At 67.5% G+C, this 56,134-nt stretch carries 55 protein-coding genes (1 of these 55 cut by a window edge); 40 read left to right on the top strand and 15 right to left on the bottom strand.

Annotated features, from left to right (window positions below):
* From pgsA to PUN51_RS06710, 3 genes are all read left to right on the top strand, one after another.
* A protein-coding gene (pgsA, locus tag PUN51_RS06720) for a CDP-diacylglycerol--glycerol-3-phosphate 3-phosphatidyltransferase (protein ID WP_275180313.1) crosses the window boundary here: on the top strand, positions 1–44 show its 3' end. 601 nt of this gene lie to the left of the window's left edge; 44 of the gene's 645 nt are visible here — the last part of the coding sequence; its start codon lies beyond the left edge, outside the window; the stop codon is at positions 42–44.
* Positions 41–520 carry a CinA family protein gene (locus PUN51_RS06715; RefSeq protein WP_159632330.1) on the top strand — a complete coding sequence of 160 codons (480 nt, stop codon included), beginning with the start codon at positions 41–43 and terminating at the stop codon, positions 518–520. The genes pgsA and PUN51_RS06715 overlap by 4 nt, the downstream gene beginning before the upstream one ends.
* Positions 521–688: 168 nt before the next feature.
* Entirely contained in the window at positions 689–1,141 is a 453-nt protein-coding gene (locus PUN51_RS06710) for a helix-turn-helix domain-containing protein (protein ID WP_018771597.1), read from the top strand.
* Between the two features lie 75 nt (positions 1,142–1,216).
* Here PUN51_RS06710 and PUN51_RS06705 read toward each other — a convergent pair whose 3' ends face one another.
* On the bottom strand, positions 1,217–1,759 hold the full coding sequence (locus tag PUN51_RS06705) for a MarR family winged helix-turn-helix transcriptional regulator (protein ID WP_159632329.1): 543 nt from the start codon (positions 1,757–1,759) through the stop codon (positions 1,217–1,219).
* Between the two features lie 41 nt (positions 1,760–1,800).
* Between PUN51_RS06705 and PUN51_RS06700 the strand changes: the two genes are divergently transcribed.
* The 6 genes from PUN51_RS06700 (at position 1,801) to dapF (ending at position 7,377) form a co-directional block, all read left to right on the top strand.
* Complete coding sequence (locus tag PUN51_RS06700; RefSeq protein ID WP_224025609.1) at positions 1,801–2,025, top strand: DUF3046 domain-containing protein; 225 nt, start codon at positions 1,801–1,803, stop codon at positions 2,023–2,025.
* 226 nt (positions 2,026–2,251) lie between these two features.
* Positions 2,252–3,307, top strand: a complete 1,056-nt coding sequence (gene recA, locus PUN51_RS06695; RefSeq protein WP_159635594.1) for a recombinase RecA — start codon at positions 2,252–2,254, stop codon at positions 3,305–3,307.
* 120 nt (positions 3,308–3,427) lie between these two features.
* Positions 3,428–3,928: a regulatory protein RecX gene (locus PUN51_RS06690; RefSeq protein ID WP_224027303.1), complete on the top strand. Its 501-nt coding sequence runs from the start codon at positions 3,428–3,430 to the stop codon at positions 3,926–3,928.
* Between the two features lie 3 nt (positions 3,929–3,931).
* Positions 3,932–5,488 (top strand): tRNA (N6-isopentenyl adenosine(37)-C2)-methylthiotransferase MiaB, encoded by a 1,557-nt coding sequence (gene miaB, locus PUN51_RS06685; protein WP_275180312.1) that lies wholly within the window; start codon positions 3,932–3,934, stop codon positions 5,486–5,488.
* A gap of 3 nt (positions 5,489–5,491) precedes the next feature.
* On the top strand, positions 5,492–6,388 hold the full coding sequence (gene miaA, locus PUN51_RS06680; protein WP_275180311.1) for a tRNA (adenosine(37)-N6)-dimethylallyltransferase MiaA: 897 nt from the start codon (positions 5,492–5,494) through the stop codon (positions 6,386–6,388).
* A 44-nt stretch (positions 6,389–6,432) separates the two neighbouring features.
* On the top strand, positions 6,433–7,377 hold the full coding sequence (gene dapF / locus PUN51_RS06675) for a diaminopimelate epimerase (protein WP_159632325.1): 945 nt from the start codon (positions 6,433–6,435) through the stop codon (positions 7,375–7,377).
* Here the strand turns inward: dapF and PUN51_RS06670 are convergent.
* Positions 7,349–7,972: a class I SAM-dependent methyltransferase gene (locus tag PUN51_RS06670; protein ID WP_275180310.1), complete on the bottom strand. Its 624-nt coding sequence runs from the start codon at positions 7,970–7,972 to the stop codon at positions 7,349–7,351. The genes dapF and PUN51_RS06670 overlap by 29 nt on opposite strands.
* A gap of 436 nt (positions 7,973–8,408) precedes the next feature.
* Between PUN51_RS06670 and hflX the strand changes: the two genes are divergently transcribed.
* Positions 8,409–9,986: a GTPase HflX gene (gene hflX, locus PUN51_RS06665; RefSeq protein ID WP_275180309.1), complete on the top strand. Its 1,578-nt coding sequence runs from the start codon at positions 8,409–8,411 to the stop codon at positions 9,984–9,986.
* Positions 9,979–12,036: an ATP-dependent DNA helicase gene (locus PUN51_RS06660; RefSeq protein ID WP_275180308.1), complete on the top strand. Its 2,058-nt coding sequence runs from the start codon at positions 9,979–9,981 to the stop codon at positions 12,034–12,036. The genes hflX and PUN51_RS06660 overlap by 8 nt, the downstream gene beginning before the upstream one ends.
* A gap of 48 nt (positions 12,037–12,084) precedes the next feature.
* Here the strand turns inward: PUN51_RS06660 and lexA are convergent, their stop codons facing one another.
* Positions 12,085–12,819, bottom strand: a complete 735-nt coding sequence (gene lexA / locus PUN51_RS06655; RefSeq protein WP_159632321.1) for a transcriptional repressor LexA — start codon at positions 12,817–12,819, stop codon at positions 12,085–12,087.
* Between the two features lie 354 nt (positions 12,820–13,173).
* Between lexA and PUN51_RS06650 the strand changes: the two genes are divergently transcribed.
* The 8 genes from PUN51_RS06650 (at position 13,174) to PUN51_RS06615 (ending at position 19,538) form a co-directional block, all read left to right on the top strand.
* Positions 13,174–13,524, top strand: a complete 351-nt coding sequence (locus PUN51_RS06650; RefSeq protein WP_159632320.1) for a LysM peptidoglycan-binding domain-containing protein — start codon at positions 13,174–13,176, stop codon at positions 13,522–13,524.
* Between the two features lie 197 nt (positions 13,525–13,721).
* A complete protein-coding gene (locus PUN51_RS06645; RefSeq protein ID WP_275180307.1) occupies positions 13,722–14,840 on the top strand; it encodes a histidinol-phosphate transaminase in 1,119 nt (372 codons plus the stop codon).
* Positions 14,841–14,901: 61 nt separating this feature from the next.
* A complete protein-coding gene (gene hisB, locus PUN51_RS06640) occupies positions 14,902–15,528 on the top strand; it encodes an imidazoleglycerol-phosphate dehydratase HisB (RefSeq protein WP_224025616.1) in 627 nt (208 codons plus the stop codon).
* Positions 15,525–16,286, top strand: coding sequence for an imidazole glycerol phosphate synthase subunit HisH (hisH, locus tag PUN51_RS06635; RefSeq protein ID WP_275180306.1), 762 nt, complete (start codon positions 15,525–15,527; stop codon positions 16,284–16,286). The genes hisB and hisH overlap by 4 nt, the downstream gene beginning before the upstream one ends.
* Positions 16,287–16,445 (top strand): hypothetical protein, encoded by a 159-nt coding sequence (locus PUN51_RS06630; RefSeq protein WP_275180305.1) that lies wholly within the window; start codon positions 16,287–16,289, stop codon positions 16,443–16,445.
* 84 nt (positions 16,446–16,529) lie between these two features.
* Positions 16,530–17,276, top strand: a complete 747-nt coding sequence (gene priA, locus PUN51_RS06625) for a bifunctional 1-(5-phosphoribosyl)-5-((5-phosphoribosylamino)methylideneamino)imidazole-4-carboxamide isomerase/phosphoribosylanthranilate isomerase PriA (RefSeq protein WP_159632316.1) — start codon at positions 16,530–16,532, stop codon at positions 17,274–17,276.
* 21 nt (positions 17,277–17,297) lie between these two features.
* Positions 17,298–18,182 carry an SseB family protein gene (locus tag PUN51_RS06620; protein WP_275180304.1) on the top strand — a complete coding sequence of 295 codons (885 nt, stop codon included), beginning with the start codon at positions 17,298–17,300 and terminating at the stop codon, positions 18,180–18,182.
* Positions 18,183–18,239: 57 nt separating this feature from the next.
* The gene (locus tag PUN51_RS06615; RefSeq protein ID WP_275180303.1) at positions 18,240–19,538 is read left to right on the top strand and encodes an MFS transporter; all 1,299 of its coding nucleotides are present in this window, start codon (positions 18,240–18,242) and stop codon (positions 19,536–19,538) included.
* A gap of 89 nt (positions 19,539–19,627) precedes the next feature.
* Here the strand turns inward: PUN51_RS06615 and PUN51_RS06610 are convergent, their stop codons facing one another.
* Positions 19,628–20,014 (bottom strand): DUF1844 domain-containing protein, encoded by a 387-nt coding sequence (locus tag PUN51_RS06610; protein WP_159632313.1) that lies wholly within the window; start codon positions 20,012–20,014, stop codon positions 19,628–19,630.
* Positions 20,015–20,414: 400 nt separating this feature from the next.
* On the opposite strand from PUN51_RS06610, the gene infC reads away from it, so the two are divergent.
* The 4 genes from infC to PUN51_RS06590 all read left to right on the top strand — a co-directional run bounded on the left by infC (position 20,415) and on the right by PUN51_RS06590 (position 23,254).
* A complete protein-coding gene (gene infC, locus PUN51_RS06605) occupies positions 20,415–21,437 on the top strand; it encodes a translation initiation factor IF-3 (protein WP_374114917.1) in 1,023 nt (340 codons plus the stop codon).
* A gap of 118 nt (positions 21,438–21,555) precedes the next feature.
* Positions 21,556–21,750 carry a 50S ribosomal protein L35 gene (gene rpmI / locus PUN51_RS06600; protein ID WP_009358635.1) on the top strand — a complete coding sequence of 65 codons (195 nt, stop codon included), beginning with the start codon at positions 21,556–21,558 and terminating at the stop codon, positions 21,748–21,750.
* 118 nt (positions 21,751–21,868) lie between these two features.
* The gene (gene rplT / locus PUN51_RS06595; protein ID WP_018763610.1) at positions 21,869–22,258 is read left to right on the top strand and encodes a 50S ribosomal protein L20; all 390 of its coding nucleotides are present in this window, start codon (positions 21,869–21,871) and stop codon (positions 22,256–22,258) included.
* A gap of 69 nt (positions 22,259–22,327) precedes the next feature.
* Positions 22,328–23,254, top strand: a complete 927-nt coding sequence (locus PUN51_RS06590; RefSeq protein WP_275180301.1) for a TrmH family RNA methyltransferase — start codon at positions 22,328–22,330, stop codon at positions 23,252–23,254.
* Positions 23,255–23,395: 141 nt separating this feature from the next.
* Here PUN51_RS06590 and PUN51_RS06585 read toward each other — a convergent pair whose 3' ends face one another.
* Together PUN51_RS06585 and PUN51_RS06580 are read right to left on the bottom strand one after the other, a co-directional pair.
* Positions 23,396–23,671, bottom strand: a complete 276-nt coding sequence (locus tag PUN51_RS06585) for a GlsB/YeaQ/YmgE family stress response membrane protein (RefSeq protein WP_159632311.1) — start codon at positions 23,669–23,671, stop codon at positions 23,396–23,398.
* Positions 23,672–23,838: 167 nt separating this feature from the next.
* Entirely contained in the window at positions 23,839–25,047 is a 1,209-nt protein-coding gene (locus PUN51_RS06580) for an MFS transporter (RefSeq protein ID WP_224025622.1), read from the bottom strand.
* A gap of 167 nt (positions 25,048–25,214) precedes the next feature.
* Between PUN51_RS06580 and PUN51_RS06575 the strand changes: the two genes are divergently transcribed.
* Positions 25,215–25,673, top strand: a complete 459-nt coding sequence (locus tag PUN51_RS06575) for a (deoxy)nucleoside triphosphate pyrophosphohydrolase (protein WP_275180300.1) — start codon at positions 25,215–25,217, stop codon at positions 25,671–25,673.
* A gap of 13 nt (positions 25,674–25,686) precedes the next feature.
* Here the strand turns inward: PUN51_RS06575 and PUN51_RS06570 are convergent, their stop codons facing one another.
* From PUN51_RS06570 to PUN51_RS06560, 3 genes are all read right to left on the bottom strand, one after another.
* Positions 25,687–26,817: an Rv2578c family radical SAM protein gene (locus PUN51_RS06570; protein ID WP_159632308.1), complete on the bottom strand. Its 1,131-nt coding sequence runs from the start codon at positions 26,815–26,817 to the stop codon at positions 25,687–25,689.
* Positions 26,818–26,924: 107 nt separating this feature from the next.
* Positions 26,925–27,584: an SIMPL domain-containing protein gene (locus tag PUN51_RS06565; protein WP_268891542.1), complete on the bottom strand. Its 660-nt coding sequence runs from the start codon at positions 27,582–27,584 to the stop codon at positions 26,925–26,927.
* Positions 27,581–28,033 (bottom strand): hypothetical protein, encoded by a 453-nt coding sequence (locus tag PUN51_RS06560; RefSeq protein ID WP_159632307.1) that lies wholly within the window; start codon positions 28,031–28,033, stop codon positions 27,581–27,583. Before PUN51_RS06560 ends, PUN51_RS06565 begins: the two co-directional genes overlap by 4 nt.
* A 201-nt stretch (positions 28,034–28,234) precedes the next feature.
* Here PUN51_RS06560 and pheS point away from each other — a divergent pair, with 201 nt between their 5' ends.
* Genes pheS through PUN51_RS06545 form a run of 3 tightly spaced genes read left to right on the top strand, consistent with a single transcriptional unit; the run spans position 28,235 to position 32,579 of the window.
* Positions 28,235–29,296: a phenylalanine--tRNA ligase subunit alpha gene (gene pheS, locus PUN51_RS06555; RefSeq protein WP_159632306.1), complete on the top strand. Its 1,062-nt coding sequence runs from the start codon at positions 28,235–28,237 to the stop codon at positions 29,294–29,296.
* A gap of 2 nt (positions 29,297–29,298) precedes the next feature.
* Positions 29,299–31,842, top strand: coding sequence for a phenylalanine--tRNA ligase subunit beta (pheT, locus tag PUN51_RS06550; RefSeq protein WP_275180299.1), 2,544 nt, complete (start codon positions 29,299–29,301; stop codon positions 31,840–31,842).
* A 32-nt stretch (positions 31,843–31,874) separates the two neighbouring features.
* On the top strand, positions 31,875–32,579 hold the full coding sequence (locus tag PUN51_RS06545; RefSeq protein ID WP_275180298.1) for a 4'-phosphopantetheinyl transferase family protein: 705 nt from the start codon (positions 31,875–31,877) through the stop codon (positions 32,577–32,579).
* Here the strand turns inward: PUN51_RS06545 and PUN51_RS06540 are convergent.
* From PUN51_RS06540 to PUN51_RS06530, 3 genes are all read right to left on the bottom strand, one after another.
* Positions 32,543–33,904 carry a M1 family metallopeptidase gene (locus PUN51_RS06540; protein WP_275180297.1) on the bottom strand — a complete coding sequence of 454 codons (1,362 nt, stop codon included), beginning with the start codon at positions 33,902–33,904 and terminating at the stop codon, positions 32,543–32,545. The two genes, PUN51_RS06545 and PUN51_RS06540, sit on opposite strands and share 37 nt — an antisense overlap.
* A gap of 11 nt (positions 33,905–33,915) precedes the next feature.
* Entirely contained in the window at positions 33,916–37,818 is a 3,903-nt protein-coding gene (locus PUN51_RS06535; RefSeq protein WP_275180496.1) for a Pls/PosA family non-ribosomal peptide synthetase, read from the bottom strand.
* 235 nt (positions 37,819–38,053) lie between these two features.
* Complete coding sequence (locus PUN51_RS06530) at positions 38,054–39,019, bottom strand: quinone oxidoreductase family protein (RefSeq protein WP_275180296.1); 966 nt, start codon at positions 39,017–39,019, stop codon at positions 38,054–38,056.
* Positions 39,020–39,167: 148 nt separating this feature from the next.
* On the opposite strand from PUN51_RS06530, the gene argC reads away from it, so the two are divergent.
* From argC to PUN51_RS06480, 10 genes are all read left to right on the top strand, one after another.
* Positions 39,168–40,199, top strand: coding sequence for an N-acetyl-gamma-glutamyl-phosphate reductase (gene argC / locus PUN51_RS06525; RefSeq protein ID WP_275180295.1), 1,032 nt, complete (start codon positions 39,168–39,170; stop codon positions 40,197–40,199).
* Positions 40,196–41,362 (top strand): bifunctional glutamate N-acetyltransferase/amino-acid acetyltransferase ArgJ, encoded by a 1,167-nt coding sequence (gene argJ, locus PUN51_RS06520; RefSeq protein ID WP_275180294.1) that lies wholly within the window; start codon positions 40,196–40,198, stop codon positions 41,360–41,362. Before argC ends, argJ begins: the two co-directional genes overlap by 4 nt.
* Positions 41,363–41,404: 42 nt before the next feature.
* Complete coding sequence (gene argB, locus PUN51_RS06515) at positions 41,405–42,364, top strand: acetylglutamate kinase (RefSeq protein WP_275180293.1); 960 nt, start codon at positions 41,405–41,407, stop codon at positions 42,362–42,364.
* Positions 42,361–43,614, top strand: a complete 1,254-nt coding sequence (locus PUN51_RS06510; protein ID WP_275180292.1) for an acetylornithine transaminase — start codon at positions 42,361–42,363, stop codon at positions 43,612–43,614. The genes argB and PUN51_RS06510 overlap by 4 nt, the downstream gene beginning before the upstream one ends.
* On the top strand, positions 43,611–44,612 hold the full coding sequence (gene argF, locus PUN51_RS06505; protein WP_275180291.1) for an ornithine carbamoyltransferase: 1,002 nt from the start codon (positions 43,611–43,613) through the stop codon (positions 44,610–44,612). The genes PUN51_RS06510 and argF overlap by 4 nt, the downstream gene beginning before the upstream one ends.
* Positions 44,612–45,142, top strand: a complete 531-nt coding sequence (locus tag PUN51_RS06500) for an arginine repressor (protein ID WP_018771558.1) — start codon at positions 44,612–44,614, stop codon at positions 45,140–45,142. Before argF ends, PUN51_RS06500 begins: the two co-directional genes overlap by 1 nt.
* 45 nt (positions 45,143–45,187) lie before the next feature.
* Positions 45,188–46,393: an argininosuccinate synthase gene (locus tag PUN51_RS06495; protein WP_043455287.1), complete on the top strand. Its 1,206-nt coding sequence runs from the start codon at positions 45,188–45,190 to the stop codon at positions 46,391–46,393.
* A gap of 5 nt (positions 46,394–46,398) precedes the next feature.
* The gene (argH, locus tag PUN51_RS06490; protein ID WP_275180290.1) at positions 46,399–47,826 is read left to right on the top strand and encodes an argininosuccinate lyase; all 1,428 of its coding nucleotides are present in this window, start codon (positions 46,399–46,401) and stop codon (positions 47,824–47,826) included.
* Between the two features lie 70 nt (positions 47,827–47,896).
* Positions 47,897–48,445 (top strand): pyridoxine/pyridoxamine 5'-phosphate oxidase, encoded by a 549-nt coding sequence (locus tag PUN51_RS06485; RefSeq protein ID WP_275180289.1) that lies wholly within the window; start codon positions 47,897–47,899, stop codon positions 48,443–48,445.
* Between the two features lie 21 nt (positions 48,446–48,466).
* Positions 48,467–49,204 carry a maleylpyruvate isomerase family mycothiol-dependent enzyme gene (locus PUN51_RS06480; protein WP_275180288.1) on the top strand — a complete coding sequence of 246 codons (738 nt, stop codon included), beginning with the start codon at positions 48,467–48,469 and terminating at the stop codon, positions 49,202–49,204.
* A gap of 21 nt (positions 49,205–49,225) precedes the next feature.
* Here the strand turns inward: PUN51_RS06480 and PUN51_RS06475 are convergent, their stop codons facing one another.
* A complete protein-coding gene (locus PUN51_RS06475) occupies positions 49,226–49,720 on the bottom strand; it encodes a methylated-DNA--[protein]-cysteine S-methyltransferase (protein ID WP_224025637.1) in 495 nt (164 codons plus the stop codon).
* Positions 49,717–51,195, bottom strand: coding sequence for an AlkA N-terminal domain-containing protein (locus tag PUN51_RS06470; RefSeq protein WP_275180287.1), 1,479 nt, complete (start codon positions 51,193–51,195; stop codon positions 49,717–49,719). Before PUN51_RS06470 ends, PUN51_RS06475 begins: the two co-directional genes overlap by 4 nt.
* Before the next feature lie 128 nt (positions 51,196–51,323).
* Between PUN51_RS06470 and PUN51_RS06465 the strand changes: the two genes are divergently transcribed.
* The 3 genes from PUN51_RS06465 to tyrS are packed head-to-tail and all read left to right on the top strand — an operon-like array spanning position 51,324 to position 55,641.
* Positions 51,324–52,013, top strand: coding sequence for a DNA-3-methyladenine glycosylase (locus PUN51_RS06465; protein ID WP_275180286.1), 690 nt, complete (start codon positions 51,324–51,326; stop codon positions 52,011–52,013).
* Positions 52,014–52,064: 51 nt separating this feature from the next.
* Positions 52,065–54,293, top strand: coding sequence for a HelD family protein (locus PUN51_RS06460; protein WP_159632289.1), 2,229 nt, complete (start codon positions 52,065–52,067; stop codon positions 54,291–54,293).
* A gap of 34 nt (positions 54,294–54,327) precedes the next feature.
* Positions 54,328–55,641 carry a tyrosine--tRNA ligase gene (tyrS, locus tag PUN51_RS06455; protein WP_159632288.1) on the top strand — a complete coding sequence of 438 codons (1,314 nt, stop codon included), beginning with the start codon at positions 54,328–54,330 and terminating at the stop codon, positions 55,639–55,641.
* Between the two features lie 15 nt (positions 55,642–55,656).
* On the opposite strand, the gene PUN51_RS06450 is transcribed toward tyrS, so the two are convergent.
* Positions 55,657–56,134, bottom strand: a 478-nt coding sequence (locus tag PUN51_RS06450; RefSeq protein WP_275180285.1) for a hypothetical protein, incomplete at its 5' end; no start/stop codon positions are given.

The raw sequence follows: 56,134 nt of genomic DNA, 5'->3' as shown, positions 1-56,134 counted from the left end.
GCAAGCGCCAGGCAGGGGCCGCGGAAGGGCAGGAACAGGCATGAGCAACCTCCACCAGCTGGCCGCCCAGGCCGTCAGGCAGGCGCTCGAGTCAGGACGGACCGTTGCCACCGCGGAATCTTTGACGGCCGGAATGGTGTCCGCGGTCCTCGCCGACACGCCCGGAGCCTCCGGCATGCTCCAGGGCGGCGTCGTGGCCTACCAGAACTCCGTGAAGGACGCGGTGCTGCACGTCCCTTCCGACCTGCTGGCCCGTGCCGGCTCCGTCGACCCCGACGTCGCCCGTGCCATGGCGGCCGGGGCGCGCACTGTCCTGGGTGCCGACGTCGGGCTTTCCACCACCGGCGTCGCCGGTCCCGAGGCCCATGACGGTAAGCCCGTAGGCCGGGTTTACATTGGAATTGCCACGGCTGCCGGCACCGCCGGTTTCGAATACACCTTTACCGGCAGCAGGCCGGACATCCGGGCCGCTGCGTGCGGCGCCGCGCTGGAAAGACTGCTTGAGGCCCTGTCCGGCTGACCTTCGCAGCCTGCGAAGTTACCGGGCGTAAAGTTGCCGGGAACAAAAGCCGGTACCGATTAGTTATTACATTGTGTCGCTTCCGGAGAGCGGAGGCGCCTAGGATGAAATGACCAAGACGGGTTCGCCGGCGGCGGACCTGACCAATGAGGGAGCAAGGCGATACAGATGGTAAAGCAGCCCGTATCCGTAAACGGCGTTGTCCGCTGGAAGGATGTGGGCCTCGCCGAACAGGCTAAGAGCGAACAGAAGGAGCGCAAGATGGTAGTACTTCGTCACGAAATCGGTGATGTCCTGCGCGATGTCCGCCAGCGTCAGGGGCGCACGCTCCGTGAAGTTTCGCACAGCGCCCGTGTCTCCCTGGGATACCTCAGCGAAGTGGAGCGCGGCCAGAAGGAAGCATCATCAGAGCTTCTGTCCTCGATCTGCTCGGCACTGGATGTTCCGTTGTCAAGCATGCTCCGTGAGGTCAGCGACCGCGTGGCAGTAGCCGAAGGCGTCGCAGTTCCGGACACCGTTCCGCAGGAATTCTCCCAGCGTTACGGCCGTGACCTGGAACGCGACCTCAACACTGAACTGAACGACGAACTCTCCACGGGCCTCCTCTCCGGCGCCCGGTAAAAGCAGCCCCACCCCAGAGTGGGACGAGGAAACAGCAGGAAGCCCCCGGCCGTGCCGGGGGCTTCCTGCTGTCGCCTAGTTGTCGGATGCGTCTTCCTGCGCGGTGGACGGGTCCGCCGCTTCCCTGGCGAACCCGTCACGCTCATAGGTGGAGTTCAGCTTGGCCATGCAGCGGGCCAGCTCCTGCAGGTCCTCCACCGGCCACTCGCGCAGCCGCTCCTGGAAGACCTGGCGCCGGGCGTCCTGGACCTGGTGCATCTTCTCTTCGCCCTTCGGCGTCAGCCGGATGGACTGCGCCCGGCGGTCCAGGGGGTCCGCCTCCTTGGACACCAGGCCCAGGCTTTCCAGGAAGGCGATCTGCCGGCTGACCGACGGCTTGCCCACGCCGATGTTCATGGCAAGGTCGGTGAGCCGGATGGGTCCTTCCCGGCGGATGACCGTCAGGAGCCCATACGCGGCAGGCTCCATGTCCGGGTGAACCTCGCGCGAGAGCTGGTTGGAGATGGCCCGGGCCCGCCGCCAAAAGAGGCTGATTTGGTGTTCGACATTCTGAAGCGCGGCGTCGGCGGCATCGTTGCCTGTGTCCTGCCGCGGCGGGAGATCCGGGGAGTTGCTCATGGCAACAATTCTAGGGTCCGCAATCATGAGAGGATTTACCGATGCGAATCAGCGAGTACTGGCGTCTCATGGATGACGAGTTCGGTGCGGGGTACTCCCGCGTGCTGAGCAGTACCCTGGTCCTTGCCGGCGTAGGCGGACGCACCGCTGACCAGGCCCTGGCCGCGGGCGTTGAGCCGCGGAGGGTATGGCTTGCTGTCTGCGACGTCCAGGACGTCCCGGCGGAACGGCGGCTCGGGCGAGACATCGCCCCGCGCCGCGATTGACGGCGGCGCCCGCCTCGATGCGGGCGCCAAGGATCCTGCCGCCTGACACGCCGCAGGAACTCCACTCTTCGAATACCTGTTCGGATAACGCTATGCTTTTTCCATCGGGTTTATCCACATAGCCGTTGTCCTCCGGCCGGAATGTCAGTGGGTCCCCTTAGCGTCAGAGATGACCAATACAACGGCCGCGAAGGCCACCATCGAGAAAGCATTAGAGGTGTCAACCATGGCGGCAGCCCCGGATCGTGCAAAAGCGCTGGAAGCAGCGCTTGCCCAGATTGACAAGCAGTTCGGCAAGGGCTCGGTCATGCGCCTGGGCGACGAAGTCCGCGCTCCGATCGAAGTCATCCCCACCGGCTCCATCGCCCTGGACGTCGCCCTTGGCATTGGCGGGCTCCCGCGCGGCCGCGTCATTGAAATCTACGGTCCTGAATCGTCGGGTAAAACCACCGTGGCCCTGCACGCCGTGGCGAACGCACAGCGCGCGGGCGGGATCGCAGCGTTCATCGACGCCGAGCACGCCCTGGACCCTGACTACGCCGCCAAGCTCGGCGTGGACACGGATGCCCTCCTGGTCTCGCAGCCGGATACCGGCGAGCAGGCCCTGGAGATCATGGACATGCTGGTCGGCTCCGGCTCCCTGGACGTCATCGTCATCGACTCCGTGGCCGCCCTGGTGCCGCGCGCTGAAATCGAAGGCGACATGGGTGACAGCCACGTCGGCCTCCAGGCCCGGCTCATGAGCCAGGCACTGCGTAAGATCACCGGCCGCCTGAGCCAGACCAAGACCACCGCCATCTTCATCAACCAGCTCCGTGAAAAGATCGGCGTGTTCTTCGGTTCCCCGGAAACCACCACCGGTGGTAAGGCGCTGAAGTTCTACGCGTCGGTCCGCATCGACGTCCGCCGGATCCAGACCCTCAAGGAGGGTGCCGATTCCGTCGGCAACCGGACCAAGGCCAAGATCGTCAAGAACAAGATGGCTCCGCCTTTCAAGGTCGCCGAGTTCGACATCATCTACGGCCAGGGCATCTCCCGTGAGGGCGGCATCATCGACATGGGCGTTGAGCACGGCATCATCAAGAAGTCCGGCTCCTGGTTCACCTACGACGGTGACCAGCTGGGCCAGGGCATGGAGAACTCGCGCCGGTTCCTCCGCGACAACCCCGAGCTGGCCGCCGAGCTGGAGCGCCTCATCAAGGAGAAGCTCGGTGTCGGGGTCAAGCCTGCGGAGGATGAGTCCAAGGACTCGCCAAAGCTGAAAGCTGTCGACGGGTTCTAGCCCTTGACCGGACCACGAACACGGCGGTCCCGTGCCGGCACCCCCTCAACAGGGGTGCCGGACGGGTATGCAGTCCCTGACGACCCGCAGGCCGCGGACGCCGAACCGGACCCGTTTACGGTGGCGCAGGCAATCGTGTACCGGCAGCTGACGGCGGCGCCTAAGAGCAGGCTGCAGCTTGCCCGGAAACTGGCCGAACGGAACATCCCGGAGCACGTCGCCGAGGCCGTACTGGACAAGTTCCAGGAAGTCCGGCTGATTAACGATGCAGAATTCGCTGACATGTGGGTCAGGAGCCGCGCCCAGTCCCGCAAGCTTGCCAAGGGCGCGCTGAGGCGTGAGCTCGCTGAGAAAGGCATCGACCAGGAGACAGCGGCTTCAGCGCTGGAACAACTGACTGACGCCGACGAGGAGGCCGCTGCGCGCGCCCTGGTTGAGCGCAAGCTCCGGCCCGGGACGGACCTGTCCGGTCCCGGGGAACGGGACAAAGCAGTGCGGCGCCTGGCGTCCATGCTGGCAAGAAAGGGTTACCAGCCCTCGCAGGCGTTCCGGATCGTCAACGATGTCCTCGATTCCCAGCAGGACCCCGACAGCGGGATCCTCCAAAGCCGGTACCCTTAACGGGTGAGTTTGACCATTCCTTCCCCCCAATCCGGCGCCACCCCTTCCGTCGACGCAGGGACGGTCCCGCAAACCGGAGCCCTGCCCCGCACCTACCAGGTGCGAACCTTCGGCTGCCAGATGAACGTCCACGACTCGGAACGGATGTCCGGCCTGCTCGAGGCCGCGGGCTACGTCCCGGCGGAGGGCGAGCATGCCGACGTGGTGGTGTTCAACACCTGTGCGGTCCGGGAAAACGCGGACAATAAGCTCTACGGCAACCTGGGCATCCTGGCCCCCGTGAAGGCGGCCAACCCCGGCATGCAGATCGCCGTGGGCGGTTGCCTGGCACAAAAGGACCGCGAGACGATCCTCAAGAAGGCGCCGTGGGTGGACGCAGTCTTCGGTACCCACAACGTCGGTGCCCTTCCCGCCCTCCTGGACCGGGCGCGGCACAACAACGAAGCGCAGCTGGAGATCCTGGAATCCCTGGACGTCTTCCCGTCAACGTTGCCCACCAAACGTGACTCTGTCTACTCGGGCTGGGTGTCCATCTCCGTGGGCTGCAATAACACCTGCACCTTCTGCATCGTGCCCGCCCTCCGCGGCAAGGAAAAGGACCGCCGGCCCGGAGAGATCCTCGCCGAGATCCAGGCACTCGTGGACGATGGCGCCATTGAAGTCACCCTGCTCGGCCAGAACGTCAACTCCTACGGGGTGGAATTCGGGGACCGGCAGGCATTCTCCAAGCTCCTGCGTGCCTGCGGAGAGATCGAGGGGCTCGAACGCGTCCGGTTCACCAGCCCGCACCCCGCCGCCTTCACGGATGACGTCATTGACGCCATGGCAGAGACGCCGAACGTGATGCCGCAGCTGCACATGCCGCTCCAGTCCGGGTCGGACAGCATCCTCCGGGCCATGAAGCGTTCCTACCGGTCCACCAAGTTCCTGGGCATCCTGGACAAGGTCCGCGAAAGGATCCCGCACGCCGCCATTTCCACCGACATCATCGTGGGCTTCCCGGGTGAAACGGAGGAGGACTTCCAGGCCACCCTGGACGTGGTGGAAAAGTCCCGCTTCGCCACCGCCTTCACGTTCCAGTATTCAAAGCGTCCCGGCACGCCCGCGGCCGACCTGCCCGACCAGCTCCCCAAGGCCGTGGTCCAGGAACGGTTCGAACGCCTCACCGCGCTGCAGGACCGCATCGCCGCGGAGGAAAACCGGAAGCAGCTTGGCCGCCGGCTCGAAGTCATGGTGACCGCACAGTCCGGGCGGAAGTCTGGGGAAACCCACCGGCTGTCCGGCCGGTCGCAGGACCAGCGCCTGGTCCATTTCTCGGTCCCGGAGGCTGCACCTGCCCCGAGGCCGGGGGACCTCGTCACCGTCACCATTACCGAGGCCGCGGCTTTCCACCTGGTCGCCGACCCCACGCCTGAGGAATACACCCTTCGCCGTTCACGGGCAGGGGACGCGTGGGACAGGTCCCAGGCCGACTCCTGCGGCGCGCCGGTCCCCGGTTCCGGAGAGGCACGTAAGGGCGTCTCCCTCGGCATGCCCTCACTGCCGCTGCGCACCCGCTGACAGGTGGCTGCCCCGCCCGTCATCGCCGTCGTCGGTCCCACCGGCTCCGGAAAGTCCGACCTTGCCGTCAACCTTGCCCTCGAACTGGACGGCGAGGTCATTAACGCCGATGCCATGCAGTTCTACCGCGGCATGGACATCGGCACCGCCAAAATCACGGTGGCCGAGCGCAGGGGAGTGCCGCACCACCTCCTCGACATCCTTGACGTGACCCAGGAAGCCAGTGTTTCCGACTTCCAGGCCCAGGCGCGCGAAACCATCGACGACATCCATGGGCGCGGCAAGCGCGCCATCCTGGCAGGCGGCTCCGGGCTGTACGTCCGGGCCGCCCTGGACGTCCTGGAATTCCCGGGGACCGACCCTGCGCTACGTGCCCGGCTTGAAGCGGAGCACGCGGAAGCCGGCACAGGTGAACTCCTGGCCAGGCTCCGCAGGGTGGATCCCACCTCCGCTGCCCGGGTCTCCGATGCACGGCGCATCATCCGCGCGCTGGAGGTCCACGAACTCACCGGGCGCCCGTTCAGCTCCTACATGCCGCGGAGGGAGTACCACCAGCCCGCCGTCCAGGTGGGCCTCGGCGTGGACCGCGAGGTTTTGCGGGACCGGCTGGCAGCCCGCGTGCACCGGATGGTGGACTCCGGCCTGCTGGAGGAGGTCCGGATGCTCGATGCTAAAGGCCTGCGCCGCGGCAAGACCGCGTCCCGTGCCCTGGGCTATGCACAGTTCCTGCGGGTCCTCGATGGCGCCTCCACCGTCGAGGCTGCCGCGGAGGAAACCATCGTGGCCACCCGCCAGTTTGCCCGGCGCCAGTTGACCTGGTTCCGCGCCGATCCCCGCATCACGTGGCTGGACTGGCAGGATCCGGAGCTCATTGGCAAGGCAGCGGAGTCGTGCCGGTAGCTGCGGTTTCAGGACCGGCAGCATCCGCCGCTACGCTTGGGATCATGAATGCTACCCCCGCAGAAACCACCGGGCCCGCCCTGCGCACACTGAGCGGGCTCCGCTTTTCCAAGGGGCACGGCACCGGCAACGACTTCGTCCTGGTGGCGGACCCCGAGGGGACACACGTGATCGGTGCCGACCAGGCCGCCGCCCTGTGCGACCGGCACCGTGGCATCGGGGCCGACGGCCTGATCAGGGCCGTCCCGTCCCGCTTCCTGCCGGAGGGCCGCGAACTGCTCGCCGGCACCCCGGACGCGGAGTGGTTCATGGATTACCGCAACGCCGACGGCTCCCTGTCCGAGATGTGCGGCAACGGGGTCAGGGTCTTCGTCCACTTCCTGCGGACCGAGGGCCTGATCGACCTGCCCGACGGCGGATCGCTCACCATCGGCACGCGGGGCGGTGTGAAGACCGTGGTCCGGACCGGAGACGGCTACGCGGTGGACATGGGACCCTGGGAGTTCATTTTCCCCGGGGAAGCCAGCGCCAAGGCCATGGATTCCCTTGTCACCGCCGACGGGCTGGAGGTTCCCCGGCCGGCACTCTCCGTGAGCATGGGCAACCCGCATACGGTGGTGGCCCTCGCTGAACTTGCGGAGCTCGCGGGCACCCGGCTGTTCACCGCTCCGAAGGTCGACCCGGTACCCGCGAACGGGACCAACGTGGAATTCGTGGTGCCGGCAGAACCGCTGGTCCATGACGGCGTCGGCTCCGTAACCATGCGGGTGCACGAGCGCGGCGTGGGGGAGACCCAGTCCTGCGGGACGGGCGCCTGTGCTGCCGCCGTCGCCACCAGGCACTGGGCGGGGGCGGAAGCCCCCGACGCCTGGCAGGTCCACGTTCCGGGAGGAGTGGTGGGCGTGAAGTTCTTCGCCGGCCCCGGTGGCCACGAGCATGTGGAGCTCAGTGGTCCCGCCGTCATTGTGGCGAGTGGGACGCTTTCCTGACCTTCAGGATCCGGAAGGACTTGGACGTCGATTCGCGGGTCACGGTGAAGGAACTGTCCAGTTCGGCGGCCAGCCAGCGCTGAAGGGAATCAGAGCCAAGGTTCTTCTGCACCACCAGCCACGCGGTGCCGCCGTCCGCCAGGCGCGGCAGCCACAGCTTGAGCAGGGCATGCAGTTCGTCCTTGCCGATCCTGATGGGAGGGTTGGACCAGATCGTGTTGAAGCGGATGGCGGGATCCACGGCCTGGGGCGTGCTGGCGACGACGTTGGACAGTCCCAGCGCGGCGGCGTTCTCGTTGGTCAGGGTGATGCAGCGTTCGTTGACGTCCACGGCGTAGACCTTTGATTCGGGGGCCAGCAGCGCCATAGTGAGCGCCACCGGACCCCAGCCGCACCCGATATCCAGGAGATTGCCCTCGGGATTCGGGGCCGGAACTTCGGCGAGGAGCACCGCGGTGCCCTTGTCGATTCCGTCGGGGCTGAAGATGCCCGTAGAGGTCTGGAGCCGTCGCGTCTCACCGGCCAATTCCACCGTCAAAGGCTTCCGGGTAAAGGGGCCGGCAGGGGACGTGCTGAAATAGTGTGCGGACTCCATAACTGGCCAGAGTAGTTCCCCCTGCAGCGTAATGGGAAACCGGCGTGAAGGCCTTCTGGTACGCTGTAAGGCATGTTCCTGATCTTCGAGTAGCCGGTACGGGCCATGCCCGTCCGCAGCCTGTCCTCCAGCGACAGTCCGTCCCGCAGCGACGCAGGTTTCCATGCCTTCCGCTTTGTGCACCGGCCAGACCGTTCCGTCTGAGCCGGACGCCGGACAACACTCGAAAGTCAGCCCGTTGCTGCACTTCCTGCCATTCTCCGGCCTCTTCCAGCCCTGCCGCCGTCGTGAGGCGGCATTCGAGCCCCGGCATTGCAGCCGGCGGCGAAACAACCAGGAGAACTGCATGACCGCAGGCCGTCAGCCCAGCGCGAATACTTTCCAACTTCCACCCAATCAGCACTATTCTGGAACTGCCGAATCTTCAAAGGAGACCATGACCAGCCAGCCCAATACCGGTTCCGATCCAGCCGCCCAGGACATGAGTCCGCAGGAGATCCAGGCTGTCATCGACCGGATCCTCGCCAAGGACGTACCGGCCAGAAACGTCAGCACGCCCGGTGGTGAAGGCGGCAGTGGAAAAGCGGTGCTTGGCAAGGCGCAGGCCATTTCCCGCCTTGACGAAGAACACTCAACGTACGACGGCGACCAGCAGGACCTCGAGGAACGGCGCGCCCTGCGCCGGCGGGCAGGCCTGTCCACCGAACTCGAAGACGTCACCGAGGTCGAATACCGGCAGCTGCGCCTGGAACGCGTCGTCCTCGCCGGGCTCTGGTCCGAAGGAACGCTTGCCGACGCCGAAAACTCGTTGCGTGAGCTCGCTGCCCTCGCCGAGACCGCCGGTTCGGAGGTCCTCGACGGGTTGGTGCAGCGCCGCGACAAACCAGACCCCGGGACGTTCCTGGGGTCCGGCAAGGCCCAGGAGCTGAAGGACATCGTCATGGCCACCGGCGCGGACACCGTGGTGGTGGACGCCGAACTGGCACCTTCCCAGCGCCGCGGCCTTGAGGACATCGTCAAGGTCAAGGTCATCGACCGCACGGCCCTGATCCTGGACATCTTCGCGCAGCATGCCAAGAGCCGCGAAGGCAAGGCCCAGGTGGAACTGGCACAGCTGGAATACCTCCTTCCCCGCCTGCGCGGCTGGGGCGAGTCGATGTCCCGCCAGGCCGGTGGCCAGGTGGGCGGCGCTGCTGCCGGCATGGGCTCGCGTGGTCCCGGTGAGACCAAGATCGAACTGGACCGGCGCCGGATCCGTACCCGCATGGCAAAGCTGCGGCGCGAAATTGCCGCCATGAAGCCGGCCCGCGAGACCAAACGGGCCAACCGCCGTCGTAACGAAGTGCCCTCCGTGGCAATCGCCGGGTACACCAACGCCGGCAAGTCCTCGCTGCTGAACAGGCTCACGGACGCAGGTGTCCTCGTGGAGAACGCGCTGTTCGCCACGCTGGATCCCACCGTCCGCAAGGCCGAAACCGCTGACGGCCTGGGGTACACCCTGGCCGATACCGTCGGATTCGTCCGTTCGCTGCCCACCCAGTTGGTGGAAGCCTTCCGTTCCACCCTGGAGGAGGTCGCCGACTCGGACCTGATCCTGCACGTGGTGGACGTTTCGCACCCTGACCCCGAAGGGCAGATCGCAGCGGTCCGGAAGGTCTTCAGCGAAGTCGATGCCCGTAAGGTGCCGGAAATCATCGTCCTGAACAAGGCCGATGCAGCCGACCCCTTCGTGGTGGAGCGGCTGAAGCAGCGCGAGCCGCGGCACGTGGTGGTCTCCGCCCGGACGGGGGAGGGCATTCCGGAACTCCTGAAGGCCATCAGTGAGTCCATTCCCCGGCCATCGGTCAAGATGGAGTTGCTCATTCCGTACGACCGCGGGGACCTGCTCAGCAAGCTCCACGAGTCCGACGCCGAAATCCTCAGCCTGGACCACGTTGAGGCAGGCACCAGGGCTGCCGTGATGGTCCGGGAGGGCCTCGCGTCTGAACTGGAACCATTCGTCGTCAATGACTGACCCCGCGGCCGGCGAAGCTGCGCAGACGGCGGGCGAGCAGTTCGTTCTTGAACTGCTCGACCGCGCCGTCGCCGGCATGGGCGGACAAAGCCGCACCGGACAACACGAAATGGCCCGCCAGGTGGCCCGGGCCATCGAAACGGGCAACCACCTGTTGGTCCAGGCAGGCACCGGCACCGGCAAATCGCTCGCCTACCTGGTGCCGCTTATCGCCCATGCCCTGGAAAGCAACAAGCCGGCCCTGGTGTCCACGGCCACGCTGGCATTGCAGACCCAGATTGTGGGCAGGGATCTGCCCCGGCTCCTGAAGAACATCACGCCGGCACTGGACCGGCCGGTCAAGGTTGCCCTGGTCAAGGGGCGGTCCAACTACGTTTGCCGCCACAAGCTTGAAGGCGGGTTCCCTTCAGAGGAACCCTCGGAAGGTCAGCTCTTCTCCCTGGGAGAGGACACCAGCGTTCCACATTTCGCTGCTTCCGTGGGCGGACCATCGTCGCAGCTTGGCAAGGAAGTGGTGCGGCTCCGCGAATGGGCTGAAAAGACAGCCACCGGCGACAGGGACGAGCTCCTGCCGGGTGTGACCGACCGTGCCTGGCGCCAGGTTTCCGTGACGTCGATGGAATGCCTGGGGGCACAGAAATGCCCAATGGCCGCCGAATGCTTCAGCGAACTCGCCCGCCAGGACGCAGCCGACGCCGATGTGGTGGTGACCAACCACGCCATGCTGGCTGTCAGCGCGTTCGAGGGACTTGCAGTCCTGCCCGAATACGACGTCGTGGTGGTGGACGAAGCGCACGAACTGCAGGACCGGGTTACTGGCGCCGTGTCCGGACAGTTGTCCGTGGCCATGGTCCACGCTGCCGCTTCGGGTGCCCGGAAACATACCGCCATCACCGTTGATGCCCTGACCGCCGCAGCTGCCAACCTGGAGCTGGCTCTTGCCGGCGCGCCGAACGGTCTGCTTCCCAACGGGCTGAACGATGAACAGCTCGACTGCGTGGACCAATTGCGTGAAGCGTGCCGGGCCGCGTTGTCCGATTCCAAAGGGGACAGCAACACCACAGCCGACGGCGGGCGGCAGCTGGCGCGTTCCCGGCTGATGCTCATCCTGGAACTCTGCGAAAGGCTCATTGCTGCACGCGAGAACCGCGAAGTGGTGTGGTTTTCCCGCGCCAGCACCTTCGACCCCGGCCAGGGATACTCACCGCCCGATGACAGTGCACCGGTGCTGATCAACATAGCCCCACTATCCGTCGCCGGGAGGCTGCGGGAGGGGCTTTTTGCGGACCATACCGTCGTGCTGACCTCTGCCACCCTGGCCATTGGCTCCGCCTTTGAACCGGCGGCCGGGGGACTGGGCCTGGTAGGCGACGGAGCCCCCAGCTGGACGGGCGTGGATGTTGGCTCGCCCTTCGACTATCCCAAGCAGGGCATCCTCTACGTCGCCGGCCACCTGCCCAAGCCCGGCCGCGGCGTGTCACCGGAAGCGCTGTCAGAACTCGAAGCACTCATCAAGGCATCCGGTGGGGGCGCCCTGTGCCTGTTCTCCTCGCGTCGGGCCGCCGAAGAGGCCGCCGATGCCCTCCGGCCCAAGCTCAATATGACTGTTCTCTGCCAGGGCGAGTCGACCATGACCGCCCTGGTGAAGCAATTCGCCGACGAACCGGACACCTGCCTCTTCGGAACCATGTCCCTGTGGCAGGGCGTCGACGTTCCCGGAGGATCCTGCCGGCTGGTGGTGATAGACCGCATCCCCTTCCCGCGGCCGGACGATCCCCTCATGACGGCGCGTTCGCGTGCCGTGGCGCAGGCAGGGGGAAACGGCTTCATGTCCGTTTCCGCCACCCACGCGGCCATCCGGCTTGCGCAGGGGGCCGGCCGCCTGATCAGGTCTACCGGGGACAAAGGGGTGGTGGCCGTCCTGGACTCACGGCTGGCCACCGAACGCTATGCGGGATTCCTGCGCGGTGCGCTGCCCCCGTTCTGGGCCACCACCGATCGCGCCAAGGCGCTGGCTGCGCTCACCCGGCTTGGTGCCGACGCTTCCTGAGACACCGCCGGACAACGCCTGCGCGGATGCCGCGCAGGCGTGCGCAGGCTAGAGCGAACGCAGGACTGAGACGACCTTGCCCATGATGGTGGCGTGGTCGCCCAGGATTGGTTCGTACTGCGTGTTCTGGGGGAGCAGCCAGGTGTGTCCGTCGCGCTGGCGGAACGTCTTCACGGTCGCCTCGTCGTCCAGCAGGGCAGCAACAATGTCGCCGTTGGCAGCGTCAGCCTGCCGCCGCACCACCACCCAGTCGCCGTCGCAAATGGCGGCGTCCACCATGGAGTCACCGGCCACCCTCAGCATGAAAAGTTCGCCCTGGCCCACCAGCTGGCGGGGCAGCGGCATGACGTCTTCCACGAGCTGTTCGGCGAGGATGGGGCCGCCGGCGGCAATCCGGCCCACCAGCGGAACCATGGCCGTATCCAGCGCGGTGGGCAGTTCGGTGACCGTGGCGCCGCCGCCCGCAGCCTGCGGCGCAGGAGACGCGCCGGCGCCTTTGCCCCCGCCGTCGAGCGTGAGCGGCATCAGCACTTCCATGGCGCGCGGCCGCTTGGGGTCGCGGCGCAGGTAACCCAGCTTCTCCAACTGTGAGAGCTGGTGGGTCACGCTGGACAGGCTCGCAAGGCCGACGGTGTCGCCGATCTCGCGCATGGAGGGCGGATAACCGTTCTCGTTGACCGAGCGCTGGATGGTTTCGAGGATCTTTTTCTGCCGTGGGGTCAGGCCCTTGGCTGTCCTCTTGGATTGCGGGGCGGTCCTGCCCCCGGCGGCTGCTGCTGCCATATTCGCCAATGCCTTTCGCTTGCCGCCGGATCTTCCGTGTGCCGCTGTTCCACAGTGCCGCCGGAAGGACTCCCACTGTCATTGTCAGACCCTGCTGTTCAACTTCAGTGGTGGATGTTCTGTGGTTTCAAAACTAGGCCAGCCACATTGCTTTTTCAAACATTTGTTCTAGCGAGTCTCGACATTGTTCGTTGATAGGTGCTAAAACTTAACAAGCAAAGTTCGAACATGTGTTCTAACCAGCAGGTGCCCCATTCGAATACGCGGCCGGGAGAAGTCCCGGCGCGATATGAACGGCAAGGCAGCAGCGGGCGGACACCCGGGCAGCACGGCAAGTCCAGGAGGGCTTAGTTCATGTCAGCTTTATCTCTTCACCAGGTTTCACCTTCGTCCGCACCCCTGCGGCTGACCCGCCGGGGGAGGATCGTCCTGATCGGAGTTCCGCTCGTGCTCCTGGCCGTACTCCTGCTGTCGCTTTCGGGCCTCTTCCACTCCCCGGCCAAGGCCTCGGACTCGGCCGCCGACCTTGCCGTGACGCCCACCGTCACGGTGACCGTGCAGTCCGGCCAGTCGCTGTGGGCCATTGCGGGCGCCGTCGCTCCGGACCGGGACGCCCGGGACGTCGTGGCGGACATCGTCCAGCTCAACAACCTTGCCGCGGGCACCGTTCTTCCGGGCCAGCAGCTCTTCGTCCCCACTCACTGACCGTCCCCACTCACTGACCGTCCCCGCCCACTGACCGGCCGTCTACTGACCGGCGCCACCCCTGAGTTCGTGGCCTCTGCGAGAGTGGCCTGCCTGGCTGGCTGGCAAGCCCTGGAGCGGGCCGCCGCGGGACATGCCGAGGGCGAACAGGAACCGTCACATTTTCCGGTCGTTGCCGCGGCAACTAAACTGTTCAGGTGAACGACCAGCTAGAACGTCTGAACCGGCTTCCCCTCCGCAGCAACCTCCGCGGCCTGACCCCTTACGGGGCGCCCCAACTGGACGTCCCCATTCTGCTGAACGTCAATGAAAACACCCATGGTGTCCCCGCCGACGTGCGCGCAGCCATCAGTGCCGCCGTGACGGAGGCCGCTGCGGGTCTAAACCGTTACCCGGACCGTGAGTTCACCGCGCTCCGGAAGGCCCTGGCCGAATACCTCGGGCATGGGCTCGATGAAACCAACCTGTGGGCCGCCAACGGTTCCAACGAGGTCCTCCAGCAGATCCTCCAGGCCTTTGGCGGTCCGGGCCGCACCGCATTGGGTTTCCCGCCCACGTACTCCATGTACCCGCTGCTGGCCAGCGGAACAGACACGCAGTACATCACCGGGGAGCGCGCGGAGGGCTATGACCTCAGCGCGGAGTCGGCCGCGCGCCAGGTCAAGGAACTGCAGCCGAACATCGTGTTCCTCTGCTCGCCCAACAACCCCACCGGGACCGGACTTGGGCTGGACGTCGTGGAGTCCGTCTACGAGGCCGGTTCGGACAGCCAGGCCATCGTCATAGTCGATGAGGCGTACCACGAGTTCGCGCACGACGGAACGCCCAGCGCGCTGACGCTCCTGCCCGGCCGTGAGCGGCTGATCGTGTCCCGCACCATGAGCAAAGCGTTCGCCCTGGCGGGGGCCCGGCTCGGCTACATGGCCGCTGCACCCGAGGTCACCGACGCCCTGCGCCTGGTCCGCCTGCCGTACCACCTGTCCGCCATCACCCAGGCCACCGCCCTGGCCGCACTCGAACACCGCGAAGCGCTCATGGCCGACGTCGAGGACATTAAGAAGCAGCGGGACCGCATCGTGGCCGAACTGACCAGGATGGGCCTCAAGCCCGCCGCGTCGGACTCCAACTACGTGTTCTTTGGCGGCCTGGAAAATCCGCACCAGGTCTGGCAGGAACTGCTGGACGCGGGCGTGCTCATCCGGGACGTGGGCATCCCCGGCCACCTCCGGGTCACCGCAGGCACTGAGGCGGAAACCACAGCCTTCCTCACGTCCCTGGAACGCATCCTTGCCGGCCACGCCGCGCTTCGCGCCTAGACTTGATACTGCGGCGCTGGTCGCCTTGAACCACTCCTTCTCCCACTAAGGATCCTTCACCATGAGTCCAACCGGATCGAATACGGCTGCTGCCCGGACCGCCCGCATGGAGCGTGCCACCAGCGAGTCCTCCGTACTCGTGGAGATCAACCTCGACGGAACCGGCGTATCGGACATCGATACCTCGGTGCCGTTCTACGACCACATGCTGACCGCCCTGTGCAAGCACTCACTGATCGACATGACGGTCAAGGCCACCGGCGACACCCACATTGACGTCCACCACACCGTGGAGGACGTCGCCATCACTTTCGGCGAGGTCCTCCGGACCGCCCTGGGCAACAAAGCAGGGATCCGCCGGTTCGGCGAGGCCACCGTGCCGCTGGATGAGGCCCTTGCCAATGCGGTGGTGGACGTGTCCGGCCGCCCGTATCTGGTGCACGGGGGTGAGCCGGCGGGCCAGGAATACCACCTGATCGGCGGCCACTTCACAGGGTCCCTGACCCGCCACGTGTTCGAGGCCATCACCCTGCACGCCGGCATCTGCCTGCACATGAACGTGATTGCCGGCCGGGACCCGCACCACATCGTCGAGGCACAGTTCAAGGCCTTTGCCCGCGCCCTCCGCGCCGCCGTCGAACCGGATCCCCGGGTTGAGGGCATCCCGTCCACCAAGGGTGCGCTGTGAGCGGGCAGGTCCTGAAGGACGGGGCAATCATCGACCCGTCGGCGTCGCGCAGGCTGCCGTCGCCGGAGGGCAAGCCCACGGTCACGGTGCTGGACTACGGGTCCGGGAACGTCCGCTCGGCCGTGCGCGCGCTGGAACGTGCCGGCGCGGAAGTGGTCCTGAGCGCCAAGCCGGAAGACGTGCTGAACGCGGACGGCTTGGTGGTGCCGGGCGTCGGCGCGTTCGAGACCGTGATGCGCGAGCTCAAGGCCGTGGACGGCATCCGGCTCATCGGCCGGCGCGTGGCAGGCGGCCGCCCGGTCCTTGGGATCTGCGTGGGCCTGCAGGTCCTGTTTGAAGCCGGCGTCGAACACGGCACCGAAGCGCAGGGCATCGGCGAATGGCCCGGCAAGGTGGAGGCACTCCCCGCCGAAGTTGTTCCGCACATGGGCTGGAACACCGTCAAGGTCCCCGAAGGCTCGAAACTCTTTGCCGGCGTCGAAAACGAGCGGTTCTACTTCGTGCACTCCTACGGCGTGCAGGAATGGAACTTCGACGTCATCCAGCCCCGGATGGCGCCGCCCCTGGTTACCTGGTCCGAGCATGGCGGACCGTTCATCGCCGCCGTAGAAAACGGCCCGCTCTGCGCCACCCAGTTCCACCCCGAAAAGTCCGGCGATGCCGGTGCGCGGCTCCTGCGCAACTGGGTGGAAGGCCTGCGCAAGCCGGCCGCCGCTGACTCCGGCGCCCCGGCCGCCGACGCCGGCAGTGACGCCTAGATGTGGCCCGTACTCCTGACGGGCCTCGCCGGCCTGCTGATTGGCGGCGGCATCTCGTTCCGGCAGCAGCGCAAGCCCATCTGGACCCAGGTGGCCTTTTATATCCTGGCCGCCATGTCGCTGGTCGCCGCCTACCTGCTCACGCTGCCGGCCGGCTGATCCAGGGGCTCCGCGGCACTGCCTGAGCGCGCCGACTTCCACCCGCCTTTGCCCGAAACCGAAGAACCAACACCGAGGATGAGTATGACCACCGCACATGACCTGCCGGTACTTGAACTGCTGCCTGCCGTCGACGTCGTCAACGGCCAGGCCGTCCGGCTGGTCCAGGGCGAGGCAGGAAGCGAAACCAGCTACGGAACGCCCCTCGAAGCGGCGCTGAACTGGCAGCAGCAGGGCGCCGAATGGGTTCACCTGGTGGACCTTGACGCAGCGTTTGGGCGTGGCTCCAACGCCGACCTGCTCCGCGAGGTGGTGGGCAGGCTGGACATCAAGGTGGAGCTCTCGGGCGGCCTCCGCGATGACGAGACCCTGGAAGCAGCCCTCGATTTGGGTGTGGCACGCGTCAACCTCGGGACCGCGGCACTGGAAAACCCGGAGTGGACTGCCCGGGCCATCGAGCGCTTCGGCGACAAGATCGCCGTCGGCCTTGACGTCCGGGGGACCACCCTGGCCGGCCGTGGCTGGACGAAGGAAGGCGGGGACCTGTGGGACGTGCTGGGCCGCCTCGAAGAGGCCGGCTGCGCCCGCTATGTGGTGACCGATGTGACTAAGGACGGCACCCTGCAGGGCCCGAACGTTGAACTCCTGCGCCAGATGGTGGAGAAGACCGGCAAGCCCGTGGTGGCCTCCGGCGGCATCTCCAGCCTGGACGACCTCAAGGTCCTCCGCTCGCTGGTTCCCCTGGGCGTCGAAGGCGCCATTGTGGGCAAGGCCCTCTACGCCGGAGCCTTCACGCTGCCCGAAGCCCTCGACGTCGCCGGCCGCCGCTAGGCGCGGGGAAGCAGCCCGGCCATGCCCAGCTCCGAAGAACCGGTAAACCCTCCCGCCCGCCACCTGCCCGGACATATCGCGGCGGCGCTGGCCGGCGCCGGTGGTGCCACGGACTCCGCGGGACAGCCATGGGCCGGCCGCAGCCTCGCCGGTGAAGACGCAAAGATCCACAACTTCGAGGACGACGACGGAACGGCCGACGCCGGCTACCTCGCCGCAATTGCCGCGCTCCGCCAGGGGCGGGGCGACGAGGCTGACGTCGTTGCGTCGCTGGCCACGGCCCGGGTCTTCATTCCCATCGTGGCGCAGCTGGCTGAAGAGGCAGAAACAGAGCACGGGCTGCACGCCGACAAACAGGCGGATATGGCGCTGGTGACGCTGAAGGCTGCGGACGGACGGACTGCGCTGCCGGCCTTCACGTCGGCAGACGCATTGTCCGCATGGCATCCCGAAGCCCGTCCGGTGGCCGTCTATGCCGCCCGCGCGGCGCTCTCGGCCGTCGCCGAAGGTGCAGAACTCCTGGTCCTGGATCCGGGCGCCGACGTGACGTTCGTGGTGCGCAGGCCCGGTGTCTGGGCCCTCGCCCAGCAGCATGGCTGGACCCCTTCCTACAGTGACCCGGAGCTTGCCGCCGAAATGGGCACCGCTGCCGCCGGCTTCGCGGCTGTCCGCGGCATCGAGCTGCTGCCCGGCAGGGGAGTGGCCGCCATGGCCGCCGACGGCTCTGTTGTTCCAGGCGGTGGTGCCGGGCCGGAGCTGCAAGTGGTGCTTTACCTTGAAGACGGCCTCGACGCTGCCGGTGTGCAGGAGCTGGTGGCCGGCCTGCAGTCAAAGTGGTCACAGAATGTATTGTTTGGGGAGCGCGTCGACTCCCTTGAAATCAAACTGAGGCGCGCTCCCGATTAACCGCTGCAGGGTGGGTGATCCCCGCCGGTACAGCGGAATACCCTGAAGGACCGCTTCGTGAATTTCGCTCTCTACCGGGAGTTGCTCGCCATCCGGCCGATCCGGCGGCTGCTGCTGGTGGGCATGGTTGCCCGCATCCCCCATTCAGCCGCGGGGGTCCTGCTGACCCTGCATATCGTCCTCACCCTGGGCCAGGGCTACGCCGCAGCCGGCGCTGCAGCGGCGGTCATGACCATCGGCATTGCCCTCGGGGCGCCGTGGCGGGGGAGGCGCGTGGACACCGTGGGGTTGCGGACCGCCCTCATCCCGTCGGTCATCTCGGAGACCGTGATCTGGTCCATCGTGCCCCATGTGTCGTACCAGTGGCTCCTGCCGCTGGTCTTCGTGGGCGGCCTGCTCACATTGCCCATTTTCAGCGTGGTGCGGCAATCCTTGGGTGTCCTGGCCGAGGGTGACCAGCGGCGCACCGCGTTCGCCCTGGACGCCATCACCACGGAATTCGTATTCATGATCGGGCCGGCCGCCGGCGCCGTCGTAGCTACCAGCGGCCACACTACTGCGGGACTGACGGTGGTGGGCATGGCTACGTCCCTCGCCGGGCTGTTCCTCATGTGGTTCAACCCGCCCACCCGCAGCCGGGACCAAACGGTCGAATGCGTCGAGGATGAACAGCACGCTGCGGAAGTCGCCGTCGTCTCCACGGCACCGGCGCATGTCCAGGAAGCGGCCGCGGAGCTGGCCCCTGCGGGCGCGGCCACCAGCGCGGCGCAGAGCGGCCTGCGGGGAAGGCTGGCCGGCGGCTTCGCCTGGTTCACGGCCACGGTCGCGGCACTCTTCGCCGTTGCCGCCGGCGCGGGCATGGTCCTCAGCGGCACCGACGTCGGCATTGTCGCGGCCCTGGAAACCGGCGGCCACCAGAGCGAAATCGGGATCGTCTTTGTCTTCTGGTGCGCTGCCTCCGTGCTGGGCGGCCTGATTTACGGCGCCATGCACCGGCCCATTCCACCTGTCATCCTGCTGCTGGGCATGGCCGCGCTGACGCTGCCCATGGCCTTCGCCCACGACACGTGGACGCTTGCCTTCGTCTCCGTCCTCCCCGGCCTGCTCTGCGCCCCCGTGCTGTCCGCGGCCTCCGAGAAGGTCGCGGACCTGGTATTGGAGGAACGGCGCGGGGAGGCCATGGGCTGGTACGGTTCCGCGCTGACCGCCGGCGTTGCGCTCGGTTCGCCCCTCGCCGGGGTCTTCATCGACATCATGGGCCCCTCCGGCGGCTTCGTGTCCGTCGGCGCCGTCGGCGTGCTGCTCTGCCTGGTGGGCCTAGCGCTCCAGCAGCGCCGCCGCCGCGCCGCCGCCTGAGCGGCCCCGTAGCGGGGAGTTAAAGCGCGACGGCGGGACAGCCTGCAAAGGCCGTCCCGCCGTCGGACGCTGCTTGGGGGAGTCGCTGCCTAGTTCACGGCCCCGGTGTACTTTTCACCCGGGCCCTTGCCCGGTGCATCCGGAATCAGCGACTCTTCACGGAAAGCCAGCTGCAGGGACCGCAGTCCGTCGCGCAAGGGCCCTGCGTGCTGGGAGCCGATCTCGGGGGCGGCTGCGGTCACCAGGCCGGCCAGCGCGGTGATCAGCTTCCGGGCCTCGTCGAGGTCCTTGAGTTCGGCTGCGTTGTCCTCTGCGGCCAGGCCAAGCTTTACCGCGGCCGCGCTCATCAGGTGCACGGCGGCCGTGGTGATGACCTCGATGGCGGGAACTTCGGAGATGTCGCGGATCTGTTGTGAAACGTCTGCGCCTGCTTCGCCGGGCTCGAAGACGTACGAATTACTGTCTGAGGTGCTCATACTGGTAAGCTTGACACAGACCGACTGGATGTCGTTATTTCAGAGATTGTCCCAAACGATCAGGTTCCCAACAGCGCTTCGCGGCGTTGACGGGAATTTTTTCTGTAGAATGGCTTCCAGTTTGCAAGCGGAGTTCTCTCCCACCCGCGTCAGCCGCTGTCCCACCCGTTCCTTTGGAACCTGCAGGGACGCAAGGTTGCCGGGTACCTGGTTGGGCATGGGCCGGCATTTGCCGGGACCGTGCGCGTGCAGCCCTTTGCGGGGTTGCCGGTCCAACCTCTTTGAGGCCTTCGATTGCTCCGGCAATTGGGGGCCTTCTTCATTTGCCGGACTCAACAACAAACACAGGAGCTTTAACATTAGCGAGCCAAGAATCAATGAGCGTATCCGCGTCCCCGAGGTGCGGCTGGTCGGCCCTGCAGGTGAACAGGTAGGAATCGTCCGTATTGAGGATGCCCTGCGCCTGGCTGCCGAGTCCGACCTTGATCTCGTTGAAGTTGCACCTCAGGCGAAGCCTCCGGTGTGCAAGCTGATGGACTTCGGCAAGTACAAGTACGAGGCCGCAGTCAAGGCACGTGAGGCCCGGAAGAACCAGACGAACACGGTTCTGAAGGAAATCCGCTTCCGCCTGAAGATCGACACCCACGACTACGAGACCAAGCGCGGCCACGCCCTGCGCTTCCTCGGCGCCGGGGACAAGGTCAAGGCCATGATCCAGTTCCGTGGCCGTGAGCAGCAGCGTCCGGAGATGGGCATCCGCCTGCTCCAGCGCTTCGCGGACGACGTCGCCGAAGTCGGCGTGGTGGAGTCCAGCCCCCGTATCGACGGCCGCAACATGGTCATGGTGGTTGGTCCGCTGAAGAACAAGGCTGAGGCCAAGGCGGAAGCACGCCGGGCAACCCAGCGCGCCGAGGCCAAGGCCCAGAACGAAGCCAAGGCTGCGGGACGGGTTGACACCTCCGGCGAGGACCAGGCCCCCATGACCCAGTCACTGGCGGACCTCCTGCCGGAAGGCTTCACCGTCTCCACTGAACCGGAGGCACCGGCCGCGGACAGCGCCCCGGCTGAAGCCCCTGCTGCCGCTCCTGAGCAGGAAGCCCCCAAGGCCCCCGCTCCGAAGCAGGAAGCTCCAAAGCAGGAAGCCCCGAAGGCCGAAGCCCCCAAGGCTCCCGCTCCGAAGCAGGAAGCTCCGAAGCAGGAAGCCCCGAAGGCCGCCGCTCCCAAGGCTGCTGCACCGAAGGCCGCCGCTCCGGCGCCCCAGCCTGCAGTTGCCGCCAAGCCGGAAGCGGCCGCACCGTCGGCGCCGAAGCCGGCTGGTGTGCCTGCGCCGCCGAAGCCGGTGGCCAGGCCTGCTGCACCGAAGCCTGCTGCCCGCCCTGCCCCCAAGGCAGTGCCGAAGCCGGCCGGTAAGAAGACCAACTAGTTCACAGCTGTCGGGGCGTGTCCCCGGCAGTCAGCAACCAGCATGCTGCCCGCAGGGGTGGCTGCGCGATAGAACTGCCGGCCCCCGGGTCCGCAGAAACGTTAGGAGATCGGTTCCCATGCCGAAGATGAAGACCCACAGTGGTGCTAAGAAGCGGTTCAAGCTGACCGGCAGCGGCAAGCTGCGCCGCCAGCAGGCCAACCGCCGCCACTACCTGGAGCACAAGTCCAGCCGCCTGACCCGCCGCCTTGCCGGCGACAAGATCGTCTTCAAGGGCGACGCCAAGGTCATCCGGAAGATGCTCGGCATCTAGTTTCCAAGTTTATTGATGGACCGCCCACCGGTGGTCCGTCACCTGCCAAACAGCCTTCTCAGGCCGCCGGAACACCGGCAACAGATGCTTGGGATCAGATTTTCGAAGGAGTACGCACGTGGCACGTGTGAAGAGGGCGGTCAACGCCCACAAGAAGCGCCGGGTTGTTCTTGAACGGGCGAAGGGTTACCGCGGACAGCGTTCGCGCCTGTACCGCAAGGCCAAGGAACAGCTGCTGCACTCGTTTGTGTACAGCTACGGTGACCGCAAGAAGAAGAAGGGCGACTTCCGCCGCCTGTGGATCCAGCGCATCAACGCTGCGTCCCGCGCCAACGGCCTCACCTACAACCGCCTCATCCAGGGCCTGAAGGCCGCTGAGGTCGAGGTTGACCGCCGCATGCTGGCCGAGCTTGCCGTTTCTGACGCCAACGCCTTCGCTGCACTGGTCCAGGTGGCCAAGGACTCCCTGCCGGCAGACACCTCCGCCAAGAAGGTTGCCGCAGCCTAGCAGCCGCTGCCGCCCCTCGGCTGAGGGGCCAGTTCAGGAACTGGAAGCGTCAGCTACTACAGTTCTTGTATGAACGAAACCGGGCGCCCGCAAGATCTTCCACTGTCCAACCCCCGAGCCGATCGGGTCAGGGACGTGGCAAAGCTTGCAGGGCGCCCGGCCCGTTTAAAGCGTGGCCAGTTCCTTGCCGAGGGGCCGCAGGCGGTCCGGGAAGCCCTCAAGCTCCACCAGCAGCGCCTCGCGGCGGGAGCGCCCGGAGTGGTTACCGAGGTATTCGCCAGCGAAAGCTGCCTGGACCGCTTCCCCGAATTCGAAGAGCTCGCCGAAGGCACCAACGCCCGGCTGGCCACCGATGAGGTCCTGGCGGCCATGGCGGACACCGTCAACCCGCAGGGAATCGTGGCCGTCTGCAGGTTCGTGGACGTTGAGCTGGCGGACGTGCTCGACGCCGGCCCGCGCCTGATTGCCGTGCTGTGCCAGGTCCGGGACCCGGGAAATGCAGGAACCGTGCTGCGTGCGGCCGATTCGGCCGGTGCCGACGCCGTCATTTTCACAGCGTCCAGCGTGGATATCTACAATCCCAAGGCGGTCCGCTCCACCGCAGGGTCGCTGTTCCATCTTCCGGTCGTCCTGGCCGCAGATCCCGCGGAACTGGCTGCCGCTTGCAAGGCCCGGGGCATCGGCGTCCTCGCTGCCGACGGTTACGGGCAGCTGGACCTGGATGTCCTGCAGGACGAGAACGCGCGGCGCAGGCTCACCGGGGACGGCCCTGAATCCGCCTTTGACCTCGCTGCGCCGACCGCCTGGTTCTTTGGGAATGAGGCCCAGGGACTCTCGGATGAGGAGCTTGAACTGGCCGACCACCGGGTGGCGGTCCCGGTGTACGGCGCGGCCGAAAGCCTCAACCTTGGAACCGCAGCTACCGTGTGCCTCTACGCCAGCGCCCGATCCCAGCGCCGCCCCGATACTGCCGCCGGGCAGGTCAGCGCCGGGTAAGGGGAGCACGACGGCGGCCGGCGGCCCGCGCCCGGCCGCACTCCCGGTGCCCGCATGCACATCCGCGGAGCAGCATTGTTGCCGGGCACAAAGAAAGGCCCCGGAAATCCGGGGCCCGATGGTTGTTGCTGGACAGAGTTATCAGGGAGCGCGGCTGGCTTTTCCGCGTCCGGTGACGGCTCCGTAGATGCCGGCGACAACCAGGCCGCCGACGATAGCGAGAATCCAGGTGCCGAGGTCGAAGAAGGCAAGATCGCCCTTGTTGAACAGGAGGCTGCCAATCCAGCCGCCAACGATGGCTCCAACGACACCCAGGATGAGGCTGGTAACCCAGCCGCCGCCGACCCGTCCGGGCATAACGGCTTTAACGATGGCCCCGACAATCAGGCCCAGAATAATCCAAGCAAGAAAACCCATGTCTCCTCCTCATTGTGACCGGGATTAATAGTCCCGATGAGCCTCAAGCTAACATAAGCACCCCGCAAAGTCAGTAGCCCCAAAAAGGGCGTTGCCGCATCGTTAGGAGCGTGTATCGGCGGGAAGTTTCAGGGGCCGTGGCCGCGGGGCGCGCAGTGGGCCACGGCTTAGCCCGCCAGCGGCCTCTTCCGTTCCAGCAGGCCGCTGAGGAGGGCGACGCCGAAACCGAGGACGGCCAGGACGGCGCCGACGAGTGCCGGGGCAACGAAGCCCCACCCGAGGGCGATGACCACTCCACCAAGGAACGCGCCGAGTGCGTTGGCGACGTTGAGGGCGGCATGGTTGAGGGAAGATGCCAGCGACGGTGCATCCGGGGAGGCGTCGAGGAGCCGGGTCTGCAGGGCGGGGATCAGCATGGAACCGGAAGCTCCCACCACGAACACCATCACCATGGCGCTCCACTGCCAGTGGGCTGCCACCGCGTAAACCACCAGGGCCACGGCAATGGCCGGGAGGACCCGGTAGAGGGTGCCCATTACCGATTTGTCGGCCAACCTGCCACCCACGATGTTGCCGGCCACCATCCCCAGTCCGTACAGGGCCACCACCAGGGGGAGCAGCCCCGACGGGATGCCGGCCACGGCCGTCATGGTGTGCGCGATATAGGTGTAGGTGGCGAAGAAGCCGCCGAAGCCCACGATGCCCACCAGGAGGGCCAACCAGACCTGTAGCCGCTTGAGGGCGCCAAGTTCGCGACGGATGCTGGCATCGGGGTGGGCCTGCTGGAACGGGACGAACTTCCACACCATGGCCAGGGCCACCAGGCCGATGGCGCCCACCAGGACAAACAGCAGGCGCCACCCGAAGGTTTGGCCCAGCCAGGTGGCGAACGGGACGCCCACCACGTTGGAGACACTGAGCCCGGCCATGACCATGGAGATGGCCCAGCCCCGCCGGGTGGGGGGAACCAGGGATGCAGCGATGACGGCAGCAACTCCGAAGAACGCCCCGTGGGGCAGCCCGGCGGCAAAGCGGGACACGAGCATCGTCCCGTAGTCAGGGGCTATGAACGAGGTCAGGTTGGCCACGGTGAAGAACAGCAGGAGGCCCAGTGCCAGTTTCTTGCGGGGCAGCCTGGCGCCGACGGCGGCAAGGAGCGGAGCGCCTACCACGACTCCCAGTGCGTAGGCGGAGATCAGGTGCCCGGCCTCTGGAGTACTGATCCCCAGGCCCTGTTCCACTTCCTTCAGCAGGCCCATCATGGTGAACTCGGTGACGCCGATGCCCACCCCGCCCATGGCCAGGGCAAAGATGGCCATGCCGACGTTGGGGGTCTTGGTGCGGGCTGCCGTGGACGGGGAAAGGACGCTGCTCATATGCCTGCTTTTCAAAAAGTGGAACTGGAACTGGAACTGGGACGGGACGCCACGGCAATGGGGCAGGAATCCGGACAGTGAGGCCAACCCCGGGCGGGCAGGCCCTATTCCCTGGGACGGGAAATGCTGATCCGGGCTGTTCCCATTGTGGCCCATAGAATGGGCCGGTGACTGGACTGATTCAGGTAGTGGGCGGAGCCGTGGTGGACAGCCTTGCCAATCCAACGGCACTGCTGGTGGCGAGGCGGAGCGCTCCGGAGCACCTCGCCGGGCTGTGGGAGTTCCCCGGAGGCAAGGTGGAACACGGCGAGGCGCCCGAAGCGGCACTGGTACGGGAACTGGCCGAGGAGCTGGGAATCGGGGTGCGGCTGGGGGCAGAGCTGCCGGCGGAAACACCGGCCGGATGGCCCCTGAACGACCGGGCCAGCATGAGGGTCTGGTTCGCCGAGGTGACCCGTGGCGATCCCGCACCTTTGGAAGACCATGACGAACTGCGCTGGATCCGGCTGCAGGACAGCGAAGCAGTCCTGGGGCTGCCGTGGATTCCGGCCGATTACCCGATTGTGCGTGCCCTCCTGGAGTCAGTGGACGCACTGGTGCCGGGGAAGGGCCGGGCCCACGCCTGATAATCCAGGCTGCTCAGAACAAGGAATCCTGCACCGCGGACGGCGACGCTGAAGCAGCCGTGGGACCTCCGGGCGCTGCAGCCGGAATGCTCCCCGCCGGATACTCCGCTTCCTCGGCGCGTGGATCATCCACGTCCCGGTTGTCGAGGTCCCTGTTGTTGAGGTCCCGGTGGCTGAAGCCGGAGGAATGCGAAAAGCCGTGGCGTGCCTTGAAATAGCGGACCTTGCCGGCAAGCCACGTCCGGTATTCCTTGGACGCGTAGGAGCCGGTCCCGTAGAGCCGCCGGTAGCGGCCGGCCAGTTCGGGATGGTTGGCGGCGATCCACTTCATGAACCATTCCCTGGTGCCCGGCTTCAGGTACAGCGCGCCCGCGCTGACTCCGGTTGCGCCGGCGGCCGCCAGGGAACCGAACAGCGCATCCAGGGCTTCATCGCTGTCCGAGAGCCACGGCAGGATGGGCATCGCCATGACGCCGCAGGGCAGCCCGGCTTCGCGCAGCCGGGACACCAGTTTGAGCCGGGCCCTGGGCCCCGGGGTGCCGGGCTCGATCGCCTCGGAGAGGGCTTCGTCGGTCATGGCCAGGGAGATGCCAAGCCCTACCGGCACCTGCGCGGCAGCACTCTTGAGCAGCGGGATGTCCCGTGCCAGCAGCGTCCCTTTGGTGAGGATGGACAGGGGAGTGCCGGACTCCGCCAGGGCATTGATGATGCCAGGCATGAGCCGGTACCTGCCCTCGGCCCGCTGGTAGGGGTCGGTGTTGGTGCCCAGCGCCACCTGCTGGCGCGTCCATGAGGCCTTGTTCAGTTCCTTCCGGAGGACTTCCGCGGCGTTGACCTTCACCACCACCTGGCTGTCGAAATCCATGCCGGCGTCGAAGTCAAGGTAGGTGTGGCTCTTGCGGGCAAAGCAGTAAACGCAGGCGTGGCTGCAGCCGCGGTAGGGATTCACTGTCCACTCGAAAGGCATCTTCGATCCCGCCGGGACCCTGTTGAGCACCGATTTTGCGGTGACCTCGTGGAACGTGATCCCGGCGAACTCGGGGGTGGTGACCGAGCGGACCAGCCCGGCCAGCGGAAGCAGCGCGGGACCGGGTCCTCCTGCGGTTTCCGGCGTGGGCACCAGTGCTTGCGCTTCCCATCTCATGGGACCCATTCGAAAACATGTTCGAATTTAAGTCAAGGCGCCACGCAGTCGAAGCCACTGGAAACTATGCCTCGACGCGGCCCATACGGCTCCAGGCGCCATCGGGGCTAGGGCCGCAGTTCCCATGTGACGGTGACGGCTGCCTCCACCCGGTTCAGGCCCGGCTCAACCTGTGGACCTTCCGTGGCGGATGCCCGCTGCAGCCCGGCAAACGGTACCGGTCCCGGCGCCGGGCGCTGGTCGGTGACGGACAGGACCCGGCCCAGGCCGGCCGAGGCCAGTGCGGCATACTGCGCAGCGGAACCCAGCGCGTCCTGCCAGGCCGCGTCACGCGCCTGCGCCCGGACCACTGAGTCGTCCGAAAGGACCAGCTGCAGGCTGTTCAGGCGGACATTGTCCCCGGCGGTGTGGACGGCTGCTGAAACTGTGGCCGCCGCGCTGCCGAGGTCCCGCAGCCTGACCGCGAGGCTGCTGGAGGCAATGTAGCCCACAAGCCGCTGGCCCTCACCGTCCCGCCAGGCGAGGTCCGCTCGGACGGCCAGGCCGGCCGAGCGGATATCGTCCGGGGAAACGCCCCGGCTGCGGAGGGCCGCTCCAACTGCCGCCAGGTCCCTGCCTGCTGCCGCGTAGGCTTCCGCCACCGATTCGGCGCGGCACTCCATGCCTATGGAAACAAGCATCAGGTCCGGTGCGGCCTCCGCCCATCCAGTCCCCGTGACGGTGATGGCCCCAGGATCCCGGCGGTCCTGCGGGTCCTGGCCCGTCACGGCTGCCTCGCCGCCCGGAGTGGGTAACCGCCGGCGGCAAGGCCTGCCCGCCGCTCGAAGATGTTCGCCGTCCCCGGATTGCCGGTGCGCAGCACGGACCAGCCGGCGGCTGCCAGGTACAAGGGGATGAAGGGCAGCCCCAGGCACCACGCGTACTGGCTGCAATGCCGTTCCTCGTGTCCCAGGAGCGCAGGCCGGGACAGCAGGTCCGCAGCCGTGCTGCGGCACAGCACCACGTTGCCCAGGGTGAAGGCGCCGGCGAAAGGCAGCCGCCAGCGGTAGCCGGCCGCAATGATCAGGCCGCGCGGCCCCCGGCTGATCCGGGTCCGGGCGGCCAGGGCGACGGCGAGCCCGGCCAGGGTGCTCCCGTTGAGGAGGTTTGCTGCCCGCCTGAGCCGCTGGGCCGTCGTCGGGCCATTCACCGAACCTGCGTGCTGCCGCAACGTCATGAGGCCATGGTAACCGGAGGGTTCTACTAGACTGGAGGGCAGTGGCCGCCGGTCCTGCCGGCGAGCCCTGACCTGGTCATTGAATGACACTGACGTTCAGCGCATTCATCCATGACCTGCCAGCGACGGAGGCACCGGGCGGGAAACCGCGCAGGGCTGCCCCGGCCGCAGGCAGCCACGACTCGTAGCTAAGAACAGTAGATGACTGAAACTTTGCCGGGCGCCGCCATCCCGAACCCCACGGATGAGGCCGCCATCAACGCCGCTGTAGACCAGGCCATCACCGCCATCGCCGGTGCGGCCACCCTTGACGAGCTGAAGGCGGTGCGCCTCGCCCACAGCGGCGAAAAATCGCCGCTTAGCCTGGCCAACCGGGAAATCGGCCGCCTCCCCAAGGACCAGAAGGCGCTCGCCGGAAAGCTGATGGGTGCTTCCCGCGGCCGGGTCAACAAGGCGCTCGCCGACCGGACCGAGGTACTCGAAGCCGAGAATGATGCCCGGATCCTGGTTGAGGAGACCGTGGACGTCACCGCTGCCCCCCGCCGCCGCCGCGCCGGTGCGCGCCACCCGCTGTCCACCCTGCAGGACCGCGTGGCGGACATCTTCGTGGGAATGGGCTGGGAGATCGCCGAAGGCCCCGAGGTGGAATCCGAGTGGTTCAACTTCGACGCCCTGAACTTCAAGCCGGACCACCCGGCCCGCGAAATGCAGGACACCTTCTTCGTGGAGCCGCCCGAAGCCCACCTGCTGATGCGCACCCACACCTCCCCGGTGCAGGTCCGCTCCATGCTCGAGCGTGAGGTGCCCATCTACGTGCTGTGCCCGGGCAAGGTGTTCCGCACCGATGAGCTGGACGCCACCCACACCCCGGTGTTCCACCAGTTTGAGGGCCTTGCCATCGACAAGGGCCTGTCCATGGCGGACCTGCTGGGCACCCTGGAGCACTTCACCCGGCAAATGTTCGGCGAGGAGGCGAAGGTCCGCCTGCGCCCCAACTACTTCCCGTTCACCGAGCCCTCCGCCGAGCTGGACATCTTCCACCCCGGCGCCAAGGGCGGCCCGCGCTGGATCGAGTGGGGCGGCTGCGGCATGGTCAACCCCAACGTCCTGCGCGCTGCGGGCATCGACCCGGACGTCTATTCAGGTTTTGCCTTCGGCATGGGCATCGAGCGTGCCCTCATGTTCCGCAACGAGGTTGCCGACATGCACGACATGATCGAAGGCGATGTACGGTTCAGCGAGCACTTCGGGATGGAGATCTAACAGTGCGTATCCCACTTTCCTGGCTGCGGGAATTCGCAGCAGTACCGGCCGGAGCAACGGCCGAAGACGTCATGGAAGAACTGGTCAAGGTCGGCTTTGAAGAAGAAGCCGTCCACCGTCCCACGGACACCCTCCAGGGCCCCGTGGTGGTGGGCCAGGTCCTGAGCCTGGTCAAGGAACCGCAGACCAACGGCAAGACCATCAACTGGTGCCAGGTCCGCGTAGTCCCCGAAGGCAAGGAACAGACCCTCACCGGGGACGGCATCGACCCGTCCGGCGTCCAGGGCATCATCTGCGGCGCGCACAACTTCGTTGAGGGCGACAAAGTGGTGGTCACGCTTCCGGGCGCCGTGCTGCCCGGCGACTTCCGCATCTCCGCCCGCAAGACGTACGGCCACCTTTCCGCCGGCATGATCGCCTCGGTCCGCGAACTGGGCATCGGCGAGGACCATGACGGCATCCTGGTGCTGTCCCGCATCGGGCTGGACCCTGAGGTGGGTACCGACGCCATGGAGCTCCTGGGCCTGTACGACCAGGCAGCCGAAATCAACGTCACCCCGGACCGCGGCTACGCCTTCTCCATCCGCGGCGTGGCCCGCGAATACGCGCACGCCACCGGCACCGCCTTCACGGATCCCGCCTCCAGGGTCCAGGCGCCGGCCGAACTTTCCGGCGGTTACGGCGTCAAGCTCAACGACGACGCCCCGATCTACGGCAAGGCCGGCTGCGACCGGTTCGTGGCCCGCACCGTCAGGGGCGTGGACGCCACCCGTCCCACCCCGCCATGGATGGTCTCCCGGCTCCGGCTCGCCGGCATCCGCTCCATCTCGCTGCCGGTGGACATCTCCAACTACGTCATGCTCGAACTGGGCCAGCCCACGCACTGCTATGACCTGGACAAGCTCTCCGGCGACATCGTGGTGCGCCGCGCCGCCGCAGGGGAGAAGATCACCACCCTGGACGGCAAGGAACGCACCCTTGACGCCGAGGACCTGCTCATCACCGACGACTCCGGCGCCATCGGCATCGCAGGCGTCATGGGCGGTGCGGCCACCGAGGTGAGCGATTCGACGTCGAACATCCTGGTTGAGGCGGCGCACTTTGACGACGTGTCCATCGGCAGGTCCCGGCGCAGGCACAAGCTGCCGTCCGAGGCGTCCAAGCGCTTCGAACGCGGCGTGGACTGGCAGGTGGCGGGCATCGCCGGCCAGCGCGTGGTGGACCTCCTGGTGGAACTGGCCGGCGGCACTGCCGACGAAGCCGGCACCGACGTCGGGACCGCCCCGGAAACCATCACCATCGATTTGCCCGCAGGCTTCGCTGCCGCACGTATTGGCATCGACTTCACCGAAGACCAGATCGTCACCTCGCTTGAGGACCTGGGCGCCGTGGTTGCAAAGCACGACGCCGGGTGGACGGTGACGCCGCCGAGCTGGCGGAGCGATCTGGAGACCAAGGAAGACCTGACCGAGGAAATCGCCCGGCTGGTGGGCTACGACAAGATCCCCGCCACGCTGCCGGTCGCCCCTCCGGGCCGCGGCCTCACCCGTGTCCAGCAGCAGCGCCGCCGCCTCATCCAGGCACTGGCCGACGCCGGACTCACCGAGGTCCTGTCCTACCCGTTCGTCTCCAAGGCGGCCAACGACACCTTCGGCGTGGCTGACGAAGGAGGGGCGCGGACCGCCCTCAAGCTGGCCAACCCGATCAGCGAGGAGCACGGCTACCTGCGCACGTCCATCCTGCCCGGACTGATCGAGGTGGCCAAGCGCAACCACTCCCGTGGCTTCCGGGACCTGGCCCTGTTCGAATCCGGCCTGGTGTTCCTGCCCGAGGGGACGGTGGGCACAGCCTCCATCCCGCCGCTGGGTGCCAAGCCTGCCGATGAGGTTCTTGACGCTTTGTACGACGGCGTCCCGAACCAGCCGTTCCACATCGCGGCAGTCCTCACCGGCCACGATTCCCCGGCCGCCGCGTCCCACACGCCCCGGGTGTGGGACTGGGCCGACGCCCTGGACGTGGCCCGGCTTGCCGGCGACGTGCTGGGCGTGGACCTGGTGGTCAGCCAGGGCAGCCACCAGGCGTTCCACCCCGGCCGCACCGCCCGGCTGGCGCTGCGCACGGGGGAGACCGTTGGCTACGCCGGCGAACTGCACCCCAAGCTGCTGGCCGCCTCGGACATGCCCGCCCGTTCGGTGGCACTGGAACTTGATGCCGATGCCCTGTTCGAGGCCGCGCCGGACGTGATTGTGGCCCGCCACATTTCCACGTTCCCGGTGGCCACCCAGGACGTGGCGCTCGTGGTCCCGGCCGACGTGCCGGCAGACGACGTCCTTGCCGCCCTGCGCGAAGGCGCCGGAGAGCTGCTGGAAGACGTGGCGCTGTTCGACGTTTACGCAGGCAAGGGCATCGAGGACGGCAAGAAGTCGCTGGCCTTCGGGCTCCGCTTCCGGGCCGCCGACCGCACCCTGACCGCTGACGAGGCCTCGGCGGCGCGTGAAGGCGCAGTGGCGCTGGCTGCCGAACGCTTCGGAGCTGTCCAGCGGTAGGTTTCCTCCAGGCATTTCGGGAAGGGCGGGTCATGGCGCAATGCGAAGTGCGCGCCATCCCGCCCTTCCTGCTGTCCGGGAAAGACAGCGGGATGCAGGAGGAGGCCGAAGGCCTCCTGGACAGCGTCGAGCTGGCGCGGGCCAAGGCTTTGCCGCCAGCCGCCGGCATTGCTTTTCTGGCCGGCCGGCTGGCGCAGCGGAGGCTCGCCCCGGAGCTGCTCTCACTTCCCGCCGCAGACCTCACCGTGGCCTACAGCTGCCCACAGTGCGGGACCGGCCCCGGGGTGGGCCACGGCCGGCCGGGATACAGCTATCGGGGTGCCCCTGTGCCGCTGGCACTGAGCTTGTCCCGGGCAGCGGGCTGGACATTGTTGGTGGCTGTGGTGGACGCCTCGCCGGGAACGCGGCTGGGCGCCGACATCGAGGATCCGTCCCGTACCGGCTTTGACGGGTTCGACAGGCTTGCCCTGACGCCTGCGGAGCGCCGGAACCTCCGGAACGTCAGGGTGGAGCTGCTGCCGGCGGCGAGGGCCAGGCTCTGGGCACGCAAGGAAGCCTGGCTGAAAATGACCGGTGACGGACTCCGGACTGCGCCGTCCACCGTGGACGTCAGCGGGCGTCCCGGCCTGCGGGACCTGGGCCCTGCTGAAACCGGGCTGCCCGCACACCTGGCCGCCGCCGTCGCACTTTCCGGACCCGTTCAGGCCAGCGGAAGCGGCGGCAGCGGCTCCTCGTAAAGCCAGGGGTGCAGCAGCGGCTCCGCATCGACAGCTGTGGCGCTGCTGACCGCCACGATGAAGTCCTGCGTCGTGACCGAGCCGTGCCTGTGACCGGCTGTCCAGTCCTGCAGGACGGCGAAAAAGGCGAGGTCGCCCACGGCCATCCGGACGGCGTGCAGGGCCAGGGCGCCCCGCTTGTACACGCGGTCATCGAACATCCGCTCGGGACCGGGATCACCCACCAGGATGTCCTGGTCCTCCGCCTGCAACCGGTGCCAGGCCGCCGCGGCCCGCTCCGCCACGGGCATGACACCGGCTTCCTCGGACCAGATCCACTCGGCATAGCAGGCGAAGCCCTCGTGCAGCCAGATGTCCTGCCACCCCGCAGCGGTCAGGGAATTGCCAAACCACTGATGCGACAGCTCATGGGCGATCAGGCGCTGGGACTCCCAGTCCAGGCCCAGGTGGTTGGGACCCAGGATTGCCATCGACTGCGCCTCAAGCGGGATTTCCAGTTCGTCCTCGGTCACCACCACCGTGTACGCGGGAAACGGATAAGGGCCAAAGCAGTTGCTGAAGGTGCGCATCATTGCCGGTTGCCGGGCCAGTCCTGTCCTGGCACGGTCCGCCAAGGCGTGGGAGACCGCCACGGACTGCGGAACCGGGGCCCCGTGCCGTCCGGCGTCCAGATCCAACGGCACGTACCTGCCAATCTGGACGGTCGCAAGATAGGCGGCCATCGGCTCCGCCTGTTCGTAGACCCAGGTTTCCCGGCTGGCGCGGGCCGTATGCGATTGCAGTACGCCGTTGCACACCACCCGGTAGTTCGCTTCAGTGGTGACCGTGAACCGGTAGCTGGCCTTGTCCCCGGAGTGGTCGTTGCAGGGGAACCAGGAGGGGGCACCGTTGGGTTGCCCGGCCACCAGGACACCGTCCGTCAGTTCCTCCCAGCCCACCTCGCCCCAGGGGCCGCGCCGCGGCCGCGGGTTGCCCTCATAGCGCACCTCCAGGGTGAAGGGCTGTTCCGGTTCGAAGGGGGCTTGCGAGGTGACGACCAGCTGCCCGGCCCGCTGGCTGAACCGGAGCGGTTTGCGGCCGTCGAGCAGGACCTTGGTGGCGCGCAGGCCAACGAGGTCCAGGACAATGGCCGACGTCGGAGCGCAGGTGACGCCGTGCAGCACCGCTTTGCCGCTGAGCCGGTTGCTGGCCACCCGGTAGTCCAGGTCCAGTTCGTACCTCTCGACGCGGAAGGCGTTTGTCCCGGCACCGGGCAGGTACGGGTCCGGGGAGGTTCCGGTGGCTGCGGGAATGCTGCCCCGGGCGGCTGATGCTGAAGAACTCATGGGACCTTCGGTTAGGTGGCAGACGGCGATCCGGGCCCGCTCCATGGGCTGACCGGGTTACCCATCCAGTACGTCGCGGCGGGCACTGCCTCGCCGCGCATCACCAAGGATGCCGGCCCCACCGTTCCGCCGGCGCCGATGCTGGCCTGGGGAAGGATGACCCCGTGCGGGCCCATGGTGGCCCCGTCCTCGAGCGTAACAGCGTCAATGCTCATCACACGGTCGTGGAACAGGTGCGTCTGCACCACGCAGCCCCGGTTGACCGTGGAATTCCTGCCAAGGGCCACCAGGTCGGCTTCAGGCAGCCAGTAGCTCTCGCACCACGTGCCGCTGCCAATTTTCGCCCCGAGCGCCCGCAGCCACCAGACCAGCGCGGGGGTGCCCGATGCTGCCCGGGCGAACCACGGCGCCGTGACCAGTTCGATGAAGCTGTCCACCACTTCGTTCCGCCAGATAAAGGAGCTCCACAGTGGATGTTCGCCGGGCCGGATCCGCCCCACCAGCACCCATTTCGCGGCGACGGACGCCCCTGCCGCCACGAGGCCCGCCAGCAGCATCACGACGCCGGTGAGCAGGGCGGCGGCGGCGTAGCCCCAGGTTGCTGCGATCCAGTCGAAGGCCAGCATGGTGCCGGCCGCGATGGCGACCGTGAGCATGACCGGCAGAAAGCGGCCCAGTTCCCACAGGGTGCGGGCGACTTTCAGCCGCGCCGGGGGCTGGAAAGTGCGCGAATCGTCGGAGGCGATCGCGGTCCGCCGCAACCGGACGGGCGGGCTTCCCAGCCAGGAGGTGCCGGATTTTGCCTTCGCCGGTGTGGCGGACAGGACGGCCACGAGTGAGTTCTTGGGAACGCTGCGTCCCGCGGCGGTCATGCCCGAATTGCCCAGGAAGGACCTTTTGCCGATCTTCGCCGGTGCCACCCGCAGCCAGCCGCCGTCGAGCTCGTAGGAGGCCACCATGGTGTCATCGGCGAGGAAGGCGCCCTCGCCCACGGTGGTCATCTTCGGTATCAGCAGCACGGTGGAGGCCTCGACGTTCTTACCGACCTTCGCGCCCAGCAGGCGCAGCCACACCGGCGTGAACAGGCTCGCGTAGATGGGGAAAAGCAGGTCCCTGGCCAGGTCCAGCACCCGCTCGGTGGCCCAGATCTGCCACCCCACCCGGCTGCGGATCCGGTAGTAGCCCTCCGTGATCCCGATGGAGAGGAGCCGCGTGGCAACCAGCACCAGGACGGCGTTCGTGGCGAACCACACCAGCGATGCCGGAGCAAGGGCCGCCAGCAGCCGGGGGAGGGCCCCGGTCAGGGACGTACTGCCCTGGACGAAGGTGAACGCGACCCACAGCGCGGCGGCAGCAGACAGGTACGGAATGAAGGACAGGCACGCAGACGCCAGGGAAAATCCGGCAAACCACGCACGTGTGGCAAACCTGCCCTGGGGCGGGGCATGTGGCACGCTGTGTTTGGCCTTGCCCTGCCGGCGGGCCGGTGAACCTGCGGCCAATTGGCCTGCCTTCACCTTCCCCAGAACCGCGGAACCGGCTTCCACCTGCGCCCCGGCCCCAATCGAGGCGCCGGGCATCAGCGTGCTGCGTGCACCCACGCTGGCACCGCGGCCAATGCGGATGGCCCCAATGTGAACGTCGTCGCCGTCGATCCACCAGCCTGACAGGTCCACCTCCGGTTCCACGTTGGCTCCGCTGCCGAGCGTCAGCAGCCCCGTGACAGGCGGCAGCGAATGAAGCTGGACGTCCCTGCCGATCTTCGCCCCCAGCGCCCGGGCGTAGTACGGCACCCAGGGCGCACTGGCGAGGCTGATGGCCCCTGCCAGGTCCTGGATCTGTTCCGCCAGCCACAACCGCAGGTGGACCCGCCCGGACCGGGGATAGATGCCTGGCCTGACGCCGCGGAGGAGGACCCTCGCGGCTGCGATGGACAGCAGCATGCGCCCGGCCGGGCTGACGAACACCAGCCAGGACGCTGCCACCCACCACCACGAAATGGTCGGTGCAGCAGTAAATCCGGCGAGTCCGGCCAACAGGTTGTTGATTGCCATGAGGTAGGTCAGCCACCGCATGCCCACCAGGATGTGCAGCGGCACACCCATCAGTGTCTGGAAGACCTGCGACTTCCTGGCAGTAGGCCGGACCGTCCGCTCCCGCGCAGGAACGGAGTCCCCGGATTGGTTGACCTGCCGCGCCAGCTCCACCAGTGCCCCCACCCTCGGCGTCGCGTAAACATCGGCCACCGTGATGGTGGGGTAGCGGACCCTCAGCGCGGAGACCAGCTGGGCGGCGGACAGCGAACCGCCGCCGTAGGCGAAGAAGTCGGCGTCCAGCGATGTGACGGGGCTGCCCAGCACGCTGCTCCACTGTTCCACCACCCACGCGGCATCATCCGGAAGGTTCAGCGGAGCGGCATCCGCCTCTGCGGCGCCTGCACCCGCCAGGGGCCACCGCAGGGCGTGCCGGTCCACTTTTCCGCTGGTCTTGGTGGGCAGCGAGTCAACTGTCGTCAACAATGGCACCAGCGCCGCCGGAAGGCTTGCCGCCAGCTGTTCCCGTGCGGCACCCAGGTCCATGTCGTGGCCCGGTGCGGGGGCAAGGTAGCCCACCAGGATGTGGTTGCCTGCGGCGGTGGTCTGCACGGCGGCTGCCGCGCCGGCCACCCCGGGGAGGGCCTGCATGGCTGCGTCGATCTCACCGAGTTCGATCCGGCGGCCGCCCAGCTTGACCTGGTCGTCCGCGCGGCCCTGGAAGATCAGGCCCGCCTGTTCGAACCGCACGAGGTCCCCCGAGCGGTAAGCCCGCTCCCACCCCAGGCTGGGCATGGGCGCGTACTTTTCCGCGTCCTTGGTCGGATCCAGGTACCGTGCCAGCCCCACCCCGCCGATAATCAGTTCACCCGTTCCGCCCTCGGGCACCGGGACACCCGCGGCATCGACAACGGCAAGGTCCCAACCGTCCAGGGGCAGTCCGATCCGTATTGGTCCAGGGCCGCCCAGCGGCGCCGCGCACGCCACCACCGTTGCTTCCGTGGGGCCGTACGTGTTCCAGACCTCCCGGCCCTCCACGGCCAGGCGGTCGGCGAGTTCCGGCGGGCAGGCCTCGCCGCCGAAGATCAGGAGCCGGACGTTTTCGAGGGATTCGGCGGGCCACAGGGCTGCGAGCGTGGGCACCGTGGAAACGGCGGTGATTGCGTGGTTGATCAGCCAGGGGCCGAGGTCCATGCCGGTGCGGACCAAGGCGCGCGGTGCGGGTACCAGGCAGGCGCCGTGGCGCCAGGCGAGCCACATTTCCTCGCAGGAGGCGTCGAAGGCAACCGAAAGGCCGGCCAGGACGCGGTCCTGCGGGCCGAGCGGATCATCCTGGAGGAAAAGCCGGGCCTCCGCATCGACGAAGGCTGCGGCCGAGCGGTGCTGGACGGCCACCCCCTTGGGTGTTCCGGTGGACCCCGACGTGAAGATGATCCAGGCGTCGTCCCCGGGTCCGGGCAGGCGCGCGCCCTTGAATGGACCGCTGCGTGCCGCACCTGCCGGCCCCGGCCCGACGGAGCCCCCGGCCCCCAGGACGGCTGCCACCCGGGCTTCGCCAAACACGAGCCGGGCCCGTTCTGCGGGATCGTCCGCATCCACGGGAACGTAGGCTGCGCCCACCAGGAGGATGGCAAGGATGGAGACATACAGTTCGTTGGTCCCGGAGGGGATCCGCACGCCAATCCTGTCGCCGGCGCCCAGGCCGGCGAGGTGGAGCCGGCGTCCCGTGGCACGGACCTCGTCCAGCAATTGGGCGTAACCGAGCGACGTGCGGCCGTCATCCAGTGCCGAGGCGTCAGGAAACCGGGCGGCCGTGTCCTGCAGCACATCAATGAGGGTCCGGGCCGGCGGCGCCGCGGGAGCCCCGGCCAGCTGAGGCAAGAAAACGGCAACGCTGTGGCCGGCGTCCCCGGACTCCTGGTCCCGGCCGCCGGCTCCTGCACCGTCCCGGATGATGCTGGCTGGCTCCACGCCGGAACCGGAATCCCCAAAGGGGACCTGCTGCTGAGTCACTTGCGCATTGTGCCGGGACAAGATGAACGGAAGGTGTCGTGCGCGCCCGGACGGGCCGTTTCAGGCCGTTCGGGCGTTTGCCCGTTGTTCACGTCGCCCGTGCCTAGGGAACCAGCAGGACTTTCCCGGTGGTCTTGCGGCCTTCGAGGTCGCGGTGCGCCTGCCCGGCCTGGCTGAGCGGGTAGCGTGCACCGATCCGGACCTTCAGGCTGCCGTCGGCCGCGGCGGCGAACACCTCGTCCGAACGCCAGCGCCGCTCCGCCGCGTCCCGCAGGTAGTGGCCCATCGTGGGGCGGGTCAGGAACAGCGAGCCGGCGGCATTGAGCCGTTGCGGATCGAACGGCGGCACCGGACCCGAAGCCGCGCCGAACAGGACCAGCATGCCGCGCACCCGCAGCGCGGCCAGCGAGCCGTCGAACGTATCCTTGCCCACGCCGTCGTACACCACATCAACGCCGGTCCCGCCGGTAAGTTCGCGCACGTGGTGCGGGAAGCCCTCGTAGCGCAGCACGTGGTCCGCCCCGGCCTCCAGGGCAAGGGCTTTCTTTTCATCGTTGGACACGGTGGTGATGACCCGGGCGCCCTTGGCCTTGAGCAGCTGGATCAGGAGGAGCCCAACACCGCCTGCCCCGGCATGCAGCAGCACGGTGTGCCCCGGTTCCACCTTGAACGTGGAGTTGATCAGATAATGGGCGGTGGCACCCTGCAGGGGGAGTGCCGCGGCGGTGAAGACGTCCAGGCCCTTGGGTACGGGCAGTGCCGCATCCTCGTCCACCAGCGCGTAGTCGGCGTAGCAGTTGATGCCCTCGGCCGTGGCAACGCGGTCACCCACGGCGAAGCCGGTCACACCGTCACCCACGGCCTCCACCGTGCCTGCCGCCTCCGTGCCGGGGATGAAGGGGTAGGGCACCTTGTAGATGCCGCTGCGTTTGTAGGTGTCAATGAAGTTGACGCCGGCCGCCCCCACCTTGAACAGCAGCTGGCCCGGCCCGGGAACCGGGGTTTCAACTTCGGCGTAGTCAAGGACTTCCGGTCCGCCTGCCTGCCGTGCGACGATTGCGTGCGTCATTGCTCTCCTTTCGCGGGACCCGGAATCTCCGGCCCCGGCTGCCGGAACCATCGTAGGGACACCGGCACTCCTTGCGCCAAGAACAACATCCCGCCCTCAATGCATAAATATCGGTAGGTATGCATAACTATTGCTGTATAGTCGGAGCATGACTATTTCTGTTGCGGTCTCGGGAGCCAGTGGCTACGCCGGGGGAGAAGTCCTCCGCCTCCTTGCCGGGCACCCCGGGGTGACCATCGGCGCCATTACCGCCCACAGCAATGCAGGATCCCGGCTCGGTGAACTCCAGCCGCACCTCCACGGACTTGCCAGCCGCATCCTGGAGGACACCACGGTGGAGAATCTCTCAGGCCATGATGTCGTGTTCCTCGCCCTGCCGCACGGAGCCTCCGGGGAAATTGCCGCCCAGCTGCCTGAGGGAACCCTGGTCATCGACGCCGGCGCCGACCACCGCCTGGAGGATCCGGCCGCCTGGGAGAAGTTCTACGGCTCCGCCCACGCCGGCACCTGGCCCTACGGGCTGCCGGAACTGCCCGGCCAGCGGGAGGCCCTCAAAGGTGCCAGGCGCATCGCCGTGCCCGGCTGCTACCCCACGTCTTCCCTCCTGGCCCTGGCGCCAGGGTTCGCCGCCCGCCTCCTGGAGCCGGACGACGTCGTCATCGTTTCCGCGTCCGGCACCTCGGGCGCCGGCAAGGCGGCCAAGGTCAACCTCATCGGCTCCGAAGTGATGGGCTCCATGAGCCCCTACGGTGTGGGCGGCGGACACCGGCACACCCCGGAAATCGAGCAGGGGCTCAGTAACGCCGCCGGCGAAAAGGTCTCCGTCTCCTTCACGCCCACACTGGCGCCGATGAGCCGCGGCATCCTGACCACGGCCACCGCGAAGGTCAAGGCCGGCACCACGGCGGCCCAGCTGCGGCAGGCCTGGACGGAAGCGTACGACGACGAGCCCTTCGTCCATGTGCTGCCGGAAGGCCAGTGGCCCGCCACCAAGTCCGTCCAGGGATCCAACCATGCGGCCATGCAGCTGGTGTTCGACCCGCACGCGGGGCGCGTCATCGTCACCTGCGTGATCGACAACCTCACCAAGGGCACCGCCGGCGGCGCCGTACAGTCCATGAACATCGCACTCGGCCTGCCGGAAACCGCCGGCCTCAACCTGCAGGGAGTAGCCCCGTGACCATCACCGCCCCCATGGGATTCCGGGCAGCCGGCGTCACCGCCGGCCTTAAGGCCTCCGGCAACCCGGACCTGGCCCTGGTCGTCAATGACGGACCGTCCAAGGCCGCCGCCGCCGTCTTCACGAGCAACAGGGTGGCAGCCGCTCCCGTCCACTGGTCCCGCCAGGTGGTCTCCGACGGCCGCGTGGACGCCGTCATCCTCAACTCCGGCGGAGCCAACGCCTGCACCGGGCCCACCGGTTTCCAGAACACCCACAGCACCGCGGAGAAAGTGGCCGAGGTGCTGGGGATCTCCGCCACCGACGTCCTGGTCTGCTCCACCGGCCTGATCGGCGAGCAGCTGCCCATGGACAAGATCCTGCCCGGCGTCGAGGCTGCTGCCGCGGCGCTCAGCACTGATGGCGGCCCTGCCGCCGGCACGGCAATCATGACCACCGACAGCGTCCCGAAGTCGGCCCTCTTCATCGGCAGCGACGCCGACGGCCAGGAATTCAGCATCGGCGGCATCGCCAAGGGTGCCGGCATGCTGGCCCCGGGGCTGGCCACCATGCTGGTGGTCCTCACCACCGATGCCATGGTGGAGCCGGAAATGCTCGACGTCGTCCTGCGTGACGCCACGCGCGTCACCTTCGACCGTGCCGATTCGGACGGCTGCATGTCCACCAATGACACCGTGGTCCTGCTTGCCTCCGGGGCGTCAGGGGCGGTGCCCTCGGCCGAAGCCTTTGGCGCCGGCCTCACCCAGGTCTGTGCCGAGCTGGCGCGGAAACTGATCGCGGACGCCGAAGGTGCCAGCCATGAGATCGCCATCCGCACGTCCAATGCCGCCAGCGAAGCCGACGCCGAAACCGTCAGCCGCTCCGTGGCCCGCTCCAACCTGTTCAAGGCCGCCATCTTCGGCAAGGACCCCAACTGGGGCCGCGTCCTGTCAGCCGTGGGCACCACGGATGCAGCCTTCGAGCCCGACAAGCTCAACGTGGCCATGAACGGCGTCCAGATCTGCCGCAACGGCAGCATCGGCGACGACCGGGGCCTGGTGGACCTGGAGCCCCGCGAAGTGCTGGTGGAGATCGACCTGCAGGCAGGCGATGCGGAAGCCACCATCTGGACCAACGACCTCACCCACGACTACGTCCACGAAAACAGCGCCTACTCCAGCTAGGAGCCCCGCGCCCAGGCACAGCCCGCTGTGGAAAGTGACCCCATGAACACCCAGACACGCGAAAACACCAGCATGTCCGCCGCGCAGGACAAGGCCGCCACCCTGATCGAGGCGCTGCCCTGGATCCAGCGGTTTGCGGGCACCACCATGGTGATCAAGTACGGCGGCAACGCCATGGTCAACGACGAGCTGCGGCGTGCCTTCGCCGAGGACATCGTCTTCCTCCACCACGTGGGCATCCATCCCGTGGTGGTCCACGGCGGCGGTCCCCAGATCAACTCCATGCTGGGCCGGCTGGGCATCGAATCCGAGTTCAAGGGCGGCCTGCGCGTCACCACCCCCGAGGCCATGGAGGTGGTCCGCATGGTCCTCACCGGCCAGGTGGGACGCGAACTGGTGGGCCTCATCAACTCGCACGGCCCCTACGCGGTGGGCATGTCCGGCGAGGACGGCGGCCTCCTGCGCGCCGTCCGCACCGGGACCGTGGTGGACGGCGAGGAAGTGGACCTCGGGCTCGCGGGCGAGGTGGTCGGCGTCGACCCCGCAGGCATCGTGGACATCCTCGACGCCGGGCGCATCCCCGTGATCTCCACCGTGGCCCCGGAAATTGTCGACGGCGGCGACGGCGTGGCCGGGACCGCCCGGTTCCAGCCCACCGGGCAGGTCCTGAACGTCAACGCGGACACCGCCGCGGCAGCCGTCGCGTCCGCTCTCGGCGCCTCCAAACTGGTCATCCTGACCGACGTCGAAGGCCTCTATGCCAACTGGCCCGACAAGTCATCCCTGATTTCCTCCCTCACGGCATCGGAGCTGCGGGAGATGCTGCCCAGGCTCGAATCCGGGATGATCCCCAAGATGGCAGCCTGCCTCAAGGCCATCGACGAGGGCGTGGAACGTGCGCATATCGTGGACGGGCGCCTGGCCCACTCCATGCTTTTGGAAACATTTACGACGGCGGGCATCGGCACCCAGGTAGTCCCGGACGAGGAGATCAGCTCATGAATACCGTGGAAAAGTCATCAGTGAATGAGTTGGTGGAGACCACCGGCCACGCCGGATCCGAGTGGCTCGCCCGCTACTCCAGCTCGCTCATGAACGTGTTCGGGGCGCCGCAGCGGGTACTGGTCCGCGGTGCCGGCTGCCTGGTGTGGGACGCCGACGGCAAGGAGTACCTCGACCTGCTGGGCGGCATCGCCGTCAACGCCCTGGGCCACGCCCACCCCTTCGTGACGTCTGTGATCGCAAGCCAGCTGGCCACCCTGGGCCATGTGTCCAACTTCTTCACCAGCCCCACCCAGGTGGCGCTGGCCGAGAAGCTCCTTTCGCTGGCCAACGCCCCGGCCGGGTCCAAGGTGTTCTTCAGCAACTCCGGCACCGAAGCGAATGAGGCCGCCTTCAAGCTTGCCCGCGTAAACACCGGCGGGGGCGGCACGAAGCGGACCAAAATCATTGCCCTCGAGGGCGCCTTCCACGGCCGGACCATGGGCGCCCTGGCGCTCACGGCCAAGGAGGCCTACCGGGCACCGTTCGAGCCGCTCCCCGGCGGCGTGGAGCACATCCCGTTCGGGGACATTGAGGCGCTCAAGGCCGCGGTGGATGAGACCGTGGCGGCGGTTTTCCTCGAGCCAATCCAGGGTGAAGCGGGTGTACGGCCGCTTTCGGCGGAGTACCTCCGGGCAGCCCGGGAGCTGACTGCCAGGACCGGCGCCCTGCTCATCCTGGACGAGGTCCAGACCGGCATTGGCCGGACCGGCAAGTGGCTGGCCAGCGAAGATGCCGGGATCGTCCCCGACGCCGTCACGCTCGCCAAGGGGCTGGGCGGCGGGTTCCCCATTGGTGCCCTGATCACCTTTGGCACGCAGGTGTCGTCGCTGCTGTCCCCAGGCCAGCACGGCACCACCTTCGGCGGCAACCCGGTGGCGACCGCCGCGGCCCTGGCAACCCTGCATGCGTTGGAGAGCCAGAACGTGCTCGCGAACGTGGTGGCGGTGGGGGAGCACCTGCGCTCCGGGCTGGCCGCCATCCCTGGCGTCACCGAGGTCAGGGGCGAAGGACTCCTGGTCGGCTTCGATCTGGACGCCGACGTCGCCCCCGCCGCGGTGCAGGCCGCCCTGGACGCGGGCTTCATCATCAACAGTCCCGGCCCGCGCACCATCCGCCTGGCACCGCCGCTGATCCTCACCATGGCCCAGGCCGATACCTTCCTCGCCGCTTTCCCGGCAATCCTCCAGACCGCTAAGGACGCCCAGTGACTACCGCAACCCGGCACTTCCTCAAGGACACCGACCTCAGCCCCGCCGAACAGGCGGAAGTCCTGGAACTCGCAACCCGCATGAAGGCTGCCCCCTACAGCGTCCAGCCGTTCGCGGCGGAGGGCAACGGCCGCAAGACCGTGGCCGTGATCTTCGACAAGACGTCAACCCGGACCCGTGTCTCTTTTGCCACCGGGATCGCGGACATGGGCGGCAATGCGCTGGTCATCAACCCGGGTGAGGCGCAGATCGGCCACAAGGAATCCGTGGAAGACACCGCGAAGGTCCTGGAACGGATGGTCTCCACGATCGTGTGGCGCACCGGCGCGCACGCAGGCCTGGTGGCCATGGCGGCCAACTCAAAGGTGCCGGTCATCAACGCCCTGTGCGACGACTACCACCCGTGCCAGCTCCTGGCGGACCTGCTGACCGTCAAGGAGCACAAGGGCGCACTCAAGGGGCTCACCATGAGCTACCTCGGCGACGCCGCCAACAACATGGCCAACTCGTACCTGCTGGCCGGCGTCACCGCCGGCATGCACGTCCGGATCGCCGGCCCTGAAGGCTACCTCCCCTCGGCGGAGATCGTTGCGGCGGCGAAGGAGCGTGCTGCCGAAACCGGCGGCTCCGTACTCATCACCTCCGACGCCAAGGAAGCCCTGCAGGGGGCCGACGTCGTGGCCACCGATACCTGGGTGTCCATGGGGCAGGAAGCCGAGAAGGAAGCCCGGATGCAGCTTTTCCGGGAGTACTCCGTGGACTCCGGTGCCATGGCACTCGCTGCGGATGACGCCGTCGTACTCCACTGCCTGCCCGCCTACCGGGGCTACGAAATCTCAGCCGAGGTGATTGACGGCCCGCAGTCCATCGTCTGGGACGAGGCGGAAAACCGCCTGCACGCCCAGAAGGCGCTGATGGCCTGGCTGATGCACCGGTCCGGCCTTGCGTTCGTCGAAGGCCTGTCGCCGGTGGAAGGCACCGGAGAGAGCACCTTCTAGTGTCCGCCCAGCCTTCCTCACCGGGCACCAGCCCGGCCACCAAGACCGCCCGGCAGGCCCGCATCACCGCGATCCTCACCGGGCAGTCCGTGCGTTCCCAGGCTGAACTGGCGGCGCTGCTTGCGGACGACGGCGTACAGGTCACCCAGGCCACGCTGTCCCGCGACCTGGTGGAACTGGGCGCCGTCCGCGTCCGCGGCAAGGAAGGCGTCCTGGTCTATGCGGTACCCGGTGAGGGCGGCGAACGGGCTGCCAAAAGCGGCGTCACCCAGGAAATCCTCGACGCCCGGCTGGCCCGGCTCTGCAGCGAACTGCTGGTCACAGCCGAAGCCTCGGCCAACATCGCGGTCCTGAGGACACCACCCGGCGCGGCGAATTTCCTGGCCCTGGCCATCGACCATTCCGTCATGCCGTCCATCCTGGGCACTATCGCCGGTGACGACACCGTCCTGCTGGTGTCACGCGATCCGCTCGGCGGCCCGGACCTCGCTGCCCGCTTCCTGCAAATGGCCGAGGAAGCCGGGCAATAAGCTTGAAGACAACAAATCAACCAACCCCAACAAGGAGCATCTAAAGTGACTGAACGCATTGTGCTGGCCTACTCCGGCGGCCTGGACACCTCCGTCGCCATCGGCTGGATCGGTGAAGCCACCGGTGCCGAGGTCATCGCCGTGGCGGTCGACGTCGGACAGGGCGGCGAATCGCTGGAAACCATCCGCCAGCGCGCCCTCGGCTGCGGCGCCGTGGAAGCCTACGTCGCCGACGCCTCGGACGAGTTCGCCAACGAGTACTGCGTCCCCACCCTGAAGGCCAACGCCCTCTACCAGGGCCACTACCCGCTGGTCTCCGCCATCTCCCGCCCGGTCATCGTCAAGCACCTGGTGAAGGCTGCCCGCGAATTCGGCGCCACGACCGTGGCCCACGGTTGCACGGGCAAGGGCAACGACCAGGTCCGCTTCGAAGTGGGCATCCAGACCCTGGGCCCGGACCTGAAGTGCATCGCACCGGTCCGTGACCTCGCCCTGACCCGCGACAAGGCCATCGCCTTCGCCGAGGAAAAGGGACTGCCCATCGAGACCACCAAGAAGAACCCGTACTCGATCGACCAGAACGTCTGGGGCCGCGCCGTCGAAACCGGCTACCTCGAGGACATCTGGAACGCCCCCACCAAGGACATCTACGACTACACCGCCACGCCGGAATTCCCGCCGGCACCGGATGAGGTCATCATCTCCTTCGAAGCCGGCGTTCCGGTAGCGATCGACGGCGTCAAGGTCACCCCGCTGCAGGCCATCAAGGAACTCAACCGCCGCGCGGGCGCGCAGGGCGTGGGCCGCATCGACGTTGTCGAGGACCGCCTGGTGGGCATCAAGTCCCGTGAGATCTATGAAGCACCCGGCGCCATGGCGCTGATCACGGCCCACAAGCACCTCGAGGACATCACCATCGAGCGCGAGCAGGCCCGCTTCAAGGCCACCGTTGGCCAGCGCTGGGCCGAACTGGTTTACGACGGCCAGTGGTTCTCCCCGCTGAAGCGCTCCCTGGACGCCTTCATCGAGGACACGCAGAAGTACGTCTCCGGCGACATCCGCATGACCCTGCACGGCGGCCAGGCCATCGTCAACGGCCGCCGCTCCGAGACCTCGCTGTACGACTTCTCGCTGGCCACCTACGACACCGGTGACACCTTTGACCAGTCCATGGCCAAGGGCTTCATCGAGCTGTGGGGCATGTCCGCCAAGGTTGCCTCCGGCCGCGACATCCGGGTCGCAGGGAAGTAGCCCCTGTGGCTGAGCAAAAGACCGAAGCCACGAATGCGGGAGCGTTGTGGGGCGGCCGGTTCGCCGGCGGCCCCGCCGACGCCCTGGCGGCACTGAGCAAGTCCACGCACTTCGACTGGCGGCTGGCGCGCTACGACATCGCCGGTTCCAAGGCGCATGCCCGCGTGCTGCACAAGGCCGGGCTGCTGGACGACGCCGAACTGGAAGGCATGCTCGCGGCCCTGACGCAGCTGGACGAGGACGTGGCATCCGGCGCCTACCTGCCGGCGGCGTCCGATGAGGACGTGCACGGTTCGCTGGAGCGTGGCCTGATCGAGCGTGCCGGCGCCCAGCTGGGCGGCAAGCTCCGGGCCGGCCGGTCCCGCAATGACCAGGTGGCAACCCTGGGCCGTATGTTCCTGCGTGACCACGCCCGGATCATCGCCCGCGGTGTCCTGGCCACCGTGGACGCGCTCGTGGAGCAGGCCAAGGCCCACCATGGCGTGGCCATGCCGGGACGGACGCACCTGCAGCACGCGCAGCCGGTCCTGCTCAGCCACCACCTGCTGGCCCATGCCTGGGCCCTGCTGCGCGACGTGCAGCGGCTCCAGGACTGGGACAAGCGGGCGGGTGTTTCGCCCTACGGTTCGGGCGCCCTGGCCGGCTCCTCGCTGGGGCTGGACCCGGAAGCGGTGGCGGCCGACCTTGGGTTCTTCTCCGCCGTGCACAACTCGATCGACGGCACCGCCTCCCGCGACGTCTTCGCCGAGTTCGCGTGGGTCTGCTCGATGATCGGCGTGGATCTGTCCCGGATCTCCGAGGAAGTCATCTTCTGGGCCACCAAGGAGTTCTCCTTCGTCACGCTGGATGATTCGTACTCCACGGGGTCCTCCATCATGCCGCAGAAGAAGAACCCGGATGTGGCCGAGCTGGCCCGCGGCAAGGCAGGGCGTTTGATCGGCAACCTGACCGGGCTGCTGGCCACGCTCAAGGGCCTGCCGCTGGCGTACAACCGCGACCTGCAGGAGGACAAGGAGCCGGTGTTCGACGCCGCCGACACGCTGGAGCTGCTGCTCCCGGCCGTGTCCGGCATGATCGCCACCCTGACCTTCAACACGGAGCGGATGGAATCGCTGGCTCCGCAGGGCTTCGCGCTGGCCACGGACATCGCCGAATGGCTGGTCCGCCAGGGCGTGCCGTTCCGCGAGGCCCACGAGCTGTCCGGTGCCGCCGTGAAGCAGGCGGAGTCCCGCGGCGTTGAGCTGTGGGACCTGACGGACGAAGAGTACGCCGCGATCTCGGAGCACCTGACCCCGGAGGTCCGGACCGTGCTGTCCACGGAGGGTTCGCTTAACAGCCGGAACTCCCAGGGCGGAACGGCGCCGGCCGCCGTCGAACGCCAGCTGGCTGCGCTGGAAGGCGAGCTTGCCGGCGTGCGGGAGTACGCCGGGTAGGAAACATTGTTGCCAAGGGCCCCGGGGCATGTTCCCCGGGGCCCTTGGCGTCTGTGGCTAGGCTGGGGCCATGAGCGAAACCTTCCGCAAGTTCCTTCGCACCCTGCCCGACTTCCCGTCCGACCTGCCCGGCTTCGACCCCGCCAACGCACCGCAGGACCCGGCCTTGCTCTTCAAGCAGTGGCTGGACGAGGCACTGGATGCGGGGGAGCAGCAGCCGCACGCGTTCAGCCTCGCCACGGTGGGGGAAAGCACCGACGGCGCCCCGCAGCCGTCCTCGCGGATGCTCATCCTGAAGAACATTGACGACGACGGCTGGCACTTCGCCACGTCCCGCACCTCCCGCAAGGGCCGCGAGCTGTCGGGGTCACCGCGCGCGGCGATGAACTTCTACTGGCCGGCCCTGGGCCGCCAGGTGCGGGTGGCGGGCACTGTGGTTGAGCTTTCCGCCGAAGCCTCCGCCGTCGACTGGCACGAGCGGCCCCGGGCCGACGGCAGCGACAACCCGGACTGGCAGCTCTACGCCCTCCAGCCGGCCGAAATCGAGTTCTGGCAGGCCAGCAACGATCGCCGGCACGTCCGCCACCGTGTCGGGCCGGACGGAAGCCCGCTGGACTGACTGCTCGGCTAGGCTGGCCGCATGACCTCACCTTCCCCTGCCGCCCTCCTCGCTGAACTGCACAAAGCCGCGGACGCACTGACCGCTGCGGTGGACCGGATTCCGGCCGGCGGCGAAAGGGCCCCGTCCACCCTTCCCAGCTGGAGCCGCGGCCACCTCCTGGCCCACATCGCCGGAATCTGCAGCGCGCTGGCCCGCCAGGTGGAATACGGGCGGTCCGGCAGGACGGTAGAGCTCTACGACGGCGGCGTGGACGGCCGCAACCGGGCCATCGAGCTTGCCGCCGGCCACAGCCTGGAGGAGCACCGGAAGGACGTTGCGGCCGCGGTGCAGCGGGCACTGGCGGCCTTCGATGCGCTGGGGGAGGACGAATGGCAAACGCGCATCGCCTTCCGCGACGGCGTGATTTTCGACGCCGGTTTGGCGCTCTGGCGCGAGCTGGTCATCCACACCGCGGACCTGGACACCGGCGCGGGACCCGAGACCTGGAACAGGGCATTCTGCTCCCACCTCTTCGACTTCCTCGCCGCCCGCGTGCCGGCGGAAACCCGGCTGGTCCTGCAGCCCGTGGCACTCCCGCCGCTGGCCCTCGGAACCGGCGGCAGCACCGTCGTCGTCAGCGGCATGGTGACGGACATCGCCGCGTGGCTCGCAGGCCGGCAGCCGTCGCTGGACAGCCTGCGGGCCACGGCCGCCGGGGACGGCACCGATCTTCCCGGCCTGTTGGCCTGGCCGTCGGCGATGCCGGGACCCAAGTAGCCATTCGCGGGGAGTGAGTGGTCAGGCGGCCTCGCGGGCCAGCAGGCTCTCTTTGATGCGCAGGCCCCAGCGGAAGCCGCCCAGCGAGCCGTCGGTCCGGATGACGCGGTGGCACGGCACGAACAGGGCAGCCGCGTTGAACGCGCAGGCACTGGCGGCGGCCCGCACGGCGCGCGGGTTGCCGGCCAGGGCGGCGTACTCCGAGTAGGTGACGGGTGAGCCCGGCTTGACCTGCCGCAGCACGTCCCAGGCGTGGGCACGGAACGGTCCGGACTGCTGGCGGACCGGCACCGCCATGGCCGGGGCGGGGTCACCGGCATAGAAGGCCTCCACGGCGGATGAGATCCCGCCAAGGTCCGTTACCTCTTCCACGGCGTCGGGCCGCAGCATTGGATGGACCTGGCCGGTCAGGTCCGCCAGGCCGGCCGTCCAGCCGGACGCAAGGACCACGCCATCCTGGGCGAGGACCGTAAACGGACCGTCCGGCGTGGACAGCTGCAGCAGTTGGGCTTTCATGGCGTCCCTTTCGCGGGAATGGTGGGTCTTGCGGCGGGCCGGGCGGCAGCGCGCCAGAGGTGCATGGTGGCGTAGGAGCGCCACGGGCTGGTCTCCCGGAAGTCCGGGCTCAGGGCGCTGGTCCCATTATCGAGGGCGCGGATCCCGTTCCGCACGGCGGCGTCGTTGGCAAGGAAAATATCCGGGGCACCCAGGACCCGCATGGCGACGTACCCCACCGTCCAGGGCCCGACGCCGGGGAGCGGCAAAAGTGCCGCGGTGAGGCTTGGGAGGTCGTCGCCATAGCCGAAGTCCAGGCGGCCGCGGGCCATGGCCTCCGCAGCATGCAGCAGCGACTCGGTCCGGCGCCGGGGGCCGCGAAGCAGATGTCCTGCAGCTGCGATTTCCGCCGGAATGGGAAACAGGCGGTCCAGGCCGTCGCCGGGGGCACTGGCGGGACTGCCCGCCGCGGACAACTGGGTCAAGGCTGTCCTGGCGGCCGCCACCGTGATCTGCTGGCCCACCATGGCCCGGATCAACAGTTCCGGCGGATCCACCGCGCCCGGCAGGCGCATCCCCGGTGCGGAGGCAACGGAGCCGGCAAGCCTGGGATCGGCGGCGAGCGTGCCGTCGATCGCCTCCGGGTCCGCGTCGAGGTCGAACAGCCGGCGGACGCGGCTGAGCAGCGCCGGAAGGTCGCGAAGGTCCACCGCGCCGATGGTGAGGGTCAACGGCCGTTCCCGGGCCCCGTCGTCGTACTCCACCCTGAAGCGCGCGTCGCCGTGGGGGAGCCGCAGCGTCCGGGCATAGGAAGTGGGCGTGCCGTCCTCGACCCCGGGGATGGCGCGGACCGCCAGGAAGGAGAAGATGCCCGGATCGAAAGGCGGACGGTAGGGCAGGCCCAGGGTCAGGGCTGTGGCGCCGCCGCCGTCTACCGGATGGCGGACGGTCCTCCTGAGCGCCGTGGGCGTCATATCGAACACCTCAGCGATGGTCTCGTTGAACTGCCTGACGCTGCTGAAGCCTGCCGCAAAGGCGACGTCGGCGAGTTTCATCGATGTTGAAACCAGCAGGGTGCGGGCCGTCTGGGCCCGTGCGGCGCGGGCCAATGACAGGGGGCCGGCGCCAAGTTCCTGGCCGAGGATCCGGTTCAACTGGCGCGGCGAATACCCCAGCCGTGCGGCCAGGCCCGCCACGCCGTCGCGGTTGATCACGCCGTCGTTGATCAGGCGCATCGCCCGCCCCGCGATGTCCTGCCGCACGTTCCAGGCCGGGGTTCCGGGCACCGCCTCCGGCAGGCAGCGCTTGCAGGCGCGGTAGCCTGCCTCGTGTGCGGCGGCGGACGTCTCGTAGAACGTGACGTTGGAGGCCTTGGGGGTCCTGGCAGGGCACGACGGCCGGCAGTAGATCCCCGTGGTGCGGACGGCCGTAAAGAACTGGCCGTCGAACCGGGTATCGCGGGCATCGATTGCCCGGTAGCGCTGCCAGAAGTCCATTCCTCCATCCTGCCAGCCGCCGGCCACGGCTTCTAGCGGAAATCGGACATGGCCGTGGGCGTGCAGATCCACCCCGGACCCCTTTCCGGTGGCGGATGAAACCTGCGGGATCTGGGTAAGGTCAACTAATGAACCATAGCGCTGGGGCAATGGCACTCCTGCGGGAATTCCTGTCCGCGGACGCCCGGGAACTCGCACCAAAGCTGCTCGGTGCCGTGCTCACCCATGAGTCCCGCGACGGTGCCGTGTCCGTCCGGCTCACCGAAGTGGAGGCCTATATGGGCCCCGAGGACTCCCTGCACCCGGACCCCGGCTCCCACACCTACCGGGGCCCCACGCCCCGCAACGCCCCCATGTTCGGCCCCGCCGGCCACCTCTACGTCTACTTCACCTATGGAATGCACCACTGCACCAACATCGTGTGCGGTCCGGCCGGCGTCGCGTCCGCCCTGCTGCTCCGGGCAGGGGAAGTGGTGGACGGGCTGGAGCTGGCCCGGCTGCGCCGTCCGACGTCCAAAACTCCTGCGGACCTTGCCAGCGGGCCGGCCCGCCTTGCCAAAGCGCTGGGATTGACGACGGCGGACAGCGGCCGCGACGCGCTGGCTCCGCCGTTCCGGCTGGAACTTCCGTCCGTTCCCGCCGGCGCGGTCAGTTCCGGTCCCCGGGTGGGGGTGGCCGGCGCCGGAGGCACGGACGAATACGCCTGGCGGTACTGGCTGACCGGCGACCCTACCGTGTCCAGATACAAGGCAGCGAAGCCGCGGACCCGGAAGCAGGCAGCGGAACCCCGGTCGGATGCAACGTTTCACCGGCGTTAACGGAAATGGTTGTAGAATGGACGGTCTGTCTTTTGCGATAGGGGAACGTTAATGCTTGACGCCGAATTGGCCCACGAACGGGAGTATGTAGCCGGCCTGTATGCCCGGCTGGAGGAACTCCGGGAGGAGAAGCGCCGCCAGTTGGCGCAGGTCCGTCGTGCCGGAGCCGTGGGCACCATGCAGAACGTTTCGGAGCGGGACGCGTTCGCAGCACTGTATGAGGACCGCCTGGCGCAGCTGGACGCCGTGGATGACCGGCTGGTTTTTGGCCGCCTGGACCTGGACTCCGGCGAAGCACAGTACATCGGCCGCATTGGCCTCACCACCGAGGACCTGCAGCGTCTCATGGTGGACTGGCGTGCCCCCGAGGCCGGGCACTTCTACCAGGCCACGGCCTTTGACCGGCAGGGCGTCCGCCGCCGCCGGCACCTGATCCTGCAGGGACGCGAGGTCAAGGCCATCGAGGACGATGTCCTGGACGCCGGGATGCTCACGGACGACGAATCGCTCCAGGGCGAAGGTGCCCTGCTGGCTGCCCTGAACTCCAAGCGGACCGGCCGCATGTCGGACATCGTCAGCACCATCCAGTCGGAGCAGGACCGGATCATCCGCTCCTCCATCTCCGGCGCCGTCGTGGTCCAGGGCGGCCCCGGCACGGGCAAGACCGCTGTGGCCCTGCACCGCGCCGCCTACCTGCTCTATACCCACCGTGACCGGCTCAAGAGTGCCGGCGTGCTGCTGGTGGGGCCGTCGTCGTCGTTCATGAAGTACATCGAACGGGTGCTGCCCTCCCTGGGTGAGACCGGCGTGGTCATGGCCAGCCTTGGCCGCCTGATGCCCGGCATCCACGCCGTTCCGGAAACAGACGCCGACGTCGCCGCCATTAAGGGGCGGCTGGACATGGCCGCCATCGTGGCCAACGCCGTCTCCAACCGCATGCGCGTCCCCGCCCAGAACCGGATCCTCGAAGTGGACGGCCGCAAGCTGACCCTTACGCCCCGGCAGGTGCGCCGCGCGCGGGAACGTGCCCGCGCCACCGGCAAGCCGTACAACGAGGCCCGGGTGACGTTCGTGAAGATCCTGCTGCGCGAACTGACCGAGCAGATGACCGAGCTCGTCGAGGCCGGAAACATCGGCAACAACGCGGACCGCTCCTATCTGGCCGAGGACGTCCGGACCGCCCGGGACGTGCGGATCGCCCTGAACCTGTGCTGGATGCCCATGACGCCGGAGAAGCTCATCTCCGACCTCTTCAGCAAGCCGGAGGTGCTGGAGTTCTGCACTCCGCACCTGACCCCTGCCGAGCGGGCGCTGCTGCAGCGTCCGGCCGATGCGCCGTGGACCGAGTCCGACGTCCCGCTGCTGGATGAGGCCGCCGAGCTGCTTGGGGAGCTGGACCCGGCCGCAGGCCGCGGGCTGGCCCAGCAGGAGCACGACCGTGCCCGGGACCTCGCCAACGCAAAGCAGACCCTGGTCAACATGGAGGCCGCCGGCGTCGATCCGTTGATGTCCGCAGAGGAGCTCGCGGAGCAGAACCGGGAGCAGGAAGCCCGGCAGACGGCAGCCGAACGCGCAACGAGCGACCGCACGTGGGCGTTCGGGCACATCGTCGTGGATGAGGCCCAGGAGCTTTCGCCCATGCAATGGCGTCTGCTGGTGCGCCGCTGCCCGTTGAAGTCCTTCACTATCGTGGGCGACATTGCCCAGACCAGCTCCGTTGCCGGGGCCAATTCCTGGCAGGGGGCGCTGGCCCCGATGTTCGGCGACCGCTGGCAGCTGGAGGAGCTGACCGTCAACTACCGCACCCCGTCCCAGATCGCCGAGGCCGCCGTTAGGATGGCCAACGCCGCGGGCCTGGTGGTCTCCGCACCCAAGGCCGTCCGCGAGGGCCGCTGGGCCCCCATCATCGACGAGGTGCCCGCCGGCGGCATCGTGGACCGGCTGGTGGAGGTCCTTCCGGAGGAGCTTGCGGCGCTCGACGGCGGCCTGCTCGCCGTGATTGCCGACGGTGACCTCCTGCCCCAGGCAACGGCGGCCCTCCGTGCCGTATACGGCCGCAGGATCGGCACCGGGGCCGGCAGCTACGAGCAGGACATCGTGGTCATCAGCCCGCGTGAGGCAAAGGGCCTGGAGTTCGACGGCGTGGTGGTCCTGGAACCCTCCGTGATGCTCAACCACGAACACGGCAAAGTGGGGGACCTGTACGTCGCCATGACCCGCGCCACGCAGAGGCTGCGGCTGATCGCGGCGCAACCGGTCCCCGCCGGTATTGCCGGCTGACGGGGCAACCGGCGTTACTGCTAACTTAGGAAGCGTGCCAGAACTGAACATCCTTGAACCGCAGCGCAACGACCCCACTTTCGCCAATATTTGGCAGGAACTGAAGTGGCGTGGGCTGGTCCATGTTTCCACCGATGAAGCGGAGCTCGAAAAGCTGCTCGCCAACGGGCCGGTCACGTACTATTGCGGCTTCGACCCCACCGCGCCGAGCCTGCACCTGGGCAACCTGGTCCAGCTCCTGGTTATGCGGCGGCTTCAGCTGGCAGGGCACAAGCCTCTCGGCCTGGTGGGCGGGTCCACCGGCATGATCGGGGACCCGCGTCCGACGGCGGAACGCACCTTGAACACCAAGGACACGGTGGCGGAGTGGGTTGGCTACCTCCAGGCCCAGGTGCAGCGCTTCCTCAGCTTCGAGGGGGACAACGCTGCCAGGATGGTGAACAACCTGGACTGGACGGCGCCGCTGAGCGCCATCGACTTCCTGCGTGAAGTGGGCAAGCACTTCCGCGTGGGCACCATGCTGCGCAAGGACGCCGTGGCATCCCGGCTGAACTCGGATGAAGGCATCAGCTACACCGAGTTCAGCTACCAGATCCTGCAGGGCATGGACTACCTGCAGCTTTACCGCGACTACGGCTGCGTCCTGCAGACCGGCGGCTCGGACCAGTGGGGCAACCTCACCAGCGGTACGGAATTGATCCGGAAGGTGGAGGGCAAGAGCGTCCACGCCCTGGGGACCCCGCTCATCACCAACTCTGACGGAACCAAGTTCGGCAAGAGCGAGGGCAACGCCATCTGGCTCGATGCCGGCATGTGCAGCCCGTATGCGTTCTACCAGTTCTGGCTCAACACTGCGGACGCGGACGTGGTGGACCGGCTCAAGGTGTTCACCTTCCTGACCCGCGCGGAGATTGAAGAGATTGCCGTTTCGGTGGCGGAGCGTCCGTTTGCCCGTGAGGGCCAGCGGAAGCTTGCCTTCGAAGTGACCTCGTTGGTGCACGGCGTTGACGCCACCGAAAAGGTCATCGCAGCTTCGGCGGCGCTCTTCGGCAACGGCGATTTGGCCGCATTGGACAAGGCAACCCTGCAGGCTGCAACGTCCGAACTTCCTTCCACCACAGTGCAGGTGGATGAGATGGGGATTGTGGACCTGCTGGTGGCGTCCGGTCTTTCCGAAAGCAAGTCCGCCGCACGCCGGACCGTGGGTGAAGGCGGAGCCTACGTGAACAACGAGAAAGTTTCGGATCCTGAAGCTGTGATCTCCGAGTCGGAGCTCCTGCATGGCCAGTACCTGCTCCTGCGCCGGGGCAAGAAGAACCTGGCGACAGTGGAAGTACTGGTCCCGTAATCGCGGGAGCGCAACCTACCACCTGCACGCCCCTCGGCGGCCGATTTGCGCGGCCGCGGAGGGGCGTGTATTGTTTTCTGAGTCGCCGCCGCTGAGTGGTGACAAACCCCCAACTGATATTGAGAAGCAATTCTCGGCCATGCGGTGCATGGAACGAAGAATGCTTCCCATTTTGCTGGGCGGATTCATTCCGCAGAGTGAATTCCGGGAAAACAACCGGATTTGCAAAAGCGAATATGAATGAAATAAGATAAAAACATCGCAGCGAAGAACTACGGAAAAGAAATTCTCTTTTGAATTGTTCCGGACATATTCGAATGTGTCTGTTGTTTGAGAACTCAATAGTGTGCCAAGTTTGTTGATACTGATTATGTATGTAATTGGTTGAATTTGCCGAATCGTGCCGCCCCTGTGGTGTGGTTTGGTGTTTTTAGCTGGTTTCAAATTTTGTGCAGCCATTATGACCGTTATTTCCGGTGGTTTTGGTTGTGTC

This window comes from Arthrobacter sp. NQ4, from assembly GCF_029077345.1.
In the GTDB taxonomy this organism is placed as follows: Bacteria; Actinomycetota; Actinomycetes; order Actinomycetales; family Micrococcaceae; genus Arthrobacter.
This window is presented reverse-complemented; position numbering and strand designations above follow the sequence as displayed.

Bases quoted from the DNA above. Each gene is read 5' to 3' on its own strand.
- PUN51_RS06715 (WP_159632330.1), top strand. From the start codon at position 41: ATGAGCAACCTCCACCAGCTGGCCGCCCAGGCCGTCAGGCAGGCGCTC.
- PUN51_RS06710 (WP_018771597.1), top strand. From the start codon at position 689: ATGGTAAAGCAGCCCGTATCCGTAAACGGCGTTGTCCGCTGGAAGGAT.
- PUN51_RS06705 (WP_159632329.1), bottom strand. From the start codon at position 1,759: ATGAGCAACTCCCCGGATCTCCCGCCGCGGCAGGACACAGGCAACGAT.
- PUN51_RS06700 (WP_224025609.1), top strand. From the start codon at position 1,801: ATGCGAATCAGCGAGTACTGGCGTCTCATGGATGACGAGTTCGGTGCG.
- recA (WP_159635594.1), top strand. From the start codon at position 2,252: ATGGCGGCAGCCCCGGATCGTGCAAAAGCGCTGGAAGCAGCGCTTGCC.
- dapF (WP_159632325.1), top strand. From the start codon at position 6,433: ATGAATGCTACCCCCGCAGAAACCACCGGGCCCGCCCTGCGCACACTG.
- PUN51_RS06670 (WP_275180310.1), bottom strand. From the start codon at position 7,972: ATGGAGTCCGCACACTATTTCAGCACGTCCCCTGCCGGCCCCTTTACC.
- hflX (WP_275180309.1), top strand. From the start codon at position 8,409: ATGACCAGCCAGCCCAATACCGGTTCCGATCCAGCCGCCCAGGACATG.
- PUN51_RS06660 (WP_275180308.1), top strand. From the start codon at position 9,979: ATGACTGACCCCGCGGCCGGCGAAGCTGCGCAGACGGCGGGCGAGCAG.
- lexA (WP_159632321.1), bottom strand. From the start codon at position 12,819: ATGGCAGCAGCAGCCGCCGGGGGCAGGACCGCCCCGCAATCCAAGAGG.
- PUN51_RS06650 (WP_159632320.1), top strand. From the start codon at position 13,174: ATGTCAGCTTTATCTCTTCACCAGGTTTCACCTTCGTCCGCACCCCTG.
- hisB (WP_224025616.1), top strand. From the start codon at position 14,902: ATGAGTCCAACCGGATCGAATACGGCTGCTGCCCGGACCGCCCGCATG.
- PUN51_RS06630 (WP_275180305.1), top strand. From the start codon at position 16,287: ATGTGGCCCGTACTCCTGACGGGCCTCGCCGGCCTGCTGATTGGCGGC.
- priA (WP_159632316.1), top strand. From the start codon at position 16,530: ATGACCACCGCACATGACCTGCCGGTACTTGAACTGCTGCCTGCCGTC.
- PUN51_RS06620 (WP_275180304.1), top strand. From the start codon at position 17,298: ATGCCCAGCTCCGAAGAACCGGTAAACCCTCCCGCCCGCCACCTGCCC.
- PUN51_RS06610 (WP_159632313.1), bottom strand. From the start codon at position 20,014: ATGAGCACCTCAGACAGTAATTCGTACGTCTTCGAGCCCGGCGAAGCA.
- rpmI (WP_009358635.1), top strand. From the start codon at position 21,556: ATGCCGAAGATGAAGACCCACAGTGGTGCTAAGAAGCGGTTCAAGCTG.
- PUN51_RS06590 (WP_275180301.1), top strand. From the start codon at position 22,328: ATGAACGAAACCGGGCGCCCGCAAGATCTTCCACTGTCCAACCCCCGA.
- PUN51_RS06585 (WP_159632311.1), bottom strand. From the start codon at position 23,671: ATGGGTTTTCTTGCTTGGATTATTCTGGGCCTGATTGTCGGGGCCATC.
- PUN51_RS06580 (WP_224025622.1), bottom strand. From the start codon at position 25,047: ATGAGCAGCGTCCTTTCCCCGTCCACGGCAGCCCGCACCAAGACCCCC.
- PUN51_RS06570 (WP_159632308.1), bottom strand. From the start codon at position 26,817: ATGAGATGGGAAGCGCAAGCACTGGTGCCCACGCCGGAAACCGCAGGA.
- PUN51_RS06560 (WP_159632307.1), bottom strand. From the start codon at position 28,033: ATGACGTTGCGGCAGCACGCAGGTTCGGTGAATGGCCCGACGACGGCC.
- pheS (WP_159632306.1), top strand. From the start codon at position 28,235: ATGACTGAAACTTTGCCGGGCGCCGCCATCCCGAACCCCACGGATGAG.
- PUN51_RS06545 (WP_275180298.1), top strand. From the start codon at position 31,875: ATGGCGCAATGCGAAGTGCGCGCCATCCCGCCCTTCCTGCTGTCCGGG.
- PUN51_RS06540 (WP_275180297.1), bottom strand. From the start codon at position 33,904: ATGAGTTCTTCAGCATCAGCCGCCCGGGGCAGCATTCCCGCAGCCACC.
- PUN51_RS06530 (WP_275180296.1), bottom strand. From the start codon at position 39,019: ATGACGCACGCAATCGTCGCACGGCAGGCAGGCGGACCGGAAGTCCTT.
- argC (WP_275180295.1), top strand. From the start codon at position 39,168: ATGACTATTTCTGTTGCGGTCTCGGGAGCCAGTGGCTACGCCGGGGGA.
- argB (WP_275180293.1), top strand. From the start codon at position 41,405: ATGAACACCCAGACACGCGAAAACACCAGCATGTCCGCCGCGCAGGAC.
- PUN51_RS06510 (WP_275180292.1), top strand. From the start codon at position 42,361: ATGAATACCGTGGAAAAGTCATCAGTGAATGAGTTGGTGGAGACCACC.
- PUN51_RS06485 (WP_275180289.1), top strand. From the start codon at position 47,897: ATGAGCGAAACCTTCCGCAAGTTCCTTCGCACCCTGCCCGACTTCCCG.
- PUN51_RS06480 (WP_275180288.1), top strand. From the start codon at position 48,467: ATGACCTCACCTTCCCCTGCCGCCCTCCTCGCTGAACTGCACAAAGCC.
- PUN51_RS06475 (WP_224025637.1), bottom strand. From the start codon at position 49,720: ATGAAAGCCCAACTGCTGCAGCTGTCCACGCCGGACGGTCCGTTTACG.
- PUN51_RS06470 (WP_275180287.1), bottom strand. From the start codon at position 51,195: ATGGACTTCTGGCAGCGCTACCGGGCAATCGATGCCCGCGATACCCGG.
- PUN51_RS06465 (WP_275180286.1), top strand. From the start codon at position 51,324: ATGAACCATAGCGCTGGGGCAATGGCACTCCTGCGGGAATTCCTGTCC.
- PUN51_RS06460 (WP_159632289.1), top strand. From the start codon at position 52,065: ATGCTTGACGCCGAATTGGCCCACGAACGGGAGTATGTAGCCGGCCTG.